Annotated in this window: 58 protein-coding genes, 5 pseudogenes and 1 riboswitch (2 of these 64 cut by a window edge); of the genes and pseudogenes, 38 read left to right on the top strand and 25 right to left on the bottom strand. The window is 45.6% G+C overall.

All coding sequences use genetic code 11. The features are described 5' to 3' along the window. From CSQ79_RS20355 to topA, 7 genes are all read left to right on the top strand, one after another. Positions 1-605 carry the end of a putative type IV secretion/conjugal transfer ATPase gene (locus tag CSQ79_RS20355; protein ID WP_099702971.1) on the top strand. Its footprint begins 2,662 nt before the window's first position, so only the last 605 of its 3,267 coding nucleotides appear in the window; its start codon lies off the left edge, out of view; its stop codon occupies positions 603-605. 8 nt (positions 606-613) lie between these two features. Beyond that, positions 614-1,402: a hypothetical protein gene (locus tag CSQ79_RS20360; RefSeq protein ID WP_099702972.1), complete on the top strand. Its 789-nt coding sequence runs from the start codon at positions 614-616 to the stop codon at positions 1,400-1,402. Positions 1,403-1,483: 81 nt separating this feature from the next. Further along, complete coding sequence (locus CSQ79_RS20365; RefSeq protein WP_099702973.1) at positions 1,484-2,566, top strand: hypothetical protein; 1,083 nt, start codon at positions 1,484-1,486, stop codon at positions 2,564-2,566. A 63-nt stretch (positions 2,567-2,629) separates the two neighbouring features. Further along, positions 2,630-3,352, top strand: a complete 723-nt coding sequence (locus CSQ79_RS20370) for a hypothetical protein (protein WP_099702974.1) — start codon at positions 2,630-2,632, stop codon at positions 3,350-3,352. A 2-nt stretch (positions 3,353-3,354) separates the two neighbouring features. Continuing rightward, entirely contained in the window at positions 3,355-4,974 is a 1,620-nt protein-coding gene (locus CSQ79_RS20375) for a TrbI/VirB10 family protein (RefSeq protein WP_099702975.1), read from the top strand. 20 nt (positions 4,975-4,994) lie between these two features. After that, positions 4,995-5,843, top strand: coding sequence for a hypothetical protein (locus CSQ79_RS20380; RefSeq protein WP_099702976.1), 849 nt, complete (start codon positions 4,995-4,997; stop codon positions 5,841-5,843). 17 nt (positions 5,844-5,860) lie between these two features. Beyond that, positions 5,861-7,993 carry a type I DNA topoisomerase gene (topA, locus tag CSQ79_RS20385; RefSeq protein ID WP_099702977.1) on the top strand — a complete coding sequence of 711 codons (2,133 nt, stop codon included), beginning with the start codon at positions 5,861-5,863 and terminating at the stop codon, positions 7,991-7,993. A 62-nt stretch (positions 7,994-8,055) separates the two neighbouring features. Here topA and CSQ79_RS28200 read toward each other — a convergent pair whose 3' ends face one another. The 4 genes from CSQ79_RS28200 to CSQ79_RS20410 all read right to left on the bottom strand — a co-directional run bounded on the left by CSQ79_RS28200 (position 8,056) and on the right by CSQ79_RS20410 (position 12,278). Further along, entirely contained in the window at positions 8,056-8,208 is a 153-nt protein-coding gene (locus CSQ79_RS28200; protein WP_289501370.1) for a hypothetical protein, read from the bottom strand. A gap of 656 nt (positions 8,209-8,864) precedes the next feature. Continuing rightward, positions 8,865-9,803 (bottom strand): ParB/RepB/Spo0J family partition protein, encoded by a 939-nt coding sequence (locus CSQ79_RS20400; RefSeq protein ID WP_099702978.1) that lies wholly within the window; start codon positions 9,801-9,803, stop codon positions 8,865-8,867. Beyond that, positions 9,800-10,555, bottom strand: a complete 756-nt coding sequence (locus tag CSQ79_RS20405; RefSeq protein WP_099702979.1) for a ParA family protein — start codon at positions 10,553-10,555, stop codon at positions 9,800-9,802. Before CSQ79_RS20405 ends, CSQ79_RS20400 begins: the two co-directional genes overlap by 4 nt. A 463-nt stretch (positions 10,556-11,018) precedes the next feature. After that, a complete protein-coding gene (locus CSQ79_RS20410; RefSeq protein ID WP_289501371.1) occupies positions 11,019-12,278 on the bottom strand; it encodes a hypothetical protein in 1,260 nt (419 codons plus the stop codon). Between the two features lie 64 nt (positions 12,279-12,342). Between CSQ79_RS20410 and CSQ79_RS20415 the strand changes: the two genes are divergently transcribed. The 3 genes from CSQ79_RS20415 to CSQ79_RS20425 all read left to right on the top strand — a co-directional run bounded on the left by CSQ79_RS20415 (position 12,343) and on the right by CSQ79_RS20425 (position 14,169). Then, on the top strand, positions 12,343-12,585 hold the full coding sequence (locus CSQ79_RS20415) for a hypothetical protein (protein ID WP_099702981.1): 243 nt from the start codon (positions 12,343-12,345) through the stop codon (positions 12,583-12,585). An 81-nt stretch (positions 12,586-12,666) separates the two neighbouring features. Beyond that, on the top strand, positions 12,667-12,915 hold the full coding sequence (locus CSQ79_RS20420) for a hypothetical protein (RefSeq protein WP_099702982.1): 249 nt from the start codon (positions 12,667-12,669) through the stop codon (positions 12,913-12,915). 234 nt (positions 12,916-13,149) lie between these two features. Beyond that, positions 13,150-14,169 (top strand): DUF4238 domain-containing protein, encoded by a 1,020-nt coding sequence (locus CSQ79_RS20425; protein WP_099702983.1) that lies wholly within the window; start codon positions 13,150-13,152, stop codon positions 14,167-14,169. Between the two features lie 575 nt (positions 14,170-14,744). Here the strand turns inward: CSQ79_RS20425 and CSQ79_RS28205 are convergent. Beyond that, complete coding sequence (locus tag CSQ79_RS28205) at positions 14,745-14,891, bottom strand: helix-turn-helix domain-containing protein (protein WP_289501372.1); 147 nt, start codon at positions 14,889-14,891, stop codon at positions 14,745-14,747. 300 nt (positions 14,892-15,191) lie between these two features. On the opposite strand from CSQ79_RS28205, the gene CSQ79_RS20435 reads away from it, so the two are divergent. From CSQ79_RS20435 to CSQ79_RS20445, 3 genes and pseudogenes are all read left to right on the top strand, one after another. Next, positions 15,192-15,467 (top strand): thioredoxin family protein, encoded by a 276-nt coding sequence (locus CSQ79_RS20435; protein ID WP_099702984.1) that lies wholly within the window; start codon positions 15,192-15,194, stop codon positions 15,465-15,467. A gap of 57 nt (positions 15,468-15,524) precedes the next feature. Further along, positions 15,525-16,043, top strand: a complete 519-nt coding sequence (locus CSQ79_RS20440) for a heavy metal-responsive transcriptional regulator (protein WP_099702985.1) — start codon at positions 15,525-15,527, stop codon at positions 16,041-16,043. Positions 16,044-16,056: 13 nt separating this feature from the next. Beyond that, a pseudogene (locus tag CSQ79_RS20445) lies at positions 16,057-16,533 on the top strand (putative iron-sulfur cluster-binding metallochaperone). 9 nt (positions 16,534-16,542) lie between these two features. Here the strand turns inward: CSQ79_RS20445 and CSQ79_RS20450 are convergent. Both CSQ79_RS20450 and CSQ79_RS20455 read right to left on the bottom strand, forming a co-directional pair. After that, positions 16,543-17,004 (bottom strand): heavy metal-responsive transcriptional regulator, encoded by a 462-nt coding sequence (locus tag CSQ79_RS20450; RefSeq protein WP_099702986.1) that lies wholly within the window; start codon positions 17,002-17,004, stop codon positions 16,543-16,545. Positions 17,005-17,102: 98 nt separating this feature from the next. Beyond that, on the bottom strand, positions 17,103-17,576 hold the full coding sequence (locus CSQ79_RS20455) for a hypothetical protein (RefSeq protein ID WP_099702987.1): 474 nt from the start codon (positions 17,574-17,576) through the stop codon (positions 17,103-17,105). 305 nt (positions 17,577-17,881) lie between these two features. Here CSQ79_RS20455 and CSQ79_RS20460 point away from each other — a divergent pair, with 305 nt between their 5' ends. The 5 genes from CSQ79_RS20460 (at position 17,882) to CSQ79_RS20480 (ending at position 20,811) form a co-directional block, all read left to right on the top strand. After that, on the top strand, positions 17,882-18,199 hold the full coding sequence (locus tag CSQ79_RS20460; protein ID WP_099702988.1) for a hypothetical protein: 318 nt from the start codon (positions 17,882-17,884) through the stop codon (positions 18,197-18,199). Between the two features lie 82 nt (positions 18,200-18,281). Further along, on the top strand, positions 18,282-18,503 hold the full coding sequence (locus CSQ79_RS20465; protein ID WP_289501373.1) for a DUF2933 domain-containing protein: 222 nt from the start codon (positions 18,282-18,284) through the stop codon (positions 18,501-18,503). 129 nt (positions 18,504-18,632) lie between these two features. Then, the gene (locus CSQ79_RS20470; protein ID WP_099702990.1) at positions 18,633-18,977 is read left to right on the top strand and encodes a hypothetical protein; all 345 of its coding nucleotides are present in this window, start codon (positions 18,633-18,635) and stop codon (positions 18,975-18,977) included. 21 nt (positions 18,978-18,998) lie between these two features. Continuing rightward, a complete protein-coding gene (locus CSQ79_RS20475; RefSeq protein ID WP_099702991.1) occupies positions 18,999-20,024 on the top strand; it encodes a F510_1955 family glycosylhydrolase in 1,026 nt (341 codons plus the stop codon). A gap of 85 nt (positions 20,025-20,109) precedes the next feature. Beyond that, on the top strand, positions 20,110-20,811 hold the full coding sequence (locus CSQ79_RS20480) for a TVP38/TMEM64 family protein (RefSeq protein WP_099702992.1): 702 nt from the start codon (positions 20,110-20,112) through the stop codon (positions 20,809-20,811). Between the two features lie 381 nt (positions 20,812-21,192). Here CSQ79_RS20480 and CSQ79_RS28210 read toward each other — a convergent pair. From CSQ79_RS28210 to CSQ79_RS20500, 4 genes and pseudogenes are all read right to left on the bottom strand, one after another. Continuing rightward, positions 21,193-21,393: pseudogene (locus CSQ79_RS28210) on the bottom strand (ISKra4 family transposase); the annotation flags it as partial. Between the two features lie 43 nt (positions 21,394-21,436). Then, positions 21,437-22,771, bottom strand: a pseudogene (locus tag CSQ79_RS29010) (IS701 family transposase). Between the two features lie 45 nt (positions 22,772-22,816). After that, positions 22,817-23,392 (bottom strand): hypothetical protein, encoded by a 576-nt coding sequence (locus CSQ79_RS20495; RefSeq protein ID WP_099702993.1) that lies wholly within the window; start codon positions 23,390-23,392, stop codon positions 22,817-22,819. 98 nt (positions 23,393-23,490) lie between these two features. Next, positions 23,491-23,700: a hypothetical protein gene (locus CSQ79_RS20500; RefSeq protein ID WP_099702994.1), complete on the bottom strand. Its 210-nt coding sequence runs from the start codon at positions 23,698-23,700 to the stop codon at positions 23,491-23,493. A gap of 57 nt (positions 23,701-23,757) precedes the next feature. Between CSQ79_RS20500 and CSQ79_RS28225 the strand changes: the two genes are divergently transcribed. Next, positions 23,758-23,880 (top strand): hypothetical protein, encoded by a 123-nt coding sequence (locus CSQ79_RS28225; protein WP_289501376.1) that lies wholly within the window; start codon positions 23,758-23,760, stop codon positions 23,878-23,880. Between the two features lie 158 nt (positions 23,881-24,038). On the opposite strand, the gene CSQ79_RS20505 is transcribed toward CSQ79_RS28225, so the two are convergent. The 5 genes from CSQ79_RS20505 to CSQ79_RS20525 all read right to left on the bottom strand — a co-directional run bounded on the left by CSQ79_RS20505 (position 24,039) and on the right by CSQ79_RS20525 (position 28,210). Further along, positions 24,039-24,707 carry a tetratricopeptide repeat protein gene (locus CSQ79_RS20505; RefSeq protein WP_099702995.1) on the bottom strand — a complete coding sequence of 223 codons (669 nt, stop codon included), beginning with the start codon at positions 24,705-24,707 and terminating at the stop codon, positions 24,039-24,041. A 340-nt stretch (positions 24,708-25,047) separates the two neighbouring features. Next, a complete protein-coding gene (locus CSQ79_RS20510; RefSeq protein WP_099702996.1) occupies positions 25,048-25,473 on the bottom strand; it encodes a QcrA and Rieske domain-containing protein in 426 nt (141 codons plus the stop codon). Between the two features lie 3 nt (positions 25,474-25,476). Continuing rightward, positions 25,477-26,631, bottom strand: a complete 1,155-nt coding sequence (locus CSQ79_RS20515; RefSeq protein WP_099702997.1) for a ZIP family metal transporter — start codon at positions 26,629-26,631, stop codon at positions 25,477-25,479. Continuing rightward, positions 26,628-27,716 (bottom strand): multicopper oxidase domain-containing protein, encoded by a 1,089-nt coding sequence (locus CSQ79_RS20520; RefSeq protein ID WP_099702998.1) that lies wholly within the window; start codon positions 27,714-27,716, stop codon positions 26,628-26,630. The genes CSQ79_RS20515 and CSQ79_RS20520 overlap by 4 nt, the downstream gene beginning before the upstream one ends. Before the next feature lie 164 nt (positions 27,717-27,880). Next, entirely contained in the window at positions 27,881-28,210 is a 330-nt protein-coding gene (locus CSQ79_RS20525; RefSeq protein WP_099702999.1) for a YnfA family protein, read from the bottom strand. 82 nt (positions 28,211-28,292) lie between these two features. Between CSQ79_RS20525 and CSQ79_RS20530 the strand changes: the two are divergent. After that, positions 28,293-29,091 (top strand): annotated as a pseudogene (locus CSQ79_RS20530) (heavy metal translocating P-type ATPase); the annotation flags it as partial. Positions 29,092-29,178: 87 nt separating this feature from the next. On the opposite strand, the gene CSQ79_RS20535 reads toward CSQ79_RS20530, so the two are convergent. From CSQ79_RS20535 to CSQ79_RS20550, 4 genes are all read right to left on the bottom strand, one after another. After that, positions 29,179-29,403, bottom strand: coding sequence for a DUF190 domain-containing protein (locus CSQ79_RS20535; protein ID WP_289501379.1), 225 nt, complete (start codon positions 29,401-29,403; stop codon positions 29,179-29,181). Positions 29,404-29,446: 43 nt separating this feature from the next. After that, complete coding sequence (crcB, locus tag CSQ79_RS20540; protein ID WP_289501380.1) at positions 29,447-29,902, bottom strand: fluoride efflux transporter CrcB; 456 nt, start codon at positions 29,900-29,902, stop codon at positions 29,447-29,449. Then, entirely contained in the window at positions 29,886-30,344 is a 459-nt protein-coding gene (gene crcB, locus CSQ79_RS20545; protein WP_289501381.1) for a fluoride efflux transporter CrcB, read from the bottom strand. The genes crcB (CSQ79_RS20540) and crcB (CSQ79_RS20545) overlap by 17 nt, the downstream gene beginning before the upstream one ends. Positions 30,345-30,448: 104 nt before the next feature. Continuing rightward, a riboswitch (Fluoride riboswitch) is annotated at positions 30,449-30,523 on the bottom strand. Positions 30,524-30,580: 57 nt separating this feature from the next. Then, the gene (locus tag CSQ79_RS20550) at positions 30,581-31,150 is read right to left on the bottom strand and encodes a Chromate resistance protein ChrB (RefSeq protein ID WP_099703000.1); all 570 of its coding nucleotides are present in this window, start codon (positions 31,148-31,150) and stop codon (positions 30,581-30,583) included. A 234-nt stretch (positions 31,151-31,384) separates the two neighbouring features. On the opposite strand from CSQ79_RS20550, the gene CSQ79_RS20555 reads away from it, so the two are divergent. Beyond that, the gene (locus CSQ79_RS20555) at positions 31,385-32,353 is read left to right on the top strand and encodes a sodium:calcium antiporter (RefSeq protein WP_099703001.1); all 969 of its coding nucleotides are present in this window, start codon (positions 31,385-31,387) and stop codon (positions 32,351-32,353) included. 8 nt (positions 32,354-32,361) lie between these two features. On the opposite strand, the gene CSQ79_RS20560 is transcribed toward CSQ79_RS20555, so the two are convergent. Together CSQ79_RS20560 and CSQ79_RS28235 are read right to left on the bottom strand one after the other, a co-directional pair. Next, on the bottom strand, positions 32,362-33,093 hold the full coding sequence (locus CSQ79_RS20560) for a ZIP family metal transporter (RefSeq protein WP_099703002.1): 732 nt from the start codon (positions 33,091-33,093) through the stop codon (positions 32,362-32,364). A gap of 72 nt (positions 33,094-33,165) precedes the next feature. Continuing rightward, positions 33,166-33,318, bottom strand: coding sequence for a hypothetical protein (locus tag CSQ79_RS28235; RefSeq protein ID WP_289501382.1), 153 nt, complete (start codon positions 33,316-33,318; stop codon positions 33,166-33,168). Between the two features lie 518 nt (positions 33,319-33,836). Here CSQ79_RS28235 and CSQ79_RS20570 point away from each other — a divergent pair. The 8 genes from CSQ79_RS20570 (at position 33,837) to CSQ79_RS20605 (ending at position 42,123) form a co-directional block, all read left to right on the top strand. After that, entirely contained in the window at positions 33,837-35,147 is a 1,311-nt protein-coding gene (locus tag CSQ79_RS20570) for a hemolysin family protein (protein WP_099703004.1), read from the top strand. Between the two features lie 55 nt (positions 35,148-35,202). Continuing rightward, positions 35,203-36,543 (top strand): mechanosensitive ion channel family protein, encoded by a 1,341-nt coding sequence (locus CSQ79_RS20575; RefSeq protein WP_099703005.1) that lies wholly within the window; start codon positions 35,203-35,205, stop codon positions 36,541-36,543. 404 nt (positions 36,544-36,947) lie between these two features. Next, a complete protein-coding gene (locus CSQ79_RS20580; RefSeq protein WP_099703006.1) occupies positions 36,948-38,336 on the top strand; it encodes an MFS transporter in 1,389 nt (462 codons plus the stop codon). 230 nt (positions 38,337-38,566) lie between these two features. Further along, a complete protein-coding gene (locus tag CSQ79_RS20585) occupies positions 38,567-39,007 on the top strand; it encodes a hypothetical protein (RefSeq protein WP_099703007.1) in 441 nt (146 codons plus the stop codon). 63 nt (positions 39,008-39,070) lie between these two features. After that, on the top strand, positions 39,071-39,649 hold the full coding sequence (locus tag CSQ79_RS20590; RefSeq protein WP_099703008.1) for a TetR/AcrR family transcriptional regulator: 579 nt from the start codon (positions 39,071-39,073) through the stop codon (positions 39,647-39,649). Positions 39,650-39,841: 192 nt separating this feature from the next. Continuing rightward, positions 39,842-40,540, top strand: coding sequence for an SMI1/KNR4 family protein (locus tag CSQ79_RS20595; RefSeq protein ID WP_099703009.1), 699 nt, complete (start codon positions 39,842-39,844; stop codon positions 40,538-40,540). A 74-nt stretch (positions 40,541-40,614) separates the two neighbouring features. Next, on the top strand, positions 40,615-41,235 hold the full coding sequence (locus tag CSQ79_RS20600; RefSeq protein WP_099703010.1) for an FMN-dependent NADH-azoreductase: 621 nt from the start codon (positions 40,615-40,617) through the stop codon (positions 41,233-41,235). A 6-nt stretch (positions 41,236-41,241) separates the two neighbouring features. After that, positions 41,242-42,123, top strand: coding sequence for an RNA polymerase sigma-70 factor (locus CSQ79_RS20605; RefSeq protein WP_099703011.1), 882 nt, complete (start codon positions 41,242-41,244; stop codon positions 42,121-42,123). Between the two features lie 33 nt (positions 42,124-42,156). Here CSQ79_RS20605 and CSQ79_RS20610 read toward each other — a convergent pair whose 3' ends face one another. Further along, on the bottom strand, positions 42,157-45,321 hold the full coding sequence (locus CSQ79_RS20610) for an efflux RND transporter permease subunit (RefSeq protein WP_099703012.1): 3,165 nt from the start codon (positions 45,319-45,321) through the stop codon (positions 42,157-42,159). Between the two features lie 6 nt (positions 45,322-45,327). After that, a complete protein-coding gene (locus tag CSQ79_RS20615; protein ID WP_099703013.1) occupies positions 45,328-46,011 on the bottom strand; it encodes a permuted SH3 domain-containing protein in 684 nt (227 codons plus the stop codon). A 127-nt stretch (positions 46,012-46,138) separates the two neighbouring features. On the opposite strand from CSQ79_RS20615, the gene rppA reads away from it, so the two are divergent. Further along, entirely contained in the window at positions 46,139-46,831 is a 693-nt protein-coding gene (rppA, locus tag CSQ79_RS20620) for a two-component system response regulator RppA (RefSeq protein WP_099703014.1), read from the top strand. Continuing rightward, on the top strand, positions 46,828-48,216 hold the full coding sequence (rppB, locus tag CSQ79_RS20625) for a two-component system sensor histidine kinase RppB (protein WP_099703015.1): 1,389 nt from the start codon (positions 46,828-46,830) through the stop codon (positions 48,214-48,216). Before rppA ends, rppB begins: the two co-directional genes overlap by 4 nt. 28 nt (positions 48,217-48,244) lie before the next feature. On the opposite strand, the gene CSQ79_RS20630 is transcribed toward rppB, so the two are convergent. Further along, positions 48,245-48,646 (bottom strand): ArsR/SmtB family transcription factor, encoded by a 402-nt coding sequence (locus CSQ79_RS20630; RefSeq protein ID WP_099703016.1) that lies wholly within the window; start codon positions 48,644-48,646, stop codon positions 48,245-48,247. A 189-nt stretch (positions 48,647-48,835) separates the two neighbouring features. On the opposite strand from CSQ79_RS20630, the pseudogene CSQ79_RS29015 reads away from it, so the two are divergent. From CSQ79_RS29015 to CSQ79_RS20660, 7 genes and pseudogenes are all read left to right on the top strand, one after another. Further along, a pseudogene (locus CSQ79_RS29015) lies at positions 48,836-49,009 on the top strand (cation transporter); the annotation flags it as partial. Between the two features lie 42 nt (positions 49,010-49,051). Next, on the top strand, positions 49,052-51,175 hold the full coding sequence (locus CSQ79_RS20635; RefSeq protein WP_502693948.1) for a heavy metal translocating P-type ATPase: 2,124 nt from the start codon (positions 49,052-49,054) through the stop codon (positions 51,173-51,175). A 46-nt stretch (positions 51,176-51,221) separates the two neighbouring features. Then, a complete protein-coding gene (locus tag CSQ79_RS20640) occupies positions 51,222-52,160 on the top strand; it encodes a vitamin K epoxide reductase family protein (RefSeq protein ID WP_099703018.1) in 939 nt (312 codons plus the stop codon). A gap of 55 nt (positions 52,161-52,215) precedes the next feature. Continuing rightward, on the top strand, positions 52,216-53,331 hold the full coding sequence (locus CSQ79_RS20645) for a tetratricopeptide repeat protein (RefSeq protein WP_099703019.1): 1,116 nt from the start codon (positions 52,216-52,218) through the stop codon (positions 53,329-53,331). A gap of 6 nt (positions 53,332-53,337) precedes the next feature. Further along, entirely contained in the window at positions 53,338-54,012 is a 675-nt protein-coding gene (locus CSQ79_RS20650; protein WP_099703020.1) for a cation diffusion facilitator family transporter, read from the top strand. Continuing rightward, positions 54,012-54,842, top strand: coding sequence for a CPBP family intramembrane glutamic endopeptidase (locus tag CSQ79_RS20655; RefSeq protein ID WP_099703021.1), 831 nt, complete (start codon positions 54,012-54,014; stop codon positions 54,840-54,842). The genes CSQ79_RS20650 and CSQ79_RS20655 overlap by 1 nt, the downstream gene beginning before the upstream one ends. A gap of 274 nt (positions 54,843-55,116) precedes the next feature. Further along, on the top strand, positions 55,117-56,646 hold the 5' portion of the coding sequence (locus tag CSQ79_RS20660; protein WP_099703022.1) for a heavy metal translocating P-type ATPase. 552 nt of this gene lie beyond the right edge of the window; 1,530 of the gene's 2,082 nt are visible here — the first part of the coding sequence; its start codon is at positions 55,117-55,119; its stop codon lies off the right edge, out of view.

The raw sequence follows: 56,646 nt of genomic DNA on the forward strand, positions 1-56,646 counted from the left end.
AAAAACCTGGTTTTGCCCAGATGATCGGTGAAACTTGCGCTACAGGTCGTAAAGACGGCATTGCCGTATGTCTAATCGGACAAGACCCCGACAGTTTCTATGACTGTGCAGCAGGTCCTCAAATTATGCAAAACCTTAACTACAGGTTGACAGGGTGCATTACCTCAGCCGCTGCTTTATCTTTTCAAAAACTGCTGGGATACGACCCTGCAATTATTAGCCAAAACGCTACCGAATCCTTTTTACCGCGCCGGAGCGATCTCTTCTCCTACTGGCTGATTGAAAAGGATGGACGGTTTTGGAAAACTCGGTTCTACCCTGGTGAAATGATGCTAGCTGCCGTTGCTAACAACCAGGACGAGCAAATGGCTCGCAACCGAGTGATGGTGAAGTATCCCGACACCGTGCTGGGCAAATTGCAGGGACTTGCTGAATTTACCCAGGCTTATATCCCAGCACTTAAAGAAGGAACTGGGCTGAAGCAGATCGGGATTTCTGCGATCAAAGGCTCCGCTATACCAACTGTTACACAAGCGTCCGAGTGCGGTAGTGCATTGATAGATGTGGCAATGCTTTCGGATAGCGATCGACCTCTAGCCGCGTAGGAATTTCTATGAAACTAACACTAAAACCACTAAAGATCGCGAGCGTGGGTACAGCAGTAATGTTTATTACTCTTGCCCCTCTGCCCCAAGCAGCCGCTACCACGCAGTCGTCTACCAGTAAATCCCCTACACCCCTTAAAATCGAGGATGTTTTCGATCGAGTCTCATCTCCGTTTAGTGGAATTGCTGACTTTTTTACTAACATTTCTGGTGCTGTGAGCGCAGCTCTCAGCGATGCTATAGGGGATTTTGGTGTTCCAGATTTAGCATCAGTGTTGGAGCAGTTGGAAAACACTCCCACCTCTAGCGATGAAGGTGCAAAGCTTTCAGAAGCTCTAGAGAATCGACAAAGCGGCAATGGTTCTTTTGCCATTCGCTCTGACCTTGCCAATCAAGCTTCTCGACGGACTGCGCTTGCTGTGATGAATGCTGCCACGTTGGGCAAAGATGCTCAACAGCTGATGGTGCAGCAAGCGCAGATTGCCCAGCGAGCCATTGAGGAAAATGCGCGGTTGGCTGAGGAATCCCAAAATCTTGATGTCACCCAGCAGATCATGCAGAACTTGTCTCGACAATCTGCTCTTGAGGCACGGGTGAATCAACAACTGCTCCAAGAAGCACTGCAAGCACGGGTAGACCGCTCGATTTCTAACACTCTTTCCGCCCAAATTGCCGAGGAAGTATCCGCTGCAAATCTCGCAGACCGTCGGCAAGAAATTGGCTCAGCAAACATGTCTATCCAACACACAGGATTGATTTCGTTACCTGGTGGTTACTACTTAGGTGCTGGCAATTAATTGCTAACTAGCTGATCGGTAATGGGCTTGAAGTAAATGTACACAGGAATCTAGAAATTTCTAGATCAAAGGTAATAAACAATGGGAGAAGATGGGTTAATCACTGGAGAAAACAATGCCTTTCAAATTGTCAGCCAGTCGATTGATTTAGCACGAAATACAGCTGAGGCTTGGAATACTGTTTGGGGAGAGACGTTTGATAGGTTAGACGGAGGACTTTGGGGTGGATTAGTTAATCTTGGACTAGTTTTAGCCGCAGTTTCAATTTTATTTGTTGCTGTCACTACAGGACGAGAAATTCTAGAAAAACACTCCTGGGCTGAGCTGGTTCACATGTTCATCTGGCCCATCATCATTGTTATGTTTTTGGGAAACAACGGTGCACTTCTATCGCAATCTATCCAGATGATTCGAGGCTTTGCACACGTTCAAGTGATGAGCGTTTTGGAGGTGCAATTAGGAGAGTTAACTTTTAGGAATGCCATTTCGCAAGTTGGGATCAGTTCGGCGGCTCGTCAAGCATTGGAAAATCTCTATAGCGAATGCGAAAGATTAGTGGGAGACGAACTTCTACAATGCTGGAATGAAAAACAAGAGCAGGCAGAACAAATTTTAGCCGAAGCAGAAAGGCAAGCAGGGGGTCCACTGGAACAGCTGAGAAGATTTGTTGGTGGGCTGGTGAATGCAGCAAATGAAGGTTTAGGAGAATACGTTGGTGCTGTTTTACGAAGTGTCTACGTACCGTTCATTCGGATGCTGCTGGTTGCAGTTCAGTGGGCATTTGTCAACATACTAGAAGCGTCTTTGTTGCTCACAGCATTATTTGCACCGATCGCAATGGGACTCTCGCTTTTACCCTTGCAAGGTCGCCCAATTTGGGCTTGGCTGACTGGATTTATGAGTTTGTTTGGAGTTCAGCTTGGCTATAACATCGTCGTTGGTTTGGGTGCAGTTGTTGTCGTGAGATCGGGTGGAGAACTGATTACAGATGTGGCGTTTTTAGCCTTTTTAAGTATTTTTGCACCAGGACTGGCAGTTTTAATTGCAGGTGGCGGTGGTATTGCTCTCTACAACGGCGTTAGCAATAACGTCAAAAGCGTCATTGATTTTTCTAGCAACACCATTGGTGCAGTGACTCGACTGGCAGTTAAAGCTATGGCATAAGTGACTTGACAGAAATAAACGGCAGACGTTCATCTCTTAAACTGTGTCAAAGATTCATTCTATATGAAAATTCAACGAGCGCAAACCACATTATTAACCACTGAATCTAAGAATTTCCTAGCACTGCTCCAGTTAGGCATTCTAAGTCTGCAAGTCTTAATATTTGTCTTTATTTTGCTGATTGCTGGGCGACAAAATCAACTTGCTCGTCGTCGTCCCACAATGGCACAGCTCGTCAATGGAGATACAGTTTATATCTCTGAAAAAGACCGATACTGGCGCTATCCGCAGGTCATCCGGAAGGTTGTCAGCGATTGGACAATGCTGACGTTCAATTGGGAAGGCAAAATTGCAGGCAGCGATAAAACTGATGAAGGGGTAAAGGTAGACGATCGACAGCGAGTTCCTACTAACACCTGGTTTGCTTCTGTACTGCTAGAAGATGACTTTGCCCAAGCTGCTCTCAAAGACATTGCACAACTAGTTCCTGCCGATGTATTTACAGGGCGAATTCGTAGTGTGGCGATCGTCAACCACGTTTCTGAGCCGCGTCAGATTGCCCAAGGGCGATGGCAAGTGGATATGGTATCAACTCGGATATTAATTGACCGGACTGGAAAGAGCGAGCGCCTGCCATTTAACCGCACTTTTACCTTAGAGGCTGTTGAGATTCCTCATTCTCCTTTGGGTAGTGATGCATCGCTCGTTGAGCAAAGGATTTACGAGATTCGCTCCGCTGGGCTACAGATTATTAACATTGTCCCCTTCGAGCCAAAAGGGTCTTAGATATGTCAGAAAACCAAAATGAACCACTTTCTACTAACAATGGTCATGCTAACCCAACAGCAACCAGTACGGTTGAACCTGTTACTGAATTAGACGCAGATGCGCAAAAGCAGTTGGCAGGTTTGACTGAAGAAGAGCTTTTGATTCCTGACCAATACATTATTAGTCCAGATTCTCCACAATCTGAAAAATCTAGTAGTAATCCTATAGCTAAAGTCGGGTTTGTAGCGATTCTTATTGGTGGAGTAATGGGACTATTAGCACTTATTTGGTTTTCTTTGTTTGTGCCTAAACCTAATAGTAAGCAGGTTAAAGTCGAACCTAGACCAACCGTGACTCCTCAAGCATCTTCTGAAGATGAAAATGCACGACTAAAAAGCAAGTTGGCGTTTCAAGACCAAAAGAGCACTCTAGAAGAACCTCAACCTGTTGGTACACTTTCATCTCAGCGGGCAAAAAATGCTACTACTCCAACAAGACCTACAACAACGCCTGCTAGACCTACAACGCCGACACCAGCACCACGTTGGGTGAGAACATCACCACCACCTACACCAGCACAAATATTAGTACGAACACCACCAACCCCAGCACGAACGCCAGCACCGACGCGATCGCCGGCTACCGAGCCTATCGATCCATTCGAGCGTTGGAGTCAGCTTGCTAGTCTAGGTCAAACCAAGGCTGAATCAAATATTGAGATTACAAAGCTCTCAACCTCCTCTACTGATTCTACTGACTCTCCTGACTTATCTCAAACCGCCTCATCAAGTTCTTCTGACTCTAATGCCGCTTTTGCTAGCGTGTATCATGCGTCTGAAGGGCAGGTTACTACCTCCTTAGTGTCAGATACGCAACTCCCAAGTGTGGCGATTGGAGCGGTAGGAAACGTTTCTGGTACTTCTGTTGGGACTCAAGGTATTTTATCCCGAACTCGGTTCCAAACTCAGCAACAAGTGCAAAAAACTGTGCTCCCTGGAACAATTGCCCCTGCTCTAGTTGCAATGCCGATGGTTTGGGATACGAGCAGCCAAACGCGAAGTCAGGACAAGTTACCTCAGCGATTTACAGTAGAGTTGATCGAGCCATTATTGGCAGAAGATAGGTCTGTGGCATTACCCGCAGGCACAGTGTTTGTGGCACAGGTTAGTTCAGTTAGCGAAGGAAACAATGTGGTATCAGCTAGTGCTGTTGCTGCGATCTACCGAGATGGAGCAGGAAATTTGCACCAACACGCGCTACCTGAAGGAGCTATTTTGATTCGAGGTGAAGGCGGTGGCACCTTGGTTTCTAAAACCCTCAACAATTCAAGGGGAGCCGTTGTACGTCAAGACTTGTTGATTGGCGTATTAAGCGGTCTAAATAAAGTGGGAGAGATCGTTAATAGACCAAGATCTCAAACGATCGCAACAGGGAGCGGGTACAGTCAAATTACTATCCAATCCGACCCGCAAGTTTGGGCGGCTGCACTAGAAGGAGTATTTGGGGTGACAGCCGAGCGGTTGAGTGAGCGTTCAGACCAAACGATTAAAGAATTACTCCGTCGCCCGAACGTCAAGGTTTTAGCAGCAGGAAACTCTGCTTCTGTAGTGGTATCGAGTTTTTTTCAAGTGATGCCGTAAAAGAAGGGGGTGAAGCAACAATGAATCAAAACACGATAATTTCTACAATTCCTACACTTTTAGGTGTTGCATTTTTAGGAACTGGAATACTGGTAGCTTCTCCACAAGTTATCATCGCTGGGCCTGCATCAGCTTCTACAAACTCATTTCAGCCTGCTGCTTATCGTACCGTGAGCGATCGAGCAGCAAGACAAACCCTATCAACAGTTGAAATTGCCCCAGGGCGGACAACCGCAATCGACTTCAGCCGCACGAATCAAACGATTGCTTATGTGTTATTGGGAGACTCTTCGAGGATAGTTTATACTGCTAATGCCCAACTTGGTTCAGCCCAAGTCAAAATATTGTTCTTGCGTCAGATCAAGCAGCTTCAGTTTCCAGGTGCAACGACTGCACCCATCACAACCCTAAGCGTGCAAACAATCGATCCAACTGGTCAACAATATTTGTACACGTTTAACCTGGTTTTGACTGCCCGCTCTCAATACGTTGGGCTAATGGTAGTTGCCGATACTCCTACCAACCGACCGGAGCGACTAGTTGTTAGTCGCGATCGCACTGCTACCCTAACTGATATAGAATCAGGGCTGACTATTGCTATCCGTAAGGGCTACACCAGTCGCCAAGATCCAGTAGTTAACTCAGTTAGGCAGTTTCTAGCTTTGGCACGTAACGGGAGCACAATAAAAGAAGCAGCAAACCAAGCCAATGTATCTTTGTCAGTTGTCACAGCTTTGGCTGAAATAGCTTTAGATGAAAGGCTGGTGCGATCGCTGCGACCTGTGGCAAATGCAACACACTCAGAGATGGCGAAACCAAAAGAAGCGCTCGCTCCTGATTTACAACCTACCACGCAAGTTGTGAAGTAGTATGCTGGTTCAGCACTATGACGAATCTTTTAATTATTGAGAGTCCAGGTAAGTTAAAAAAACTCAAACAAATCCTTGGCAGTAACTGGATAGTCAAAGCTAGTATGGGTCACGTGCGGGAGTTAGCTTTGGACGGAGAAGACGCTTTGGGCTTTGACCTGGAAGGGGACTCTATCCAGTGCCGCTACGAACCTAGAGGCCCACGGGGTAAGAAAATTCTGGCAGAACTAAGTCAGGCAGTCAAGCAAGCTAATACCGTCTACATTGCCACTGACCCCGACCGCGAGGGAGAGACCATTGGTTGGCACTTACAGCAAGCGTTGCGGCTGAAGAATCCTCAGCGAATTGTCTACAGCGAAATTACATCCCAAGCGGTCAAAGCAGCGATTGCCCGTCCGCGATCGCTCGATCTGGCATTGATTGCTGCAGGGCGGGCGCGAGATTGCTTGGACAAACTGGTGGGTTATAAAGGCAGCAAACACGTAGTCTGGCAGCTCAACATTGGAGCTAAGTCGATGGGACGGGTGCAAAGTGCCACGCTGCACCTGCTGTGCTTGAGAGAAAAGGAAATTCAGTCCTTTAAACCCCAGGATTACTGGAGCGTATGGGTAGAATACCAAGAAGGCTTTAAAGCCTTTTACCGAACCAAGCTCAACTCCACCCAGCCCACTTCCCAAGAGCAGCCTGATGACGCAAAAGAAAGTAAGGAAACCCCAGAATCTGACCGAGTGACGAGTCAGGCGGAGGCAGACCGACTGGTAGCGATCGCCCGCTCCCACCCGCATCAAGTTGTGACTGTGGAAGGCAAAATAACTCATCAATCTCCCCCAGCTGCCTTCACGACTTCTACTCTCCAACAAGCGGCTGGTGCAAAGCTGCGCTTCAGCCCAGAGCAAACCATGAAGGTAGCACAGTCCCTCTATGAAGCGGGCTACATCACCTACATGCGAACCGATTCTGTAGCACTGGCAGAGGAATTTTGCGCGTCCGTGCGTCAATACCTGGAGCAGCACGATCCTGTCAATATACCTAACAAAACCACCCATCACCGCTCCAAAGCGGGCGCTCAAGAAGCACATGAGGCAATCCGTCCTACCGATGTCTATCGCACACCAGCACAACTGGAGTCTCAAGCGAGCGCGTCAGAAGCCAAGTTATACGATTTGATTTGGAATCGAACCGTTGCTTCTCAGTGCCAAAGCGCCCGTTTACGTAGAACTCGCGTAGTGACACAATCGGGTTCAGCCTACTGGGAGGCTAGGGGTCAGGTTTTGGAGTTTCCTGGCTACATCCGCTATTGGAATAACCTTAGCAGCGACACCCAACTCCCTACCCTTCAGCAAGGACAATCGCTCAAGCTCAAACAAGCTCAAGCAGACAAAAAACAAACCCAGCCGCTACCCCGTTACACTGAACCCAAGCTCGTGCAATTGATGGAGCGAAAAGGGATTGGCAGACCTAGCACTTACGCCCCCACAATTAAGACGTTGAAGGAACGGGATTACGTGCAGGTAGCCAAAGGCAAACTTCAGCCGACTGCTCTAGGAATGGAGTTGGACGCTGCTTTAGAAAAGCTACTGCCAGACTTGATTCAGCCAGAGTTTACTGCTCAAATGGAGTCAACACTCGATGCGATCGCTCAGGGTCAGCAGGACTGGCAGATGTATTTGACAACTTGGCATCGCACTTACTTTGCTCCTGCTCTTGAAAAAGCTAACCAACAACTTGGCGCTAACAGTTCCCACCCAAAAGATCGGGCAAAAACCAAACTTCAGGCAGAAGTCACTCAAATTTTCTGTGCCCAGTGCGGTGCGGCAATGAGCAAAATTCCTTCTCAGTCCAAGAAACTGAAAGTCGATCATTTTCTCAAGTGCTCTACTTCTGGATGTGGAACAGTCATGTTTTGGAATCCAAGTGTGAAAAGGTATGAATTGCCTTATACCCAACGCCGACCCAGTCCGGAGACATTAACAGAACTCCCGTGTCCTGTCTGTGGTGCTTTATTAGAGCGCTACAACTATACGAAAGAAGAGAAAGTTAAGTTAATGCTACGGTGTTCGATTGCAGAAAATCGGCGAGGCAAATGCCAGGAGGTTGCGTTTTTTGAGGGACAAGATGGCTTTTGGTCGCCTAAGTTTGGGAAATTGTAATTAAATTTAGTCTTTAAAACTAAGTTACGAGCTATCAAAATTTCATAGTTTGACAAAGAATTTTATGCTTTAAGATAATATAAAGGTTTTGTACTTACACCTTCGTTAGATGAAGTTTCGCGTTTGACAGTAAAACTGGCGATCGCCCATGACTCAGCCCAAAATTCACCTGCTCGTAGGCATTCGAGGAGCGATTCTCGTAGTGTTCCATACAAATGCCAAATGCTGGCAATTTCAGATTATCAGTTTTCAAGGCGTGGTATTTAGCGAACAGAAGGTTTATTACACCGCTGAAACTGCTGAGCTTGTAGGCAGGGGTTGGATTAGGCAGGGCAGATAAATGTATTGAATGACTCAGTAGTTTTGAGCAATTTGTAGAACCTAACTTTATTGTTGTTATGTAGAAAAGTTAGGCTCTACACAAATGTTGCTCGAGACGAAAGCTGTCCTTAATACTTCACCTCAGCAACTCCTTGATTTGACAATACTCCTAAATTTAGCAAGTAAACCTCCTACGCCTCTAAGAGCGATCGCTCTTACTTGATCGCGAAGCTTGAGTTCTTGTAACGAGTACGGGTCTGGTTTTTTTCTTCCTTTGCGGGGAATCGTCTTTCGCGCCAGATGGTGGACGACAAATCTCGCAGTAGAGAGTGCGGGGACCGTCAGAATCCCTCTCTGTCAGTTGGTTGCATTGCTGGCAGATAAGCTTGTACAGACGGGTGTGGATTGTACGCTCGGGTGCTCGAATTTTGTATTCTCGAACAAAAACCTTCTTTGAAGGTACAGACTAGAGAAAAGCTAAATTTTGCTTGGCAACGACTATATTACTCTTTACTGATTTGTGTTAAATGTTTTAGAAAAGCAACAAATGTCAATCTTGAGAAAAAAGCTTTTCTAACTCAGCTAATAGCTTCTCTATTTGCTTCTGTTTTTTAGGATTTTCCCAAATTTTTGATTTTTTGGCAAGGCGATAGGCTGCATCCATACGGTTTTTGAGTGATGACGATTGACTGCGATCGCTCTGATTTGCACCGCAATCTATTATTTGAGCAACTCTTTGTTTGATTTGAGTTAGGGAGAGGTTCTCTGCGATCGCTGACTCTAGTAATGCCTGACGCTGCCCTAAATCGTTAACTTTAGCGATCGCTCTAGCCTTAGTATAGGCAATCTGCCCCAGATGTAGGGCATCTAAAACTTCATCCGGTAAATTCAGCAATGGTAAGCGATTGGTGCGAAAGCTTTCTGGCGTGAATTTTCCTACTGTGTTAAAAACCTCTTGCACCAACTGCCAGTCCTTGCTGTGGATAACGTTATCCACAGAATTACGTTCGGGGTGAGCAGCTTGATTGAGCAAAGCGATCGCCGACTCGGATGTTATATTTAGTTTTAACGCTATGAGTTGTAGGATGCCTTCTGTTTCTTCAATTGGGTTTAAATCTTCGCGTTGTAAGTTCTCCAGCAGGGCAAGCTGCAATGCATCATTATCTGTTAACTCCCGAATAACTACAGGAACTTCTTCTAGACCCGCTGATACAGCAGCTCGATAGCGCCTTTCTCCAGCTACTAGTTCATACTTATCGTCTAAGAGCGGACGTACCAACATTGGTTGGAGAATCCCATGCTGCCTGACTGACTCTACTAGCTCCTGCATAGCCGTAGGATCAAAGTAGCGACGAGGCTGCTGCTGGGGCAGAGCAATTTGGGAAAGTGGGAGAATTTCTGCTGCAACTTCCGCTACAGGTAGTTCTCCAAACAAAGCATCGACTCCTTTTATTTGATAGGGCTGAGAGCGTTGTTTTCTGACACTCATGACATCACCTCCAAGTTTTTGGCAATTTGATTGAGGAGGCTAACCGCTGGATGTTTAGCATTGTAGAGGGCAAGCGGTATGTGCTCTTGTGAAGCATCCGCAAAGGCAACTGACCGAGGAATGGTTGGATAAATTTTCCCGATTTGGGATAAATGCTCTTGAATTGACTGTAAACTCATTTCGCCTTGTACAGTCCGAGAATCATGCATTGTTGGAATTACGCCAGCAATTTTTAGCTTGCGATTGGCGCGAGACCGCACGCGACCAATTGTATTTAACAAAAGTTCTGTTCCTTTTAGGGCTTTGTACTGCGTCTGGATGGGAATTAAGACATGCGTCGAAGCTACTAAGCTGATATAGCTAAGAATACCGAGGGAGGGGGGACAGTCTATCAAAATGAAATCGTATTGTTTCAGAATCGGCTTTAGCGCTTCTTTGAGGCGTACATCCCGCATATCTGCCACTACCAATTCTAGTTCTGCCCCACTCAAGTTAATGTTGGCAGGAGCCAAATCCATCTTGTGAATGTTCTTATAGATTGGTAGCTGTTCGCCAATAACAATCGCTTCATACACTGTGTTGCCTAGTTCTGATGGCTCCAAGCCCATAAATACGGTCAGCGATGCCTGTGGGTCCATATCAACGAGCAAGACTCGCTGCTGCCGTTGAGCCAAATGGTAGCCTATATTCATTGTCAATGTACTTTTACCTACTCCCCCTGATTGATTAAACAGCGTAATTACCCTACTCATTGACTTCACATATCAAGTTTGGTTTGACAAAAGCATAACCCAACTCAGTTATGCAATATCTTTTTGAGTATAAGTTAGCTTAGCAACTGAGAAAACTGGAAACTCCCTCTAACGGTAGGAGCAAAGAGTCATGAAACTTCCTATAAAACAGTTTAGGTGACTGAAGAAGCTTAAGGGGTGATAAACAGCTAGGGACTAAACTGAATCAACTTTATAGCTCTCAAACCTTGCTAAAAATAAGACAGCTTATGAAATTTGAGACGCATCAATGCTGGCTACCCAAAGATGATCGTATAGTCCCACTCAAAAGTTACTATGTCGTTGGTAAACGTGTCCTGATTTCCTTAAGCGGCAAATAGATTTTTGTACCCCTTTATGCTGGAGTTTTTTACTACAGGGGCTAGCCTAATATTGCAAATTACAAGCGTGCTCAATCGATGATGCAACGATTTGAGAAATAGATTTACTTCAATGTACTCAACTGGAGTGTATAGGCACCTAATTGACCAGGAACGCTTTTCCAGCGCCCTTGTTTAGCACCATTCCAGAGGATTTTGCCAACTTGCGCTTTAGCTTTAGTCAAAGCCTTACCTTCAATTTCCCCATATAATGCTCGTGCCACTTTTTCAGGAGTCAAGACCTCGCCAACATTTTCTTCTACTACCGTTGCCACTGCCGCTGTAAAACTCATATTCTGATAGCGCGCTAAGAGTTGCTCGTTCGATTTGGTTATTTGTTTTTGTTGGCGAGATTTAGGATCTTGATTTTCCGAGTTTGATGCAATCAGTTTGAGGTCAATCGTATAGCAACCAGGAGCATCTGGGACTTTCTCCCAAAGTCCTTTTTCTACTCCCTTACGCAGAGTATCATTCATCCTCAACCTTTCTGCTTTGAGGTCTTGTGGCTCAACTTCTCCATGTACAGCACGAACGATGTAATCTACGTGCAAGATACTGCCTTCATTTTCCTGCAATAACTGTTCAACAGCTTCAGATTTACTCAAGTGCTGATACTGTGGCAGCAGTGGTGTTTTGAGAAATTTTGATGGCACTTTGTGCAACTTTGGAGAAGGCAATTGCTGGGGATGCTCCGAGAAAGTAGAATGCTCTGGGTCTGGGAATTGAATAGCTAAGCCAGATTCTGACTGCTGTTGTTCGTCTTGCTGGCGATTGAAAGCCGAGTTAACCACCTCTTTTTGGAGAAGATTTGTAGCGACAGATTTTTCTGACTGTTCCGGTTCTTGCTGTGACGGTTGCTGTTCGCTTTCATGGAGCAATTGGGTTGATGCTTCATCAACTAACGTCGGCGAAGAAACCTCGCTATCTCTTGAAATATCAAGATGCTTCGGCTCGACAGTTGAGGATACCTCTGTGCGGGAGGTTTCTCCACTAATAGGAGTGTCCGGTGCTGATTGGATAATCTGAAGCTCGTTGTGCTGTAGGATGAGCTGGTCTGCCAAGAGTGCGTTAATATGCGCAATTTGCTCTTTGGCATTTTGGGCTTTTGACTGTTGTTGTGCATGTCGTGTTTGGTAATGCGCTCTAAGTTGAAGTAGACTCTCCGCAAACTGCTGCTGTTCGACTAACTGATCCACTAACAAAGCATGAATGCGAGCGAGTTGTTCAGTTGCATGCGAAATCGCACTGGTGCAGTCTTGCACAATTATGTGATAGCGATCGCGCAGTTCAATGAGGCTATGAATGAGGTGTTGGTTTTGAAGCATTGTTCGCTCTTGAGCGTGGAGTGTCGCTAGCATAGTGTGTACAGCAGTGTGATATTTCTAACTTATGCCATCTAAGAGAGTTCATGTTCGAGAATACACAGTCAGAGCACACGAGCGGATGATTCATACACGCGTGTACAAGTTTATCTGCAAGCAGTGTAACAAAGATGTGGAACGCGAAACGTATGGTCCGCGTCCGCTGTACTGCGATCGCTGCCGACCAAGTATGATTCACACTGAAAAAGCTCACAAGAAAAAACCTCGACCTGTATTAGTTAAGCGGCAAAAACGCCGTAACGCTAGCTAATGAAGTCGTAGGTGCGCTCTGAGCACTACTAATTACCGTTATAGTAAAAGCAACTTTGCTTCCCGACAAATAAGACTAAGTATGAATTCAAGCAAAATCATTAGAGTTAACCAACTGCCTAAGAAGTCAGTAGAAAAGCCTAAGAAGCCTGATGTGCAAACTGCACAAGCAACAGCAGTTGAAATTGACATTGATAAATTGGGCTTTGAGCTAGAACAACCAAAATCTGAAGTAAAGTTAGAATCTTTAGCAGAAGATTATCCAGAAGATTCAGTGTATGGTAGTGGTTGGAGTACGACTGAATTGCGTGAAGAGTTTAGTGGAATATAAAAAAGAGTTGTGTTCAAGAAACAGCGATTAGCTAAATGTAGATAAGTAGATAAAAATCGCTCTATGTGTTTGCAATACCAATTGAACTACAGTGATAGAGCCTACGCACTTTGGTAGCTGTTTTATCATTGACTTGCAGATTTAGCTGCAAAAAGGAAGATGCTTTTTAGCAGAAAGTTAAAGCAGCGCTCAAATCTATTTAAGTTATTTATTTTATCTTCATTAAAGTAAACTGTGCCAAATCCTAAGCGTCATCATAAAGTTCCACGTTTCTATCTAGATCAATGGAAAGATCCCTGTAGCGAGAAATCTACTATCTGGATTTTTAACAAAGATAGCCTTGACTGTTCGCCTCGCCTGACCAAGGATACTTTTGTAGAAGGACATTACTTTACCGAGCAAGAGCTAGATGGTACACGCCACGCTCCATTAGAGAATTATCTGAACAGAAATGAAACTATCGCAGCCACCCTCCTTCGTCGTTTGGAGGCAAACGACCCCCTGACGGAACACGATGGCGAAACGCCCCTGCCGGAGGCAGATCGCAATGTGCTTCGGCAATTTATCGCGGGTTTGTTCGTACGAAGTGCTTGGTGGCGGGAACTTCTGCCTCACGTAATTAGCTATGCGAACGCAAAAACTAATCAAGAAGTGAAAAGCCGAACACAGCGAGAGCTAGAACAGGATTTGCGTCAACAAGGGTTCAATAGAACTGATCGTCGTAAAGCATTGAGAGAGAACAAGAAAAAACAGCCGTCAATTAATTCATCTTTGCAGGAATTAACCGCTTCTTGGATTACTAAAGTACATCCTCAATTCATTATTAATGCATCAAACCAATTAGAACTAGCGAAAACTCTTCCCTTCACGATTGTTAGAGTTGAAGGATTACCGTTATTAACTTCTGATACGCCATGTATCATTGAAGAAGATCCATCCATTTTTCAACTTCATAGAGAAAAAATACTAGGTAGTGCTTTTATTTGTCCGCTTACTCCTCACTTAGCTTTTGTAGGGGCGTTAGGACTGAAGGATGAATATGCTACTTTTGATTCTGATTGGTCTAGATTATTTAATGCAAGGATACGTGCAAACGCGCAAAAAGAGCTTATTGCCAATACTAAAGATGTAGATGAAACTTGGTTTTTAAACAATCAAAACTCACCGAGAACAATGCAAGAAATATTAGAACCTTCCAGAAGGAGGTTATCTCTGGGTACAAAGGTTAAGAAGAAAGGATTTGGACGTAAGTAATACTTGCACTTTAAAGCTGTTTAACCTTCGTGATTCGGAGGCAATGAAGGCTGGCTCAGTAACGTGCTTTCTAAAACGGCTGACGGAGGTCTTTCTCAGGAATAGTCCCGCTATTTTTACGAGAACGAAGATATTTACTCAAGAAGTGATGGAATTATTTACTTTAATGTTCACAATGATGAAGCAATTTTGCTTTATGAAAGGGCAGGGGATGGATTAGTCTGTTCGGAAGATCGAGTCGTGCGCCTTGCTCACCCGCGATTGCATCCTGCGATCCAAAAAGCAGCAATAGACAATAATTTAATCTTTAAACCATGACCTCTGTCATACCAGTTCCGAGTTCTACTTTTAAGTAGTGCCACATCAAGGGCAGAAGCGAAACTTGAGGGACACGTCGCCTCATTACAACTGAGACAGGGATCGCACAATCGCGTTTCACAAGCAAAACAAACTTTGGAGCGAAGATGCAAACACATCGGTTCAGCTTCAGTTCCTGGCGTCCCACATTGAGGACAAATCTTCAACTGCTACCCAATATCTGCTACACGCACTCCTTAACAAACCGCATATAAATATTATTGTATAATTTGCAACGCTCGTGCTAATCCAACACGCGATTTGGAGTTTAGTCGCATTGTCTTTCCTGATTCAATCTTGCCGATACTTTGCAAGTGAATTCCTGCTTGTTGCGCGAGTTCGGCTTGACTCATTTTGAGGTTCATCTGCACTCGCCGTACTAAGATCGAGAAAATGACGACGAAGTTTCATAATGATTCAACCTTACTGAAATTACGAGCAATCAATGATTTGACCATTCTGTCCACTACTTTAAACACTCTAGCCAGCTACATATTCAAGATCAGTAGCTAAAACGTTCCTGTATCTATAATCTATGTCTAATGCAGAAAAATAAAACTGCAATGAAATAACTATCGACTGACGGCAACCGCTTACAGTTACCCCTTGACATTGAAGTCAAGTATAAGGTTTACGCTGGGGTTAGCACTTAGGAGAAGTTTGAGATGACTAAGCATTTAGTTGAAGTCTTTACAGCAGCTTGCCCGCTGTGTGATGAAACCGTCAAATTGGTGCAATCGTTAGCGTGTGAAAGCTGTGAGATTCAGGTGTGGGATTTGCGTGAAGGGTATTCAACCCACAAATGCCGTGAGAAAGCCAATCAATACGGGATTCATCGGGTTCCAGCAGTTGTGGTTAATGGCAAACTAACAGAGTGTTGTCAAAATCAGCAGCCGATTTCCCGTGAAGCACTAATCGCGGCTGGCATTGGACAACGATAGAGTATGCAAGCAGGAGGGAAACGATTTCTTTCCTACCTAAGGAGTGTTAATGGAATCATGAAAGAAGGTTTATTGATCGGGGAATTGAGTCAGCGAGTGCATCTGCCTACCCAGACGATTCGATATTATGAACGACTGGGACTGCTTAAACCACCCAAACGTACCGCATCGCACTATCGCCTTTATACCGCAGAGGATGAAGAACGACTGCGCTTTATTCAAAAAGCTAAGCAGTTTGGGCTATCGCTGGATGAAATCGAACAATTGATCGAGATTAGGTCCCGTGGAACGCCTCCTTGTAATGATCTCAAGCGCATGGTGAAGCAACACCTCGATGAATTAGATCGTCGGATTCAAGCGATGCTGGCGTTTCGCCAAGACTTAGCCAGTCGATATGAGCAGATTGAAGCCTTGCTTGCGGATGCATCGGTTGTGCCAACTGAAACCCACTGTAACGGGATAGTTTGTAGACTAATTGAACGATCGAGACCAGCGACATTGGAGGAAACTGTGAAACCTAAAACAGCCTTATTGATGCGATCGTCGCCACTGCCAATGCAAAGATTAGGAAATTAACAGGATTTGTAAGATGCACGATTGTTGTTGTCCAACTCCTAATGTAGCCACGCCTTCTGACAAATTGATGTGTCCTGATGATGGTAGCAAGGGGAAGCCTGTTAAACTCATTACGCAAAAGCTTGCTTCAGCCCATAGCATTGGAACAGTTAGACCCACAGCCGCCGTATTTTTTTTGTGCTCACGCTGAGTGTTCAATAGTCTACTTTTCAGAAGCGGGACAAGAATTTACAACGGCTGATGTGAAAGTTTCTGTGTTTCAGAAAGATCAAAAAGATACTGTTCCAGTTTGTTACTGTTTTGGTTGGAGCCGTCAGCGAATTAATGAAGAGATTCAACAGCGTGGTAAGAGCAGTGCGATCGTCGCCATCATGGATGATATCAAAACCAAACGCTGTGGTTGTGCTGTGGTTGTGAAGTCAATAATCCTCAAAGGTTTTGCTGTTTAGAAAATGTTCGTTTTGTTGTTAAAGAATTATTCAAGAGATGATGTCAAATGTTAATCGTTAGAAAGTACATGCTCAGCCACTTCTTCAATCATGCTGCAAAGCTCTTGGCTGTAAGGATCATCGAACGGGCGATCTGCCCAGCGATCGCGATATATTTCTAGCTCGACCTTAAGCGTCTTGATGCGATCGAGTTGCGCGTCCAACTCAGCAATTTTTCGGTTTAATAGGTCTCGCACTAGTGGGCAAGCTGGATCGCCTTGATGTCGAACACCCAAAATCTGCTGAATTTCGGACAGGGAAAACTGGAGAGATTGCGCCTTCTTGATAAACTGCACGCGCTTAATCGCATCAGTAGTGTAATAACGATAGCCACTTTCGCTTCTGTGGGTCGGTTCAATCAACCCCAATGTTTCGTAATAGCGAATAGTTCCTACTGCAACATCGCTCTGCTCTGCCAGCTCTCCAATCTTGAGCAGTTTCTCTGGCAATCGGTTTTGGCTCAGTCTTCTCATGGCAGTCCCGTTGAATCTGGAGCAAAATGCCCCGCCGCATTTCTAGTCTAAACTCTATAGTTAACTATAGAGTCAAGGCTTTTTGAGCACCACATGGCTCATCTGACATGACAAAGTTGGCGTTTGACGAACCAAATTGTTAAAGGTGGGATTAGTAGCCACATCAACAGTGGCAGTAATCCAGTACCCAAAATTGGAACTGTTGGCATGAAATCGGCGTAAGTCCAAATACCCAACCATCTTGTTGCTAGGTCTTCAAAAATAACTGTAATTAGAACTCCTACAAGTGTAAATACGCTGATTTGCCTTAGACTGGGTTGACGAACCCATTGGCGTGACTTTGATGTGGCTGCAACCACCCAAAAGGAAGTAAGCACAATTCCAACATCACCTACTGTAGCCAGTGTGCAATTTCTGATCATCCCAAAGCAGGAAAGCTCAGATGGGACTTGATAGAACGGCATTTGCTGAACCTCCCAGAAGAAAGACAGGAGAAATGAAAATATAGCTACATTCCATTCGGGTGAATTCAGCCAGTGAAAGGAGCGGATGACGGTTTGGGAATTTGACATAGTACACCTCAATAAGTCCTTATGGCTATCATCAACAGTAAAGTCAGGCTGGACGCCCTTTGTTTCTAACCTAGCGTTGGAGGATCGCTATGCATCGCTCAAAAAATGATTCAAATTTTTTCCTTGACGAAAGTTGCAAGTGAAGTGAGCGATCAGAGAGTAGTAAAGCTATTTCACTCTAGGACGTTATTGACCGCGTAAGAAAATGTTGTCGATGACTTGACTCTATAGCCGACTAGAGACTCTAGCATAGCAATAGTCATCGAGATGTTGACGAATTGTTGATTGAACATTGAATGAATACTATGAAACGTACTCGACTTATTACCAGTGGAATTGTAGTTGGTTTAGCCATGTTGGGAGTAACCGTACTTCCGGCGATCGCTCATGAGCACAATCAAACAACCTCTACTATTGCTCAAAGGCAGCCTGCAACGCCTTCTGATACAAATCAAACGCAGACAGCCCCAACAGAAGAACAAATGAGGCAAATGATTGCTCAGTGCAACTCTATGATGAGCATGATGCACAACATGATGGGCAATGACAATATGTCTGGGATGATGGGGCAGCAGAATAGCCCTTCAGGACAGGGCTGGATGAACCCAATGCCAGGACAATAAGATCATCTCTATCTCTGACAAGAGCAACACGCTGAAAACAAAAGTCAATTTCCTTGGCATGTGTTTTGACTGGAAAGTGTTGGTGGGGCAGGTAGCCGTCGGCATTGCAATTGCTGTGTTAGTACCGCAACTGACGCTGAGGGCATTACCACTGCAGTTGCTAGCAGCCTGTCCGCTTGCGATACTTCTAATGATGAACCAAATGGACAAGGATTCAATATCTGCTTCATCACACCGACGATCTTTGTTACCTGCCAGTAAATTGCTTAATCGGGACGAGCAACTGGCTCAATTGCGCGTGTAACTCACACATTATATAAGTCATTCCACTTGACTCCATAGCTTAATGGAGAGTTTAGGATGGACTTGACACATAGGGAATTTTTGTCTTGGCAGACATTCTTCCCTTTATTTCCTGAATTCAGACTGTGCTATGAACAATTCAGATTCTCGAATTCCTGAAGCGATCGCCCCAGAGGTGTTTGCCCGTGCCGCTCGCTTATATGCCCAAGCAGTGCAGGGGTACTCGTTAGAGGAATTAATTCAAGCTGGAGCAGCCGCCAATATTCCGCCCAAATACATAGAACAAGCGGTGCAGGAGATCCGGTTGAAACACTTCCAAGCGGAGAGACGAAAACAACGGCTCAAAGATACCCTCGTCGGTGCAGGAATGGCGATTGCCCTGTTAAGCGTCTGGAATGTCAATCACTTCCAACCTCAAACTTTGATAAGCCGTATAGTGACCCCTTGCAGTAGCATGATGGGCATGAGGCAATAACCAGGAAACTACCAGAACATTATGAGTCAGTCAAATTCAAACCAGGGAAAGGCTGCAAAATGGTTAGCTTACGCTGTCCCTGCAATCGTATTTTTCATAGCCTTAGGAGGTGCAGCCTGGTTATTTAGTCGTACCAGCCAGCCTACCAGAAGCAATTTGTCCAGTGCTGCATCTCAATCGCCATCCAACCAAACGGATAACTTACTAGCGCCCACTACTTCAGAAGCGTCTCTAAAACCAGCAGAGAACTGGCAGGCAAACAATCACATTCATGGATTAACCGTCAGCCCTGATAGTTTTCAAATTATCTATGTTGCCAGTCATAATGGTCTTCTAAAGCGATCTGAGACAGGTCGATGGTATTGGGTAAAAGAACGGTACGATTACATGGGTTTCATCGCTCACCCAACTGACGCAAATCGCTTCTATGCCAGTGGCCATCCACCAGAAGGTGGCAACTTGGGGTTTCAAGTGAGCCGAAATCAAGGAGTAGATTGGCAAGAAGTTTCCATGTCAGGAGTAGATTTTCATGCAATGGCGATCGCACCTAGCCGCCCTGACATCATTTACGGTCTAGCCACATCTGGAGAACGAGGCTTCTTTGTATCGCACGATGCTGGTCAAACCTGGGTACAGCAGCCTGCAAATGGTTTAGAGGCAATGCCGTTTAGCCTTAAAGTTGATCCTCTCAATGCAGAGCGAGTGGTAGCGACAACACAAGCCGGGCTATATGAAAGTCAAGATGCGGGCAAAACGTGGTCACTCATTCCCAGCACAGCTACTGCTCCAATAGTAGGATTAGCACTGCAAGCAGATGGCGACAGGACGGTGATGTTTGGATATCGCGTCTCTCCTGCCAATACTGGACTATACCGCAGCGTGGACAATGGACAAACCTGGGAGCTTTGGAGCAGCAATGGACTAGAGGGCACAGTTTTGTATCTAGCTGTTGCTTCCAGTAATGCACAGATTTTCTACGCTATTAATGAGAACAATATTGTTTTCCAATCACAGGACGGTGGTAAAACATGGAATGAACTAAGTTAGTAATTGTGAGGAAACGATGCGTTGCATGATGCTTACATTGCTTGTTGACCAAAGTGCCGAGATGGTCAGTACCTTTTAATCTTTTATGAAGCGCAAGCGACGAAAAAAGCAGCACCTTCTCAACCGTCAGAATACCATTGCCCTGACCATCCTGCTGTTGTATCTACTAATTTGCGGGTGGCTCTGGATTCGACCGGAGTTCGATCTATTTTCTGCTGAAGGGCTGAAACAAGCGACTCAACGTTGGGGATGGCTGGGAGTACTGGTTTACACGGGTATTCTGACGCTATCTGTTGTGATCAGCCCGATTCCAAGTGCCCCACTTGCGGTTGTGGCTGGGATGATCTGGGGTCCAATTTTGGCAGGAATTTATAGTGTCATTGGCGGTTTCTTAGGTGGTTTGCTGGCATACTTTATTGCCTATACACTAGGGCGATCGGCTGTCCATGCGCTAACAGGGAAACTCATCTACTTCTCTAAAAATCGAGGGGAAGTTTATCTTGGTTGGGTGATCTTCATCACACGCCTACTTCCAGTGTTATCATTTGATCTGATTAGCTATGGAGCCGGTATCACAGGACTCTCATTGCCAATTTATGCTACTGCAACATTGCTTGGCATGATTCCATCTACTTTTTTTCTAACATTTTTAGGTTCAACATTTACAGTTGGTTTACCGTTAGGGATTGTTCTTTCTATTCTGTTCCTGATTCTGTTGATAGGTTTACCGTATAGTATTCATCGGTACAACTGGTTCAATATAAGAGATATTATTCACTTGGAATGAATGCGTGGTATTATCTCATTACCCATTTAGAATCAAAGTGTAGTGAAGTATTTGTACCTAAATACATTCAGACATAGATCGTGGTTTTGTGGATGAGAAGTTACAAATCTAATTAGGAACAGCTTCTATAATAAATGTGAATCAGAGATTTTGCGCTTTCGGCGTTGTTTGAAGTTTGTCGAAAGTAGAACAATGCCAAAAATAACTGTAGAGAGCAGAACAACACTCGTCCCAGAAGCAACGTCGAAATAGTAGCTTAGATAAATGCTTTTGACGCTGCCCAATGCCACGTAACAACGCCTTTGGTACTCGTTCAAATAACTGAGAAATACATTCAATCGGTAATGCAACACTTGGGAGCAAGTCACTTTTGCAAGCGAGTCAAGAAGAAAGCATCCCATTAAGGTATGCACATCGTTGCGCCAAGACCTGGGGAACGTTTTGCTCAAGCCATTGAGCACCAGAGATTTGAAGCCTTCTATCAAGTTGCTTCACTGCTGATTCCACTCGTCCTGTTGCAACAGAGACTTTTTGGGCGTGGAAGTGTTGATAGTTGACGATGCGGTGGCAGTGTTTCTTCAGCCCTCTTTTGTTACTTTAATAAACTAAAAACTAAGATATATACCTAACTTGCCATAGCATAATCTATAGAATAACCTCGGAAGCTGTTCATATTTCCTATCAACTTGAATAGCCCTCTTTTCAGTCCAGGTATTCGGAATACTCGTAGCCAAGGCTCAACTAAATACCAGAATATATAAGGTTGGATAATTAGTCTTAAGTTGTTTAAAGAACTCTTCCAGTTAACACCTGATTCCCATTCAGGTGTTGAGTAATTTCTTCACTCTTACCAGTAAAGCTAGAATAGCTTTGTGCATTTGAGTTGGTATTAGTTCCAGAATTAGCGGTTGATGATTTAAACTGTAACGCTTGCAAAGTAACCAAGAGGTAAGCGCTAAAAACGATTTCCCACCACCGCTCAATACTGTGATAATCTGTGAGCCGAAAATCTGCCCACCCTAACTGATTTTTTACCTGTTTGAAGCTATACTCAATCCAAGTTCTCAAGCTATAGAGATTACCTAGAATTTGTTGAATTTTACCAGGTAAATTAGTCATGATAAACCAAGTATCTGCCGACTCAGGAATAGTATCATCTTTTGTAATTTCAAAATACCTCAGATGCCGACGCTTACCAAAGATAATTTCACGGATGTAGCGGGTTTCTGGGGGACGGTGAGAAAGGCTCTGCTCATAGGCAAACCAACGGTTGTAACGAACTCTCTCCTGGGGAAAGCCAAACTACATGATTGCTACGAATAGCTACGATAAAAGGTAGTTTCAACTCAACTAAAGCGAGGACTAACTCTGTACTTTCCCCATACAAACTATCTGCTAATACTAGTTCAATGTTAAATCCGTAATCAATCAGTTCTTGAGTAATTTCTAGTGCTAGTTGCGGCTTAGTTTTGTATTGGTCTCCTGATTTCAGTCGAGTCCGAGGTTTAAAAACTTTAAACATTAATGGATAAGTCATATTATCAATGACTGCATAGGCATTAACCGAGACAATACCATTCTCCACTTTTCCTAAGTTACCAATATATTGTTTAGCTACATAATCAGTTGCTGTTCCCTTCTTTTTATCTCCGGTTTCATCAATGCACAATGTAATTGATCGCTCCCCAATTGTTACTAAAGTCAACCATAATCGCATCTCTTGAAGTGCTTTAACATCCCACACTGCATCCCGCAACAAATGATGCAATCCTTGCCCATCTTTCAATCCAACTATTCGCGCAATTTCTGGTAAAGATTTACGTGATAGCTCGCTAATCATCCCCATGTGTAGGAACTTGAAGTATTCATAGTTCCTGACATCGCTGAACAAGTTTTGATATGTTTGGCAATATTCATCCACAAATCCAACTGTTGCTTGTGGCTTACGCGGCTCAACCATACTCTCTATCTAGAATTCAGCTTTTCTCTCTTGTTTTTCTTCCTCCTATAGTAACAAAAGAGGGTTCAGGTAGGCGCAAAACTTCTGGGCTGTCTTACGGTTGCTCTTTGTGAACAGCGCACTTGCAGCATCTACATCCCCACACCAAAGCAATACTTCACAAAGCCTCAGTCGCTTGTAGGCAGCATTGACCTTGTAGAGGTTTTGTTTGAGATGATACCAGTCCAAAATTTCTCTTCGTTGTTGTTTAGGAGCGATCGCTGCGATTATATTCCAGATCCCATCATGTCCATCTCCAAGACAGGTAATAACTGGAGAAAGCGGCACAGACCTTACCCAGTTAGTCAGTCCTTGATTATCATAGAACCATGCTCCGGTAGCGTGACTATGAAGACTTACTGCTTTATAATCTCGCCATACACAAGCATATCCCAATTCGGTACGAAGTCGAACCTTTCCACCATCGATGCTCAATTCTTCCACTTCTGCCTTCACCTGGGGCAGCCGGAACTCTTGCCGATGTACCAATCTTTGTTGGGTTTTTGCAGATACTTTTATGCCTGTATATTCTTGTACATCTCGTGCCGCATCTTCGTAAGATACATTTGCACTTGAACGCACACAGCAACTCTCAAGATATGGACTTAATCTTGTGTGGGATTTTACTTCAAGTCGTTTTGCTTGGATGCGCGTGAGCGGAAGCTTTCCCAAGATACTCTTTATCTGTCGCTTTCGTCCAACTGCTGTACCTGTGACTGTTTCGATAAAAAAATCCCCATGTGAGGCATTACATGCTCCAGTGCCAAGTCGCGTACAGATTTCTCTATTCCTGCCAGAGTTTTCAACTCTTCCTGATTTGCCTCCTCGTATAGGAGTGCGGCAATTGCATCTACATGTGCCTTAATTGCTTGCGCTTTCTCTAAATTCATCCCCACTCCCTCTAATTTTATCCCCTATCTTCTCCTAAATCCTACCTATTTGCAAAAGTGACATGCTCCCCAACACTTTATTGGGATGCTCATCAGGCTGTCGGTACTCTGGGCACTGGCACTGATGCACCAACTTGTCTGCCATCAACTTCCAAAAAACTGCGGCAAACTTATAGCTGAAAAGTGTGAAGTTATTTCTATATGACCCCTAGGTGATTGAGGTTTACCGTCGCGAGAATGCGGTCCTAAAGCCTGTAAGGACTCTATACCGTTAGGATGAACTGATCAGTTCAGTAATGCCTGGTTTTAACTGCTTAGTCAGTTGGTTTTTCTAGTTATCATTGAATAATCTGAATTAAATCAAGTGTTTGTTGGTAGCCAACCCGATCGCCTTGCTGCTGAAAGAGAGTAGCCGCTTGCTGTAAATCTGAAATGGCTGCGGAACGATTGCTCAAAGCATAGTAAGCAAGACCTCGACGACCGTATGCTTGAGCCAGCGCTGGCTCAAGCTGGATGACCTGTGTAAAATCCTCAACAGCTTGTTCATGGTTATTAAGACTGTAGTGAGCCAAACCTCGGTTGTAGTAAGCATCAAGAAAAGTGGGAGCAAGTCTTAGAGTTTCATCAAACTTTTCAATTGCCCCTTGTAAATCCCCAACACTCGCCAGAGCAGTCCCCCAGCGAGCGTAAGCATCAACATGGTTTGGATCAATTTCAATGGCTTGACGAAATCCCTTAATTGCTTCTTGATAGTCTCCCAAAAATGCATAAGCAAGACCACGCTCACAGTAGGCTTCCATATAATCGGGATTAAGCTTTATCACTTGGCTAAAATCCTGAATCGCTCCTTGAAAGTTTCCCCGCTCCAACTGTGTTGAAGCCTGACTGAACAAATTTTCAGCCTGGGTTGATTCCGCAGCCTGAGTTTCCTGAGTACTCAGGGAAATCCCAGCGATCGATATTAGGGCGATCAGAACCATACTCAATTGCTTGACTCTGTAAATCATTTCGCCTCTATCACACAGAATTTTAATTTGGCTCTGTTCTAATCTTGCATAGAACCATCTTTAATCAAGGTTGCAACAGTTGCTAACCATTCAGTTCCACTATAACAGCGACTAACTCTCAAGTGTTGAAAATTTATCTAAGAGATAACAGCGTACTTTCTGAATGCGGTGCGATCTAACCTGAATGTTCTTAATAGAATTACTGTAAATGAAAGCTGTAAACTCGATCTTCCTAGACCAAACGTCAACACTAGCCCACCTTAGGTTAATTGATGGCAATTTTCTTAAAGAAACGAATTCGCATCACCTAATAAGTATAATGCAGTGAAACTTAGCAATTTTAATTCAGCTTGACAAGAATTGATTGATTTTCAACTTTAATGGAGTAACTTACTAAATCTCTCGTGGCTGGACCTTGAGTGACTTGTCCACGCGAATCAAATTCAGATCCATGACAGGGGCAGACAAACTGGCTCTGATTATCTTTCCACTTCACAATGCATCCAGCGTGGGGACAGGTGGGATTGAGTACCACAATTGTCTGGGGGTGAGAAGCACTACCCACTACGATGAGCCGAGTATTACCGACTTGAACTTGCAGTTTGCCTGCGGATTGATCTAACTCAGACACGTTGCCAACTACCACAAAGCCATCCGATCGTGAATTGGCAGCAATGCGTTTGAAGCCACAGGCTACCAGAATCGGTAGCAATGTGCTGGTTAGCCATCCCAGTCCTATCCATCTAAAGAAAGCGCGGCGATTCATACATTAGAAATTGACGAGAAGTGCAGTTCCATACATGATGGCTAAACCTAAACTAAATCCAATTAGACTGACAGTAGAGAGCCAGTTACTACCTGATCGATGAGCAGTGCGTATCAAGTATGCTCCAACCTCCACCATCACTTGCAAGATTGCTCCGACTCCAATGCCTAAGAAAACTGCTGCCCAGTGAGGTGAAAAGGTAAAGGCTCCAATCCAAGTGCCAATAACAGCAGGCAGTCCTGCTAAGGCAATTAAACTGAGGAACGTCGTGAATTTAGGGCGTGCATCAACCAGAGGCGCAGCAATGCCGATTCCCTCTGTAATGTTATGCAGGGTGAACCCAACGACGAGCAACGAACCCAGTGCTGCTTCTCCAGCGGCAAAGGCAGTGCCGACTGCCAATCCCTCTCCCAGGTTATGCCAGCCAATTCCTAATGCCAAATAACTTGCAAGTGCCTTCCCTTCTGGAGACTTGCCACCTTGTCTGCCGATCGCAAAAATCGCAAGAAACGAGGTGATAGCAACAAGCCAAACAAGCGCACTAGCAGAGAAAGCACTTGCTGACTTCGTTGCAAGTTCTAATCCTTCTTCCAATGTGTCTACGAGAAGAAATGCCAGCATGCCGACGGTCAGCGCCAAAATGAACTTCATTCCCTGTCCGCCTAATTGTTTTAAAGCTGGGTAGAACAGCATTCCTAGAGTTACAGGCATGACTCCTATATATAACCCCAGCAGCGCATACGCCAAAATGCGAATCAACGAAAATTGGGGCGTTGGTACGGCAACAGCAATCTCATGATCAAACCCGATTCCCGTATCGGTGATGAACCGAATGTGATGCGCCTCATCGCGCACCCAGGGGTAAGGCAATTTAATCCAAGCCGTTTGCAATCGGGGTAATTCTCCAGGTGGCGTTTGGGTAAATTGCCAGTAGGCTCCGTCAACCTGAATTTGGGCGATTTGCATCGGTTCTGAGCCGCTGGTTCTCACTAATAAAGAGATACCTTGATCGCCTAGCAAAGTTCGCTCTACTGTAAGCTTCTCAATTGGAGGGGCTGAAACTCCTAATGGTTCAAGTGGATTGCTAGAAAGAAATACTCCAATCGCGAGCGCCAGTGCAACGAGCGGCAAGATGATCCAAAGCAACGTCTTTCTCATGCCACCACCTCAAATGCACTCATCCAACCGAGTTCCAAAAATTCTGACTGGTGAGCGTGGAACATATAAATGCCCAGTTCATGCTTCTGAAATGTAAACTCCAAAATGCCTCGCTGGGCTTGGCATTGCATGATAGTATCAACTGTTCGCAACGTTGGTATTAACGTGGTTCCGTGGTCGTAGTAATCAAAAAAGTTTCCGTGGAGATGGAAGGAATTGATCGGGTCAAACTCAGTGACATTGATCAAATACACTCGTACTGGGCGATCGCGCTCAATCTGAATCGGGCGTTTCATAAACTCATGCGGAATCGTATTGACCGCATAGAATTCGTTCTCCTCGTCAAAATTGGTGTCAAATGCGTTCATCACCATGAGAAACTCTTGCCACTTGGCGTTCTGCGGACTACCGAGTAACCGAGACTGGGCTTTTTCTTGTTGGTCAGGATGTTGTTTAGGATCAGGGTCGATAATAAACGCGCCGTAGAGTCCCTTGTGCAGGTGCCGTTTGAACGGAGCAGAGTGACAGTGATAGAGGTGACAGCCAAAGGGTTTGGCATCAAACTCATAAACCACTTCCTGCTCCGGAAATGCTTCAAGCGTACCAGGAACACCATCTTGCCGTGCTGAATGAATGCCGTGAAAATGCAGCGTGTGTGGATGAACACCTGGATTTTTGAAGCGAATTCGGACGCGATCTCCTTCCGTGACTCGCAGCGTTGGACCCGGAACGCGCCCATTGTACGTCCAGGCAGGATAAACGACTCCAGGGGCAATCTCAACCTCCTGTTCTGCAATTGATATTTCAAACTCTCGCAATGTCTTGCCATTAGGCAATTGTGAAACTTTTCCTACTTCCCAATCCGTCAAGATATTTTGTGGATCAAACCCATTGCGGGAATTGTCTACATCTCCCATCGTCATACTGCCTCCATGCACTGGCACAGAATGACCTGAAGGTGTACTAGTGTCCGCAGAAGTAGGAGTTTGAGCAAAGGCACTACTGGGCAAAAGCTTACTCAGCAATGTCCCAAAACCTAATATGCCACCACCGATGAGCGATCGCCGTTTGAGACTCAAATCCATGATCTCTTCTTTTCATATTTCTTTCATAATTTCACAAATTAGCGCACATTGATTAAGTTCAGCCATTAAACTTTGTGAGTAAGGTGGGTGAGCAGACGCTCACGCCTCGTGGAAACAGTAGCAATCAGCCAGATAGTCTGCCGCTGTCCGAATGACCACAATAGCTAGGTTCTAGGTGCATACATCATCACTAATACACCGACCAGAACAATGGCAGCTCCGAGCCAGTCCAGGCGATCGGGCATAACGTTGTCAATTTTCCATCCCCAAAGAATGGAAAGGATAATGAAAACTCCGCCGTAAGCGGCATAAGCCCGACCAAAGTTGGCGGGTTGAAGGGTGGCAACAAAACCATAAGTTGTGAGCAAAACAGCCCCGCATAGCACTAACCAAAGGCTTTTACCTTCACGCAACCACAGCCAGACTAAATAGCCGCCTCCGATTTCAAAGAGACCCGACAGAACAAACAGAAGTAGTGAATTGAGAATGTGCATATTGCAGTAGTTCCAAGTACAGTCTGCTGAACTATTGTCATTGATAATGCTTCTTTCCTTCTCCAGGACGATGAAAATTTGCGTAAATCAGGCGATTGCTCAGTTCGTCCGCCAACAGAACCTGACCTGGGCAAGAGCTGTGAACGTTCAAGCCCAAGCGGGACAGGGGATCACTGGAGAAATAGATGGTCACAGGGCGATCGTGGGTAAAGCTGCGTTTGTCCAGGTGCAGGTGAATGATGTTGCCAAACCCCTGATAGAGCAGAGCCAACAGTGGGAAGCTGATGGCAAAACGGTGGTTTGGGTTGCCTACGCTGGAGAAATCTTAGGCATCATTGCGGTGGCAGATACGGTACGACCCGCAGCAGCACAGGCGATCGCCCGATTGAAACGGCTGGGAATTGAGCAGATTGTGATGCTAACCGGAGATAACTCCCGCACGGCTCATAGCATCGCTCAACAGGTTGGAGTCGATCAGGTTTACGCAGAACTCTTACCCGAAGAGAAAGTGGATGTCATTCGCAAACTTCAGAAGCAGTATCAGGCAGTCGCAATGGTGGGAGACGGTATCAATGATGCACCCACCTTAGCTCAAGCATCTGTTGGCATTGCGATTGGGAGCTGCGGGCAGTGACGTGGCATTAGAAACGGCAGATATTGTCTTGATAGCAGATCGCCTGGAGAGATTAGAACATGCGATTCGCCTGGGTCGCCGCGCTCAAGGAGTGGTCAAGCAAAACATTGTGTTTGCCCTCAGTTTTGTGGTGATTCTATTGATCGCAAACTTTGCAGGCAATATTACCCTACCGTTTGGTGTGTTGGGGCATGAAGGCTCGACCGTGACCGTAACGTTGAGTGGATTGCGATTACTCAGAGATTAATCAATTCAAACTGGAGAAAATAAAAATGACTACCAAAACAAATCATCAATTCTCGTTCGAGTGGAATCAACACCGTTACTCGATCGCTTACGACACAGCCTGTACGATGGGGAGAAATTGGGCGATCGCCTCTGCCTTGTCGATGATTGTTACGACCATCGGCAAATCTGCTAGTTCCATCATGCGGTCGGTGTAGATTCGCCCACCCTGCTGTACACCGTATCCTTCTACTCCTCGTGTGACTGTCGCACCTAAAAGTTGATGCTGTCGTGCGGTTTCAACAATCGCTAGAAACAAAGGTTCCCCTGCCAATGATCAGATTCATTGACGTAAATTGTGAGTCGTTCCCAGTTACTCATGGCAACCTCCGCGCTAGAAAACTTCCGAATTCCAAACACAGCACTCCCAGAAAAGCGGTGCCAATCCAATACAGCGGCATCTCCCACTGCCTCACTGTCAGTAGTTTGTCTGCATCCAATTCATAAGTAGAAAACGTGGTGTATGACCCTAGAAAACCGACTGCAATGATCAATCGCAGATCGGGTGAGATCAAACGTCGCTCTATTGCAAGGTGGGTGAAAAAGCCCATTAGAAAAGCGCCTGATACGTTGATGACAAACGTACCAAACGGAAAAGCGGTTCCAAGCCACTGGTTTAAGCCCAGCGTCAGGTAATATCGGCTCAAGGCTCCTGCGATCGCCCCAAAACTAATCGCTAAAGGCACTCGCACATTGGCATTACTCGACCGCAGGATGAACCGGATTCCCGCTCCACTTTTTGCCAGCCAACTCATCTCAACTTCCCCCGTCATGCACCAGTTTCGCCAGTGCGATGCCGATCTCCAAACAGATGCCGCCCAACGCAACACTTCCTGCCCAGTAAAACAACATCTTGGCCCGATCTCTGCCCCGCATCAAAACAGAGGTGTCAAGCGCATAGGTCGAGAATGTCGTATAGGAGCCAAGAAAGCCAGTTGTAATTAGGAGTTGCAGTTCTGGAGAGCCGATCACTTGCTCGATTCCTAACCCGGCAAAAAAGCCCATCAGCAGCGCTCCAGAGAGGTTAATGAAAAATGTTCCAAAGGGAAAACTGATTCCGAACCACTGGCTGCACAACACCGTGAGGTAGTAACGACTCAGCGCCCCTGGAATTGCCCCTAGACCAACGGCAATTGGCGCACTCATCGCTGGGTTATGCTGAGTCAACAAACCCAAAACCTGGAAGGGGATTAAAGTAAGTGGATTAATAACCATACAGCACACCTAAAGCCACGTTGAAGCAGAAGTCCTTTTCGCGGTTTCAGGAGAGATGCCAATGCTGTATTTCTGCACATAGCCCTACTCTCCTGAAGCGAAAGCGGAAAGTAGGAGCCATCAGCTATCAGCCAATCGATCTGACAGCGGTTTTGGCAAGCTCTATTGCCATAATTTCTTTATACCGCCAAACCCGTAAATTGACAAGGTAAGTTAGTTCTCTTAGGAAAAGATAGCTAGGGAAATTTCCCCTCTAGCTCATCTGTTATGCCAAACTCTTGGGCTTCGTACACCTGCTGGCTGAAGTTCTGGAAGTCTTGTTCACAAGCATCAAATGCATCGAGAGCAGTTGAGTAACCGGAGGCTTCAAAGAAATCACGTTCCCGTATTTTGGGCAGCCATGATCTCAACTTTGCCAACTCCGCCTCATTTTCATCCAACTCAGCAAACGTCAGATTGCGAATCCCCCGCTCGTGATCCAGTTCTTTGTGAAAGTCTCGGCAACGCCCTAGAAACTCCCGATACTCCTCCTCTACCTGTTGCTGAAACCGCCCGATCAGCCTTGCGTTTTGCGCTTCATCCTCAATTTGAACCGTAAGTAAATCTGCCTCTCCGTTGCCAGAGGCAATTTCGGCTCTCAGTTTCTCCAACTGCTGCTGCAAGTTCTCTCGATGTGGCAAAACACAGACAGACTGCTGTAAATACAGCCCACCCCAGCCCTTGAGCTTGCGCCACACATATACCCTTTGAGTTGAGGGTTGCGAGGGAACTCGATAAATCAATAAATTCCAGGCTTGGCTTGACATGAGCTAATTGTAACAGGTGTTGCATTCAAGCTGGAAGTGTGGCAAGCTTGAGGCTAATTGTAACAGGTGTTGCATTTAGCCTATTTTGTGGAAGTATTTTGTGGAAGAAGTCGAAGCAACGGCAGTAGTGACTGAAATTGAGTGGTCTGAAGTTACAGAGGGATAAGCCTTGTTTTAGACGCAGAACAAGTAGAACAAAGATTTTGATATTTGAGCTAGAAGGGAGACGCGATTGTGATTGTTCTATGGATTTTGGTCATCCTGGCAAGTGTGGCAGCGATCGTCTGGGGGGCAGAGACCTTTGCCGAGCATTTAGGCATGGCGGCTGTTCGGCTGCGTGTGAGCATGTTTGCATTAAGTTTGCTACTGGCAGGGGCAGAACCCGAAGAATTGGCGACAGCGGTAGCGGCGGCTGTGAAAGATGTGCCGGGAATTGCCTTTGGAGATGTAATTGGGGCTAATATTGCAATTTGTTTGGTAGCACTGGGAGTTGGGGCAGTCATTGCACCCTTGCCTTTCGGAAAGCATGTCAGACGCTACGCTCTATTCAGTGTGCCGATTGGAGCGATCGCAACTGCATTTGTGTGGAATGGACAGGTTGATCGCTTAGAAGGCGCATTACTGGTCGGACTATACATCCTTTACGTGGCGATAATCTGGATTGTAGAACGTCATCCCCCGACGCTAGGCGAAACTGAGGAACTTGAGGAAGCACAGGCAAAACTGGCGAACGCTGAAGGGGGTAACATTCAGTCTCGTATCAGCAAAGAACTACTCCTGGTTATAGCTGGGGTGATCGCAATGGCAATTGGAGCAATCCTGCTAGTTGAGGCGGTTCGTCAGATTAGTAATGTTGAGGAAACACAAACAAAGCTGGGACTGACGCTAGTTGGGTTTGCTACCGCGTTTGAATTGGTTGTCCTGACTTGGTCATCATCGAGGCGGGGCATTTCTGAAGTGGTGGTTGCGGGAGTCGTTGGCTCTTTTGCCTATAACGTCACCATGACGCTGGGTACGGCTGCGATTGCTCGTCCGCTGCAAGTGCTAGATGCGACAAATTTACACCTTTCCCTCCTTCTCATGCTGGCATCACTACTATTCGTTATCTTGCTGGCAATCCCAAAAGGTTTTTTGGATCGAATTGCAGGCAGTATTTTGTTGGCAGTTTATCTAGTGATTGTGGTCGTAATCCTGATGCAGTAAAGGCAGAATTATTCTAGAAACACTGACAACAATCCGAATAGCGCAAAACCACCTAAAAAGAGCAGCGTTGCAAATCGGGCTTCACCGTCTTGATGGGCTTCTGGGATAATTTCCTCCACAACCAGGGTCGTGAGTATTCCGGCCGTAAAGGTCAACAGTGCCATCTTAACTAGCTCAGATTGTCCACGTATCAACCAATAGCCGATGGTTGCTCCTAAGAAGATTGGAATCGCAAAAGCGGCCGCAATTTGGAACCGTCTGCGACGAGGGACACCTTGTCGCTTAAAGGCAATAATGGTAGCAAGTCCTTCCGGCACATCTGCTGGAACCTGACCTAATGCGAGAAGTAACCCTAACTCAGTGGCTATAGTTGAACCTGTCCCAATCATCACCCCATCGGTAAATAGATCCACCACCACTCCTAGAAAAATCATCGAGGCTCCAACATCTATATCACCGCTGCCAAACCGAGTTTTAACTAGTTGCGTAACCTGATCCACCACAATGAAGAAAAGACCACCTGCCACAAAGGAGAGGACGGTCATCAAGGGTGCATCCACTCGGAGAGATGCTGGAATCAGTTCGAGGGAGATAACCGCTACCACAACTCCTGTTGCAGCATGAAGTGCCAAACTAAGAGCGCGATCAGACGCAATAATAAATTCTGCTAGTATCCCACCCGCAAAGTTGCCGAGTGCAGGTAATGCAGCAAATGCCAGCACTGTCAAGAACTCATTCATCCCCCACCTTGCGTTATAACTGAAAGAATTAGCCCAACCTTAGGAAGACGAGTAGGATTTAGAAACTCCCTTTTAATAGTGAAGATAAGAAGCGATCGCTTTGGTATATGCACGACCAGCATTGCCCTCTGCCAACGGAATGCTACAAAACGCAATTGCCTTAGTCCACAAATTGCTAACACAGTAAAGCCAAGCTTTTGCACATAATCTATTCTGCTTTTTCATCCTTCACCTCTTTCAAATGCTTTGAAAGCTTTTGATAAAGGCTAATAACTATGATGATCAACCAGACTGTAATAAACATTACGTCCTTCCCTAGGATATTTCACCAAGTGTTGGATCGCAATGCTCCGTTTTTTGATACCTATTATCTACAATATGCGAACCAGTAAATTTAGGGCAGTTACTAAGACGACAGTGGCAAAAATCAGCAGCAGAATCTGTCGAATCTGCCAAATGATGTAGAGAGAAGCGATAAAAATGACTAAGCCGAGCCATTTTCCTAAACCCCACCGCACAATCTTCCTTTGGGCTGATGCTTGTTTGCTGATTATTTACAGAATGCCCGCACATCACTGAACTACTGCCGCAAATTCATCCTCCTTAGGACACGATTTAGTTCATTACAAAAAGCAAAAAACAAAGAATATAGGACAAAAAACAAAAATCCTAACTTGTGATAGAGGCACAATTTACCACAACGGCTTCTAATGCGGGGTGTTGACTAACCCAGGCGATCGCTCATGACAGGTATAGTCTTGGAAATTCTGCTCATTCTGCTGCTCATTATTGGCAATGGTGTGTTTGCCATGTCAGAAATCGCCATTGTCTCTGCCCGAAAAGCTCGCTTGCAACAGCAGGTTAGTCAAGGAAAATCGGGAGCACGTGCCGCCTTAAAGCTAGCCAACTCACCCAGCCGCTTTCTCGCAACGGTACAAATTGGCATCACGCTGGTGGGTATTCTGGCAGGAGCGTTTGGTGGAGCTACAATCGCCGAAAAATTGGCAGAAGCTTTACGTTTAGTTCCTGTGCTTGTTCCCTACAGCGATGCGCTGGCATTTGGCATTGTAGTGATCGGTATCACGTATTTGTCGCTAGTGATTGGCGAATTGGTACCCAAAGAGGTAGCTTTGAACAATCCAGAAGGCATCGCCTCCAAAGTGGCTCAACCGATGCAATTGTTATCTAAAGTGACTGCACCGATTGTACGTGTATTAAGCGTTTCCACCCAAGCCGTTGTAAAATTATTAGGAGTTCGCGCCTCTGAGGAGCCGCCAGTTACCGAGGATGAAATCCGGCTGCTCATCCGTCAGGGCACCGAGATCGGCACCTTTAAGCCAGCAGAGCAAGATATTGTAGAGCGAGTATTTCGCCTAGATGATTTGCCCGTCAGCGCTATTATGACACCGCGCAGCCGGATTGTCTGGCTAGATTTGAAAGAGTCGTTCGAGCAAAATCATCAAAAGATTGCCAGCAGTATTCACTCTCGTTTTCCCGTATGTCAAGGTAGCTTAGATGAAGTTTTGGGTATTGTACTGATTAAGGATTTGTACGTTCATCGTACCGCAGAACCCTCAACTAATTTAACGAACTTCTTACAGCGACCGTTATTTATCCCTGAAAGTTTGTGGGCGCTGAAGGTGCTGGAGATGTTTAAGCAAACAGAAATGCACATGGCGCTAGTGGTAGATGAATATGATGTAGTGCAAGGATTAGTTACACTGAACGATATTTTGGAGGCGATTGTAGGGGATATTCCATCCGCTGGAGAACAGAATGAACCCCAGGCAATTAGGCGTGACGATGGTTCATGGCTATTAGATGGTATGTTGTCGATTGATGAGTTCCAACAAGTGTTGAGTCTTGATGATTTACCTGGAATTAGAAGAGGACATTACCAGACCCTAGGTGGTTTTATAATTGCTCATCTGGGTCGTATTCCTACCTCTGCCGACCATTTTGAATGGCAAGGACTACGCTTTGAAGTAGTGGATATGGATGGCAATCGCGTGGATAAAGTGTTAGTCACTCCTACGCATTTTTCTCCTTACTAAGTCATCGCTTGTTTAACAAGGAGCGTAATTGATTCATACCAGTATCAGAAGCCTCGTGAACGCCTCTACAAAACGATTATTGCTGCGATCAGTTGCCACCGTGCTGGTGATTCTGCTATTTCTTCCTAGTGCTGTTGCTCAGGCAGAACAAGTAACAGTGCGTCTGGACGGACAAGCAGTATTCCGAGTAGGGGAAGTTGGAAAATTGGATGCGGCAGTACGCGTCCGGCAGATTGAGCGTCGCATGAATCGCTTGTTGGAAAATCCTGAGGCAATTGCACCACCTCGGATTGAACCTACGAACGCAAATAATACTGATCGTGTAATTACGATCGCCGGTGTGCCAGTAGTGACGGTGACAGAAACCGATGCTCAAGATAACCTAACAACGGTGAGTGTGCTGGCGACGCAGTGGTCACAAGCGATTGACACAGCCTTAAAACGCGCCAGCGAACGCCGCCTTTCTCCAGGAGGACGCTTTATCGCAGAAGTCCAAGCATCGATCGAAACAGCTTTTGGACGACTGATTGAATCTGCCATTGTGATTATTCCACGCGCCCTCGCTGCTCTGTTGGTGATTGGATTGTTTTGGGCGATCGCTACCTTCGTTCGTTGGTTGATGCGGATCATCTTTCGTCGCATTGTGGAAGACCTCACCATTGAGAATTTGATTAAGCAGGTCGCTTACTATGCGGTTTGGATCTTAGGCTTCATCGTGGCACTCGATGCCTTTGGGTTTGACCCGCAAGCAGTTGCCACAGGTTTAGGGTTGACCAGTTTGGCACTGGGGTTTGCACTTAAAGACATTCTCTCTAATTTCATTAGCGGTCTTTTGATTCTGGTATTGCGTCCGTTTGAGTTAGGCGATCAAATTATCGTGGGGGAAACAGAAGGTAATGTCGAACGGATTGATCTAAGAGCAACGCAACTTCGCACCTATGATGGTCGGGTGGTACTGGTGCCCAATGCTGAAGTATTTACCTCGCGCATTATCAATAACACGGCGGCTCCGATTCGTCGAGGCAGTGTGGCGCTTTTTATTGGCTATGATAGCGATCTTCAAAAAGCGATCGGCGTGATTCAAAAAGCTGCTCAAGCAACTAATGGCGTGCTGGAAGAACCCGCCCCCTCTGTTCGAGTTCAGGAGCTAGGACAAGATGACATTATCATTGAAGCTCGGTTCTGGACAGACTCTCGCCGATCAGACTTTGTAGCAACCAGTTCTCAAGTTAGACAAGCGATCGTGGCGGCACTCAAAGAAGCCGAGATTGGGCTACCCGACCCTGACGTGCGGATTTTAGTTCCACGTCATTCAGAGCGTTGGCGTTCGGCGTTGGCGTGGAAACCATCTTCCATCAAACCTAACCGAATGGACAGGAATAAACCCTCCCCTTAAGAGCTAAAACACAGAAATTTCATGAGCATGGGACTGGCTTCTAACAGGCAATGCACTTGATGGAGGAGGTCTGTTTAATATAGCAATTTAATATAGCGATGGCTCGATCGTGCAGTTGACCGCTTTGGGCGGCTTTGGAAATGCTGCGTTGACTTACTCCAACAGCAATACAAACCCAAGTTTTTCTTTGATAGCAAAATAGGGAGCGATCGCCTCACATCTCGTTAATTTCTCAAAGCTCTAAACCTCTGATTTGCATTGTAATTGAGCAATGTTGGATTTGCCAAACGAAAACCATTAAGAACCATAATGCTTCATAAAGTCTTACTAAAATTTTTGCTAGTTTAGTAAATACAGCATATCCCCCCTGGGGGCATACTTCTAAAATTTTACAAACCAGAATTATGCAGACCTTCCAACTGCTCCGGAGTCTCCGAAACCCAATTTTTGCTCGTCTATATACAGCACAAGTGACCAATTTACTAGGGGATGCGCTCACCTGGTTAGGGTTAGCATTGCTGGCATTTGAGGAGGCTGGCAATAATTCAGCCGTTGTGCTGTCAGGAGCCTTGACTTTACGAGTTACTGCCTTTGTTCTGTTGTCGCCATTTGCTGGGGTGCTTGCCGATCGCCTTGATCGCAAAACTATCCTTGTGACAACTCACTTAGCACGGATGGGAATCGTCAGCTTACTGCCATTTGTGAATGCAGTTTGGCAGATTTATGCAATCGTCTTTGCTTTAAATGTCTTTTACGCATTCTTCACGCCAACCTATCAAGCGACGATTCCGCTAGTGACAGGGCAAGAGGACTACCCCCAGGCGATCGCCCTTTCTAGTGCTACCTTTCAACTCCTGGGCGTTCTGGGTCCAGGGATTGCAGGCGCGATCGCAGCCTTTGTTGGAGCAAGGCAAGTCTTTTTTCTAGATGCCTTCACATTTCTAATCGCTGCGATTTTAATTATCACATTGCCTGGTCAACTGCGAGTTGAACAAGCAGCCGCTCAAAACCGCTCATCAGGTCGAACATGGCAAGACATTCAGGCAGGAACAACTCGCCTATTTGCCGATCGATATTTGCGATATGCGTTAGCAATGCAACTAGTGACTTCTGTGACAGGAGCCATGATTCTAGTCAATACTGTGGGCTATGTACAGGGTGTGCTCAAGCTAGGTAGTGTACAGTACGGTTGGGTAATGGGTGCATTTGGTATTGGAGCAACTCTTGCTGCTGCTACTGTTGGATCGTTAGGACAGCATTGGACGCGCACAACCATTATTTTGCTAGGAGCCAGCTTAATTACGACCGCGCTCCTCCCTGCCAGTTACGTTAAACTCCCATTTCTTTTAGTGCTGTGGTTAGTAGCAGGGGCAGGACAAACGTTAGTGAATGTGTCTGCTCAGACATTGATTGCTGACCGCACCCCAACCGAATTTCAAGGGCGAGTCTATGGTGCCCAGTTTGCCTGGAGCCATTTATGGTGGTTATTTTCCTATCCTCTAGCAGGCTGGTTGGGTAGTTATCGAGAAGATACGTCTTTTCTCTACGGTAGTTTGTTTGGTTTAGTTCTTCTCGTGATGATTCAACTGATTCTTTCGCCGAAAGAACAGAAGTATGTCCATAAAAGCTATTGGCATGAGCACGAACATACTCACGATGAACATCACCGACATGAGCATCATCCCAGCATTTTAGTAACAGAACCTCATAGGCATCCCCATCAACACGGCTCACTTCGTCATGCCCATGCCTACTCTGGATTACACCATCATTATGATTGTGAACATGATTAGCAAAAAATCTTGTTTATAGAGACAGGGATTTGAGGGCTGGCTCCAAGAGTAACTCTCAATAATGAAAATTCCTTAGAGAAGTTTCATTTGGCTGTTTAGCAGATTGGGGTTTTGGCAAAGACAGCGATTTAGATGTAGCTTATAAATGAGTAAGCACTTGCTTACATAAGCAAGCTATTGTAGGATCGTCTTGTTTATCTTTAAAATGTCATTCTGTATAGAAGTACAAAATGAATAAATGTTTTGATGATTCAATAACTCTAAGCAGAGCAATTCAGGAATTGCGTGCATTAGAGCAAGAGGGCAACATGGCAGACAAATTGCCAGCAGAAGTCCTACACATATTTGACCAGCATGATGCTGTACATATCTTGTTTAATTGCGGTACTTCTCTGGAAGATGAAATTGCTGCACATGTCTGGATGCTCTTTGCCACAACAGCGGACATTGGCGAGATGCATCGCACAGTCGCTACCCAACAGCACCGCAGTGTCTTGTCTAGCATTGGGCACCTCAAATTGCTAAGCACATGGTTTTTCTGCCTTCCACGTGTCATTGGTATCATCTTCAAGAGCTTACGTATGAAAAAGAAGCTAGCTGTTGAGAATCTCTCCAAACTTAAGGAACAATCCATTCTTGAAATTCGCCGAGAACACGGCATCCTTTTGTGAAAAGGAGAATGCAAACATTGTGCAAAAACTTACTTGAACAATCTAAAACTCGCTGTAAACTCAATGCCCCGCACTAAAACCATCACAGATGAAGAAATTCTTGCTGTGGCGCGATCGCTCTTCATCAAAGAAGGAGCGAAAGCTTCGACACGGACGCTTGCTAAAGTGGTAGGGATCTCTGAAGCTGTTATTTTCCAGCGATTTGGTACGAAAGAGGAGCTGTTCTTTGCCGCGATGGTGCTGCCAGAAGCGCAACTTGAGGTAATGTTCAACGTTCAACCTGGTAAGAAACAAGTAACGACAAACCTCAAATTAATTAGCTTGCAGATTGTTTCCTATTTCCGTGAGGTGATGCCAGTCTTTTTATCTCTCATCAGTCATCCATCCTTTAATATGCAAACTTTTTTGCAACATCATACGATGCCTGCGATGCAAATCGGAAATGAGTTAACAGCATATTTGACTGCTGAGTTAAATTTAGGGCGAATATATACAGATAATGCTGCGGTAACAGCAACAGTTTTACTTTCGCACTTACACAATTTAGTTTTGTCTGAAACCATTGGTGCTCATCAACCCATTGATACCGATCGTGCTATTTCTGATGCGATCGCGGTGTTGTGGAACGGACTAGCTCCGTGAAGTCCTAACGATGACTTTACGGTTTTTGAGAGTAAAAGTAAATGATTAGTCTTAAGCTACACACAGAAATCATCTCTAGCTAGCGAAAGGAATATTTAGGATTGCTTAATCTGACAAACCAAGTCCTGTCACAAAGCAAGCGTCTCTCTCGTCTTGATTATGTAAGCCTGTTTCTAGCTATGAGCGATCGCCATGATTGAAATGATTGACACATTCGTCCGCTTTGACACAGTGTTAAGTCAAACAGCTCCTAAAATTGCCAGTCGTTTACAGCCTGGATTAACAGCCGTTGAAATTGAGAAGCAAATCGCTGCATTCTCATGGGTACTGCCCCAAGATATTCACGATTTATATCAATGGCACAATGGGCTTTCTGGCACTTCAGAAAAATTGAATTTAGCTGAAAAATTTCTGCGACTCAAAGGGAAATGGCACGGTGAATTAGCAGGGCGAGAGAACGAAGTCCATCTGCTATTTGAAGGGCGGCTCATCGTCGCAAAGTTTTTGCCCTTGGAATATGCCCTGGCGGGGCATCGTCATCTCAAGCTTGGTAGGTGTTTGATTAATTTACTGCCGATCGCCATTCTAAATGACAGCAGCACTACTATCTATTGCATGATTCGATTAGATACAGAGTCGCCGACCCTGTACTGTGCGAATGGAACGAACTTGCCTCCGATAAGAGTAACGGAAGCTTTTTTGTCTACTCAACTTCAATTTACTGGATTAAGTCACTTAGTTGCTTTGTTAACCGACTGTTTTGAACAGGGTGTTCAACCTCCCTCAATTAGCCAGAAAGGTCAGGGGATAAGGGCAGTCGACTGTGAAATTGATTCGGTACTGTTTGCCCAACTTCTTCAACAATTTAGAAGCAAGAACATCACGCAATAGCATTAGAGGATGATGTCACAACACAAGGTAGTGTTTCGTCCTTTAAAAGTAGATATCTAAAATGAAACCCTCTGATGAACCTACTCGAAGTTCAATCCAGCGCTCGGCTAGAAAAATCTGTTTCTCGTACCCTCAGTGATAACTTTATTCATGCATGGCAAGTAACGCATCTGCAAGCACCTCATCAACGGCGGGATATTGGTAGCCATCCTCCTGCTCACCCTATAGAACTATGGACAACGGCAAATTACACTCAACCAGAAGATCGCTCGCCTGCCATGACTGAATCGCTGAAAGAGTCTGAGCAACTGATTGAGGAATTGCTGTGGGCAGATCGGTTGCTGCTAGGTGTGCCGATGTATAACTTCAGCATACCTTCTACTTTCAAGACATATTTAGATAATATTGTGCGAGTCAATCGCACCTTTACTTTCAATCCCATCAATCATACCTTTGCAGGCTTAGCGACAGGCAAGAAAGCCTTGATAATTACGCCAAGTGCAGGCAATTTTTCGCCTGGTACGCCATTGGGACATCTGAATTTTTGTGAAACCTATGTGTGCTCTATTCTAAGGTTTATCGGTATTGAGGATACTACAGTTGTCGCTGTACCTCATCAGTTTATGCCTAACGAGCGACAGCAACACATCGAAAACGCACATACACAACTGATGAATTTAGCAGCAAACTGGTAGCGCCTTATGAGTCAATTAAAGATTTTCAATCAATACAGGTCGCTTCTGTTTGCAATCGCCTATAGGATATTAGGCAGCGTCAGTGATGCTGAAGACATTGTGCAAGAAGCTTGGATACGCTGGCAGAATACCGAAACCATAGTGAAATCCCCCAAGGCATTTCTATCAAAAATTGTGACTCGATTGTGTATTGATCACCATCGTTCTGCCCGTGTGAAGCGAGAACAGTATGTAGGAGCTTGGCTACCTGAACCTTTAGTAACGGAGTTGTGTACAAAGGATAGTGCGGAATTAGCAGAATCTCTTTCCTTTGCGTTTTTAATGCTGCTTGAATGTTTATCTCCTACGGAAAGAGCAGTATTTCTCTTACGCGAAGTGTTCGATTACAGTTACGATGATATTGCCAAAACTGTTGGTAGAAGTGTTTCAAATTGCCGTCAAATTGTACATCGCGCTAATCACCACCTTGTGCTACGCAGACCAGCGATCAGTCTAGATTCTCATGCGAATAATATCCTGTTAAAACGGTTTCTTGACTATTGGAATCAAGGGGATTTGCAGTCGCTCATTGCGTTGATGGCAGAAGACATAACTTTCTGGTCAGATGGAGGGGGCAAGACAATTGCAGCCCAGAAACCGCTACATGGTTGTATAAAGGTAGCTCGATTTTTATTAGCAATTCGACGCAGCCAATTGACCCCTACAATGGTTCCTCAAATTGTCACAATTAATGGACAGCCTGGAATCATCAATCTCGTCAATGAAAAGCTCCATAGCGTTTTTAGCTTTGATATTACAAATGAGCAGATCCAGTCAATTTTTGCAGTGGTCAACCCAGAAAAGCTAAAAGGTATTAAGCAGGGGTGCGATCGCATCTCATATTGGTAAACGAATCGCGCCCCTAATCAGCTTTTAGAAACTTTATAACACCGAACTGGTAGATGGTTGTGGCTCCGCATTCACCGGAAAACTTGTTTCAACTGCGACTGATTTTTGTTTGGGCATCAAGCGTTTGCCAAACTTCACGTAGACAGCAGGAATAACCAACAAAGTCAGCGCTGTAGAGGTAAACAAACCGCCTAGCACCACAATTGCTAAGGGTTGCAGAATTTCGTTTCCGGCTCCACTGGCGATCGCTAACGGCAGCATCCCCAGTGCGGAAGTGAGCGCCGTCATTAGAATAGCGTTTACTCGCTCCAGAGAGCCGTTGACAATGACATCTTGGATGTGCATCCCTTGAGCAAACTTGTTGTTATAGTTGTCTACTAACAACAAACCGTTGCGGACGGCAACGCCGAATAAGGTGATGAATCCGATCAAAGACGCGATTGAAATTACACCGCCAGTCAAGGCGATGGAAACAATGCCACCCACTAGCGCCAACGGTAGATTGATCATAATGGCGATCGTGGCAGGGAGTGACTTCACCGAAAAGAACATCAGCACCGCAATGGCGATCGTAGCTAGGATACTAAATACTAGCAAGTTATTGCTGGCACGTTGTTCCGATTTAAACTGTCCGCCGTACTGGATAAAATAGCCATTGGGCAACTGCACTTTTTGCCGAATTTGAGCTTGAATATCGCTCACCACGCTGCCCAGATCGCGTTCCGCCACGTTTGCTGAAACAACAATCAACCGCGACACATTTTCCCGATTCACCACATTGGCTCCCATACCGTAATCTACAGTGGCGACGGTACTCAACGAAATGGTTTGCCCAGTGGGAGTGAAGAGGGGAATGGCGCGAATGGCATCTAAATTGTTGCGAGCACTCTCTGCCAGTGCAACAGAAATATCGATCAGTTGCTGGTTCTCTGCCACTTGTGACACCACGCGTCCGTTGAGAGCAGTTTCCACCACGCCTGATAATTGCTCCATACTCAAGCCATAAGTAGCCGCTGCTGCGCGATTGTATTGGATTTGCACCTGACGGATTGGCAGTTGGGGTTCAAGCTGTAAGTCTACAACTCCACCAATGGGCTGGATGATATCCCGTACCTGTTCGCCGATCCGTCGCAGTTCGGTCAAGTCTGGACCAAAGATTTTCACGGCGATCGCGCTTCTTACCCCAGACAGCACTTCATCCATGCGGTGGGAAATAAACCCGCCAATGTTAGGTGCAACACCAGGCAATTTGAGGAACGCTTCACGCAGTTGTTTCACGCTGGCTTCTCGGTCTTGCATCGCCAGGTCGCTGAGTTCCACATCGACGTGTGCCATATTGACACCCGCACCATCTGCGTCACCAGGAGTGCGTCCTGCTCGCACCTGCACCCACTCATACAGGGGATTATCCTTAAGTGAATTGGAAAGCGCGATGCCTGCCCGATTAGTCATATCCAGCGAAACGCCGGGGAACAACACCATCGAGTTGACCATCGATTTTTCTTGGAATTCTGGCAGAAACACCCGTCCCAAAGAGGGAACGATCGCAAAAGCAGCAACTAAGGCAGCCAGCGCCAAACCTAGAATGATTTGGGGCGATCGCAGCGATAGGTTCAGCAGGGGACGATACAGCCGTTCTGCCCATCGTGAAATGAATGTGCCTTGCTGAGGCAGGGTTTGATTCGCCAGCAGAATGGCACAAAGGGCAGGAGAGAGGGTCATGGCGACCAGTGTAGAAGCCGCAATCGAGAGCAAATAAGCTAATCCCATCGGCGCAAAAATCCGTCCTTCTACGCCAGTCAAACTGAAGATTGGCGCAAACACGACAACGATAATCACTGTAGAAAAAATCACCGCCAGCCGCACTTCCACAGACGTATCATACACAACCTGGAACGGGTGCTTAGGGTTGCCCTGTGCCTGATTGGTTCGGAGTCCGCGATAGCAGTTTTCCATATCGACGATTGAATCATCTACTACCGATCCAATAGCAACCACTAACCCACCCAGCGTCATGGTATTGATGCCTAAACCAAAGGCTTTCATAAGCATCAACCCGATTAACAAGGACAGCGGAATTGCGCTCAGGGTAATTACCGCTGTGCGCCAATTCATCAAAAATAGCAACATAATCACCGAAACGATAATGATGCCTTCAATCAGAGAACCACTGACATTGCCAATAGCAGAATCAATAAAATTAGATTGGCGAAACGTTTGCGCTATTTGCACATCAGGGGGAAAATTCGGCTGCAACGATTGCATCACTGCTTCCACGGCTTTGGTGACAGTAGGTGTATCGACATCGGGCTGTTTATTAATCATCAGTACCACCGCAGGCTGCCCATTAAAGCTGGCATCTCCTCGCTTCAGGGCTGCTCCGGTTTTGACTACCGCCACATCTTTAAGAAAAACTGGCTTGCTATCCTGAACTTTCACGACAGATTCTTGCAGATCGGCGCTCGATTTCACCTGCCCAATGCCGCGCACCAATAGTTCTTGACCACCGCCAATTAGAAAACCGCCTGGGGCATTAGAATTTGCACCTCTAGCTGCATTGGTGACTTCGGTGAGGGAAACATTGCGTGATCGCAGCTTTTCTGGATCAACTAGTACCTGTTCTTGACGCTCATCTCCACCGTAGATTGTGACATCGGTGACTCCTGGCACGGACAAAATTTGATTGCTGAGCGTACTATCAACTAAACGACGCAGATCCATCAGCGACGTTTTTCCCTGTCCATTGACAGTGAAGGCATATTGCAAAATCGTACCCAATGGCGATGCTAGGGGTGAAATCTCTGGCGAATGCACACCTTCAGGAAGCTGATTTGTCACCTGTTGCAGCCGTTCTGTCACGGCTTGCCGCGCTTGGTAAATATCGGCATCCTGGTCAAACACCACCTGCACCATCGACAGCCCCACCTTGGAGGATGACCGCACAGTTGTCACACCTGGCAAGCCATTCACCGCACTTTCAATCGGTACAGTAATTTGCGACTCTACTTCCTCGGGAGCGAGTCCAGTCGCTTCGGTGTGAATATCGACTTGGGGTGGGGCGAATTCGGGAAACACATCTAGCGGCATTTGGGTGGCACTGAAGACTCCCCAGACCGTCACTAAAATGGCACAGACGACGATGAACCACCGCTGAGCTATCGAGTTTTTGAGCGTCTGATTTAGAATCGAGTTAAACATCTTAAATTAGAAGCCCCCTTTCTTGTTAGAAAAGATGTTCTTCTTTTTGCGACTGCCACTCATAACGGCGATCGCCCCTACCAACAGCGCTGCTCCTCCACCGGCTGCGGCTACAATCCCTATAGGGAATCCGCTCGGTTGCGGAGTCGTTTCACTAGACTGTGAGACGAGATTACCAGCATCATCGTGGCTATGAGGGATTCCTTGAGCATCTGCCTGAGCATGGGCTGTACTAGTTTGGGGAGAGGCGATTGCGGTTGGACTAGCGGCTGCATTGGCAGTTTGAGTTTTGCGCGATTCTGCATAGAGCGACAAACTTCCTTGCGTGACAAGTTTTTCCCCAACTGACAATCCTTGAGTTACCTCGATCAGGTCGCCCTGAGTTGCGCCAGTTGTGATGGGAACAGGCTCATAAAAATTCTCATACTGCACGAAGACGAGTTGCTTACCGTTAGCATCGACCAATGCTGTGATAGGCACCATAACAGCGGCGCTACCATCTGCGGCTGGCTCAATTGGCGTAACCATAATACCCGACATCTGATCGGTTTCAGCATTGACTTGTACGCGCTGAACACCGCCCTCTGCCTGAAATTCATCGCCATGCCCAACGTGAGCAAACCCAGCGCTGGGTACGCTGATAGCCAAACCAACAGCAATAATGGAACTAATAAATAGAGCGGATTTCATAATACTTCCTCACAAAGACGCGGGGCTAAACCAAAATCTTCCATAGTCTGCCAAAGAGCAGATGAAAATCAGGTGAAATGGCAGCGGTTTCTGTAAAATCAAGTTTGTGGTTAATTTCATTGGGGCTATGCGAGTTTTGCTAGTAGAAGACGAAGCGGATTTGGGAATAGCCATTAAGCAAGTCTTAGTGAGCGAAAAATACGTAGTAGATTGGGTGCCAGACGGCTCTCAGGCATGGCATTGTCTTGAAAGCCAGTGGACAGATTACACGGTGGCGATCGTCGATTGGCTACTACCAGAGCTATCAGGGCTAGAGTTATGCCAGCGGCTCAGAATGCACCAAAACCCCTTACCAGTGCTGATGCTCACCGCCCTGGGACAACCTGAAAACCGGATTGCCGGACTCGATGCTGGAGCCGATGATTACTTGGTCAAGCCATTTGTGATGGAAGAACTGCTGGCACGGTTACGGGCACTTCAGCGGCGATCACCTCAACTTCAACCTCAAAACCTCAGTATCGGTGCATTCACGCTAGATTATGCTAATAATGCCCTGTGCAGCGAACTAGCTCAGCCTCCTCAAGCGATTCCTTTAACCGTCAAGGAATTTCAAATCCTCGCCTATCTGATGCAAAATTCTAATCGCATCATTTCAGGTAGCAAAATTCGGCATCAACTCTGGGATCTAGAAGAGGAACCGATCAGCAATGTGGTTGCAGCACAAATGCGGTTATTGCGACGCAAGTTAGCCAGCTATGGTTGCAACTGCCCGATCGAAACTATTCCAGGTCAGGGCTATCGATTCAACACAGCCTTGTGAACAGCCACCAGCTTTTTCGTCGCAGTCGTACCCGTCTAGCACTCTGGTATGCGCTCGTCATGGGGATAATTTTAAGCCTGTCTTGGTTCGGGATGTACCGAGCGCTCGTTCAAGCAAACTGGGCAGCGCTAGAACGAGAAATTGAGTCGATCGCTGGAACGCTGCATGACAGTCTGGAACCTAGGCTATCTGCTTCAGAAGATCCGGCAGTTGTTTTACAGCGAATTTTTCCTGAACTATGTTTAGTAGGTCAATTTTGTAATATCAGTTCCACCTTAATTCAGCGCCATACAATCGGCATTAGCGATCGGAGTACCTACTACATTCGCTTGTTCGATCACCACGGCAAACTACTTGCTTTTTCACCTAATCAACCGCCGCCGCTTCCTCAGACTTTCAACCCTGCTCCGTGGCAAACATTTCGCACTACTGATAGGACTCGCTATCTCCAATTCACGACAATTTTGCACAGTGCTAATGCGAAACATCAGGCGGCTCAAACAACTAATTATCCATCCTGGGGCTATCTGCAAATCGGACGTACTTTAGCACCCTTTGATGCTGAAACCAGGCGAATGCAATGGACATTTATTATTGGATTCCCTATTGCGCTGGGTTTGGTGGTTATTTCAAGTTGGCGGCTCTCAGGCTTGGCAATGCAGCCTATTTACCAGTCCTATCAGCAACAACAACAGTTTACCGCCAATGCTGCCCATGAGTTGCGATCGCCTCTTGCTAGCTTACTGGCAACTATAGAAGCCATTTTGCGAGTTCCCCAATCAAATCAACAAAATATCCAAATTATGCTGCATACTGTTGAACGGCAAGGACGACGCTTGAGTCATTTGATCGCAGATTTACTCTTTTTGACTAGTCTTGAACAAGATTCGTCATTAAAGCCCTTTCAACCCTGTTGTTTGAATGACCTCATCAATGATTTGACTGAAGAGTTTTTAGAGCTTGCAACGGCATCAGATATTCACCTAACCAGCCGAATTCCTGATTTTGAGGTATACATCCTGGGTAACGAATCGCAACTTTACCGCTTAGTATCAAATTTAATTGCCAATGCCATTCAGTACACACCTAGTGGAGGACAGGTGAGCGCGAGTCTCACAGTGCGCGATCGCACTGCCATAATTGCGGTAAAAGACACAGGGATTGGGATTCCGCTAGCTGAACAAACGCAAATTTTTGATCGCTTTTATCGTGTTGATGGAGACCGCTCTCGCAAAACTGGAGGAACAGGATTGGGGTTGGCGATTGCACTGGCAATTGCCCAAAAACATCAAGCCCATCTCAGTGTTGAAAGTCTAGTAGGACAAGGGAGCATTTTTACTTTAGAAATGGTAATTACAAACCATAGAACATTTAGGCACGATTGAAGCAAGATTTGAAGAATTCTCTTGTTTGTCAAGAATTTTGCTCTTGTAGATGCTCTGAAACCTCCTGATAAAGGCTGATGATATGCTGGTCGGCCAGACTGTAATAGACATTACGTCCTTCCCTGCGATATTTCACCAGGTGTTGTGATCGCAAAATTCGTAATTGGTGTGATACCGCAGACTCACTTACCTTCACAGCAGCCGCTAAATCACAGACACATAGTTCTCGATTCGCTAACGCAGACATCAACCGCAAACGATTTGGATCGGCCAATGCATTAAAAAACTCTGCCATCTGTTGCGCCTTGTCAACAGGCATAATTTCTGGTTGAACCTGACGCACTTGCTCAAGATGAACGAGATGAGCGTCGCAACTGGGCATATCTTCATTATTCTGAGAAGACTCCGATTTTGGTGACAATTTGCTCATAGGGGTTAAACTTAGCAGCTAAAAGCAGGGTGCAGGCTCAGTGTAGGTAAATGATTCTCATTCTAACACCTGAAATATATGAAGATATATTCAGATATTTCAGAATTCGTGTTAAAGTTCAGAAAAGTTCCTCTGTAACTGCGTAATGAAATCCCTATGAATCAAATTCCGTCGCTTAAAACTCAGCAGATGCAGATCGGCGGCATGGACTGTGCAAGCTGTGCGGTAAAAATTGAAATAGCCTTGGAACGCTTAGCAGGTGTAGTTGAAGTATCTGTGAGCGCTGCAACTGAACGTTTGACAGTCTCCTACAACCCGCAAAAGGTGACTGAGGCAGACATCAGAAATCGAGTGGTGAGGTTGGGATATACCGTAGCAGTTGAGCAGCCCGCATTAAGCCGAACGATGGATATCATCGTGGGGGGCATGGATTGTCCCTCCTGTGTCGATAAAATTTCGACATCCCTCGAAAAATTGTCAGGTGTTACAGAAGCATCTGTCAATTTTGTTACTGGCAAGTTACGGGTCTCCTATAATCCGCAGCAGGTGAATGAAACAACCCTTCGCGATCGCATCACTGCTTTGGGTTATACCGTTATCACTCCCACACCGAAGCCTCACTCTGAGACACACGACCATGAGCACAATCGCGGGCATAGTCATGGCACGGGTGAGTTTAATCTCAAGGCAGAAATTGTTCCTGTGCTTTTAGTTGTGGCGCTTTTAGCTGGAGGAGTGATTTTTGAGGAGTCTTTGCACAACACACCTTATAGTTTGGGAGAATATGCGGTATTCATCCCTGCTTACCTAGTAAGTGGTTGGACTGTATTGAAGACAGCTGGACGTAATATTGTACGCGGGCAAGTGTTTGACGAAAACTTTTTAATGACCATTGCGACTTTGGGTGCGATCGCCATTCACCAACTCCCCGAAGCCGTCGCCGTCATGCTGTTCTTTCGGGTTGGAGAACTATTTCAAGAATACTCTGTCGGGCGATCGCGCCGCTCTATCAAATCACTGTTAGAAGTTCGCCCTGACACTGCCAATCTCAAAGTTAATGGTACAGTCAAAGTTGTTTCTCCAGAAACAGTCAGGGTGGGAGATATAATTCTGATTAAGCCAGGAGAAAAAATTCCTCTGGATGGTGAAGTTCTAGAGGGTAATTCGCAGCTTGACACCTCAGCTTTAACAGGAGAAGCAGTTCCCCGTACGGTAAAAACCGGAGAAACAGTTTTAGCAGGGATGATTAACCGGACGGGGGTACTGACTGTTCGAGTCACGAAACTGTTTGGTGAATCGTCGATCGCCAAGATTCTCGATTTGGTCGAAAATGCGACCAGTAAGAAAGCAGCAACGGAGAAATTTATCACTCGTTTTGCCCGCTACTACACACCAATTGTAGTTGTTTTGTCGCTGGCAGTTGCCCTCTTGCCACCTCTATTCATTCCTGGTGCAACTCACGAAGAATGGGTTTATCGTGCCCTAATTCTGCTCGTCATCTCCTGTCCTTGTGGGCTAGTGATTAGTATTCCATTAGGCTATTTTGGTGGTGTTGGCGGAGCTGCTAAACGAGGTATTTTAGTCAAAGGCTCGACGTTTTTAGATGCGCTCACAGATGTTAAAACGGTTGTTTTTGATAAGACCGGAACCTTAACCAAAGGCGTGTTCAAAGTTACTCAAATTGTCACTAAAAATGGCTTTTCCGAAGCAGAATTACTAACGTTAGCAGCTAAAGCTGAATTTCACTCCAATCATCCGGTTGCACAATCGATTCGAGAGGCTTACGGTCAACCCATCGATGATGCAGATGTGACAAATTACGAAGAAATTGCGGGTCATGGCATCCGAGCTAACGTGAGCAATCAAACGGTGCTGGCAGGAAATGACCGTCTCCTGCATCGAGAAAATATTGATCGCGATACTTGCAATGTAGAAGGAACTGTCGTTCATCTTGCGATTGATGGGCGCTATGCAGGCTACATCTTAATTGCAGATGAAATCAAAGAGGATGCGGTTCAAGCCATTCAAGACCTCAAGCGGGTTGGAGTTGCGCAAACAGTTATGCTCACAGGCGACAACAAAGCCGTTGCTCAAGGCATAGCCACGCGTTTGGGACTAGATTCTTACAAGGCTGAATTGCTACCGGAAGGCAAAGTAGAAGAGATCGAAGAGCTACTCAGTCGTTCGGGCAGAGGCAAAGTAGCATTTGTAGGTGACGGTATTAATGATGCTCCTGTCATTGCTAGAGCTGATATTGGCATAGCGATGGGTGGACTCGGTTCCGATGCTGCCATTGAAACAGCGGATGTCGTGATTATGACTGATGCACCCTCCAAGGTTGCTCAAGCTATTCAGGTGGCTAGAAAAACCCGCAAAATCGTACTACAGAACATTATCTTAGCAATGGCAGTTAAAGGTTTATTTATCGTACTAGGAATGTTTGGCGTAGCAACACTTTGGGAAGCGGTATTTGCGGATGTCGGTGTCGCACTTTTAGCAATTCTCAACGCAACTAGAGTTATTCGTTAAGTCACTTAAATTCATCAAGCTTTCTTCTTTCGACACAAAAAATACTATGCCTCGTAAACAGTCAATTCCCTGGATGCATCGCTGGTCGCGTCCCTTAATTGCAGGTATCGCTACGCTTGGGGCTGTAGTCACAGCATATTTAACTTACACAAAACTCACTGGTGATGCAGCGGCTTGTCCGACAAAAGGCTGTGACATTGTACTTTCGAGTCCCTACGCGACCGTGTTTGGTCAACCGCTAGCTTTATTTGGTTTTCTTGCCTACACCAGTATGATTGTCTTAGCGATCGCGCCGCTACTCGTTAGTTCGTCACGAAATCAGATCCGCGCTCAAATCGAGGCTTGGACAGGGCTAATGCTATTTCTCGGCGGCACTGCCATGCTGGTGTTCAGTATCTATCTGATGTATCTGTTGACGTTTGAGATCCAAGCGCCGTGTATCTATTGCATTGCCTCAGCAATTCTTTCGTTGAGCTTATTTGTTTTAGCTTTGCTGGGACGTGATTGGCAGGACATTGGACTACCACTGTTTGCTGGAGGTTTAGTCGCAATACTTGTAGTTGTAGGTACTTTGGGAGTTTATGCAAACATTAATAACCCAGCGATCGCTGAATCTAATCCTACACAACCTTTACCAGGAGGTTACACAATTACGACAACTTCGGGAGAGGCAGAAATTGCTTTAGCAAAGCATTTAGCAAAAGTCAAAGCAATCATGTACGGTGCATTTTGGTGTCCTCACTGCCACGACCAAAAGCAGCTATTTGGACAAGAAGCCGTTCAATATATTTCCTATATTGAGTGCGACCCTAGTGGCATCAATCCGCAACCACAGCGGTGTCAAGCTGCTAACGTTCAAGGATTTCCCACATGGTCGATTAATGGTCAGACCGTGACTGGCGTGCAAACCTTAGAGGAATTAGCTAAATTATCGGGCTACCAAGGATCGCGCAACTTCAAAAATGTAGAGTCACTGCGCTCATGAAACTGATTGCTAGCAGATCCGCTCTCATCCACAAATGCAAGCAAGATGAGTTCTTATGAAACGAACAATTATCGATAAAATACAATCAATCATTGTGCTAGCGATCGCCAGTAGTTTGATTGTAGCTAACCCGCAAGTTGTTCAAGCACACACAGCAAATCAATTGCGCAATAAAGTTGAAGTTAATCAGGAACTCAACGAGCTTTTGCAACAAGGGCGAAAGCTTGTTCAAGAAAGAAATCTCACCAAAGCGTTATCGCTTTATCAACACGCAGTTGAATTAGATCCAAAAAATCCGCAAATCTTTTCTGCGATTGGTTATATCCAAGCTGTTCAAAGTAACTTTCGAGAAGCATCGAATGCGTTACAGCAGGCAATTAAATTGGATCGGGATAACGCCAATTTTCACTACGCCCTAGCATATTCGCTAGCAAAATTGGGAGATAATCCCGCAGCCGCATCTGCCTACCGTCGCAGTATTGCTCTTGCAGCAAATAACGTCAACGCTTATTTAGGGTTAGGTATCGTACTGCTACGTCAACACGATGACAACGCAGCATTACAGGTGCTTCAGCGCGTGACAGAATTAGCACCCACAAACACGATCGCGTATCATCTAATGGGAACGCTTCTACTTCAGCAAAAGCGGTATTCAGAAGCAATTGCCAGCCTCCAGCAAGCAGCGCAGATCGCGCCACAAGACAGTACAATTCAGTTAGATTTGGGAATTGCCTGGTTGAATCAGCAACGGATGACAGAGGCAATCACCGCGTTCGAGCGGGCTGCACAGCTCGATCAGAATAACAGTAAAATCCGGTTACAAATCGGCAAAATTCTCCAGTTGAAAGGTAATCTTGACGAGGCGCTGCGAGCGTATCAACAAGCCGTTGACATTCAACCCAACTTGATGGAAGCACGCAAGGCGATCGCAGATATTCTGTTAGAACAGCAGAATTACTTGATGGCGCTAGTAGCACATCGCCAGGTGATTGCGTTAGTACCGGAAGATGCTAATTCATACTATCATTTGGGAGTTGCTTTGCAAGCACGGGGACGTCTTCAAGAAGCGATCGCTGCCTTTACTCAAGCACGCAATCTTTATCAAAGTCAAGGCAAGAAGGAAGCTGCGCAGAATGTTGAAACAATCTTGCGCCAATTCCAAGTGCAATAGAAGCTTATGACACAAGCCAAAAATTACTACTATCAACAAATCAATTCGGCGGCATCTCAACATGGGCGAAGAATGCAACCAATTCATCTTTTGTGGATTGTTCTGGGGTTGCGGAGTATCTTTTTTCTAGTGGAGTTAGCAACTGGACTTTTGGTTCATAGTTTGTCTCTAATTGCTATTTCAGGACATATGCTAGTTGATGTGCTGTCAATTGTCATCGCTTTGGGTGCAGCTCGACTAACGCAGTATTCATCTCAAAATAATATAGCGATCGCTCCTCAGCAAATCGAAGCTTGGGCAGCACTCCTTAATAGCATAATCCTAATTGAAGTTGCGGCTTTACTCCTCTGGGGCATCATGAGACAAACACAACCACCAGAACTCAGCGCTGGTTTACCTATGTTGGTCATGGCAGCATTAGGATTTGTGGTCAGCGGGATAAATGCCAGCTTGCTTTATCAAGAAAGTCACCATAATCTAAATGTGCGTGGAGTGTTTTTACACGCGATCGCCGATGCAGCTAGTTCAGTAAGCTTAATTTTAGCCGCATTGGCATTGCTTTACTTCAAGTGGCTATGGGCAGATGTCGTTGCCAGTTTACTCGTTGCTGCACTCATTTTCTTGAACGCCCTCTCACTACTGAGAGATAGTCTCCAAATCCTCAAGCCAGAAATGCTTTGATGGCTAAACTTTACCAGACTTTTTCTACGCTTGCCCGCTATCCAGTGGGGGTAAGATTAGGAGTTTTTGTCGTTATTCTACTCCTATTGTGGCTACCTATCGCAGTTCCGATCTATTGGGTCTGGGGTACAAGTAACTTGACAAGCATAGTCACAATGCTTGCGTTGTATGGCGAGTTTATTTTTCTACTGCAACTTTGGGGGCAAAAAGTTCATCGACAAGTTCATCCGCTTGCAAGTCACGGGGTAAGCGGCACCCGCCGCAATGCGTTGGAGTTGTTAAAAGGAGTAGGCATTGGAGTCACAAGTCTTTTGTGCTTATTTATCTTGGAGGGTTTATTGAGTTGGTTAACCTGGCAATCCTCAACGCAATTCCTACCCAAAATCATACTTGAAGGGTTAGGAGTAGCATTAGGCGTAGGATTTGCCGAGGAGTTATTATTTCGGGGCTGGCTAGTTGATGAGTTGCAATGGGATTATGGTTTCAAAGTTGCTTTATGGATTAGTAGCAGTATTTATGCAACGTTGCATTTTATTAAGCCTTGGGGAGAAGTTTTACGAACATTGCCCAGTTTTCCAGGATTGTTACTTTTGGGCTTAACTTTAGGTTGGGCAAGACAAGTTAGCCAAGGTCATTTGGGTTCAGCAATTGGATTGCACGCTGGTTTAGTCTGGGGTTACTACATTATCAATGTGGCAGAATTAGTGCGCTATTCCCAGCAAGTACCACCTTGGGTAACAGGCATTGATCGTAATCCTTTAGCAGGTGCAATGGGATTATTGTTTCTAAGCGTGATTGCCTTGAGTTTGCGAATTACTTCAAGTAATTAGTTCTACTTCAATCAGAGTAGTCAAGGTTGAAGACTACAAATAATTAATATTCTGATAATCATTAAGTATAAATACAATATCTAGATGTGCCAGTAATCAAGCTAACTTATCCTCGTTTAATCCTTGATCTTCATACATAAGTATAAAAGTTGTTTTAGCTACTCTTTCTGAACATTTCATCCTAATTTCATAAACTTTTGCGAAACTATCCCTAGAGCCAATTGCCTTAACAAAATGAGATTACTTTCTATTGCAGAATAGGGGAGCAGAACCAATGCAGCAAGAGGACGGGCATCACAAACATCAGGATCATCCGCAACGAACAACACTTGATCGTCACGACCAACACGGGCACAATCAAGCCGAATCATCATCGCATAGTAAAGATAGAGCGCACAACAAGCACGCTGGACATAGCCCTGAGATGTTTAAATGGCGCTTTTTTATTTGCCTTTTCCTGACTTTGCCGATCCTCTACTTTTCACCTTTGTTTCAAGAATGGTTTGGCTACACTGCCATTCAGTTTCCTGGCGTGAACTTAGTCAGTCCTATTTTGGGAACAGCGATTTATTTCTATGGAGGCTGGGTATTCCTTCAAGGAGCCTTACGCGAATTTCAAAGCAAAATAGGGATGATGACCCTAATAGCCTTAGCAATTACAGTTGCTTATGTCTACAGTTTGGCAGTCTCTTTAGGGCTACGTGGAGAGCCTTTTTACTGGGAACTCGCAACCCTAGTAGATGTAATGTTGCTTGGTCATTGGATTGAATTGGTTTCAGTGCAGGGAGCAAGCCGTGCTTTGGAACATTTAGCAGATTTAGTGCCTTCTGTTGCACACCGACTAGTAAATGGTCAGATTGAGGATGTATCTGTAGGTGAATTGGCACAAGGAGAGCAAATTTTGATCCGCCCTGGGGAACAAATACCGATTGATGGTGAAGTAAAAGAAGGCGTGTCAAGTGTTAACGAAGCATTTCTCACAGGCGAATCGCGTCCTGTTACTAAACAGGCTGGTGATGAAGTCGTAGCAGGAGCCGTAAATGGAGAAGGCGCATTGACTGTAGTAGTGACGCGAACAGGCGAGCAAACAACACTTAGCCAGGTGATGCGTTTGGTTGAGGAGGCGCAATCTTCGCGAGGGCGGTTTCAAGCACTTGCAGACCAAATTGCTTACTGGTTAACCTTGATTGCAATTGGAATTGGTACCTTGACGTTAGTTATTTGGCTGATGCTAAATCCAGATCCAACTTTTGCAATCAATCGCAGCGTAACAGTATTAGTCATCACCTGTCCTCACGCTTTGGGTCTGGCAATTCCTCTGGTTATGGTTAATGCAACATCAATGTCTGCTAAGAATGGTATTTTAGTACGGAATCGAGAAGCCTTCGAGCGAGCGAGGAATATTAAAACAATTGCTTTTGATAAAACAGGCACTTTGACTGAAGGACAGTTTGGAGTACAGCGAATTTATGCTCAAGATATCAGTGACTTGGAAGCACTTGCGATCGCAGCCGCTTTAGAATCGCTGTCTGAACATCCGCTAGCACAGGCAGTCGTTCAAGAAGCTAATAACCGGAAAATGCAGCTTCCAAAGGGAAGTGAGTTTCAATCAGTGACAGGTAAAGGAATAGAGGGTGTTGTTAACGGTAAAAGCTATCGAGTCGGGCGTTCAGAGTGGGCAGAAGAACTGGGCTTGATGTTTCCTACTGAGTTGCAAGCAGGATTAGAGAAAATTGAAGCGCGTGGAGAAAGCGCGATTGCACTACTAGACAATAGTCAGGTTCTTGCGATATTTGGGCTAGCT

Source organism: Gloeocapsopsis sp. IPPAS B-1203, assembly GCF_002749975.1.
Taxonomy (GTDB): Bacteria; Cyanobacteriota; Cyanobacteriia; order Cyanobacteriales; family Chroococcidiopsidaceae; genus Gloeocapsopsis.

Excerpts from the sequence above, each read along its gene's own strand:
- CSQ79_RS20360 (WP_099702972.1), top strand. The coding sequence starts at position 614 with ATGAAACTAACACTAAAACCACTAAAGATCGCGAGCGTGGGTACAGCA.
- CSQ79_RS20365 (WP_099702973.1), top strand. The coding sequence starts at position 1,484 with ATGGGAGAAGATGGGTTAATCACTGGAGAAAACAATGCCTTTCAAATT.
- CSQ79_RS20370 (WP_099702974.1), top strand. The coding sequence starts at position 2,630 with ATGAAAATTCAACGAGCGCAAACCACATTATTAACCACTGAATCTAAG.
- CSQ79_RS20375 (WP_099702975.1), top strand. The coding sequence starts at position 3,355 with ATGTCAGAAAACCAAAATGAACCACTTTCTACTAACAATGGTCATGCT.
- CSQ79_RS20380 (WP_099702976.1), top strand. The coding sequence starts at position 4,995 with ATGAATCAAAACACGATAATTTCTACAATTCCTACACTTTTAGGTGTT.
- topA (WP_099702977.1), top strand. The coding sequence starts at position 5,861 with ATGACGAATCTTTTAATTATTGAGAGTCCAGGTAAGTTAAAAAAACTC.
- CSQ79_RS20400 (WP_099702978.1), bottom strand. The coding sequence starts at position 9,803 with ATGAGTGTCAGAAAACAACGCTCTCAGCCCTATCAAATAAAAGGAGTC.
- CSQ79_RS20405 (WP_099702979.1), bottom strand. The coding sequence starts at position 10,555 with ATGAGTAGGGTAATTACGCTGTTTAATCAATCAGGGGGAGTAGGTAAA.
- CSQ79_RS20410 (WP_289501371.1), bottom strand. The coding sequence starts at position 12,278 with ATGCTTCAAAACCAACACCTCATTCATAGCCTCATTGAACTGCGCGAT.
- CSQ79_RS20415 (WP_099702981.1), top strand. The coding sequence starts at position 12,343 with ATGCCATCTAAGAGAGTTCATGTTCGAGAATACACAGTCAGAGCACAC.
- CSQ79_RS20420 (WP_099702982.1), top strand. The coding sequence starts at position 12,667 with ATGAATTCAAGCAAAATCATTAGAGTTAACCAACTGCCTAAGAAGTCA.
- CSQ79_RS28205 (WP_289501372.1), bottom strand. The coding sequence starts at position 14,891 with ATGAACCTCAAAATGAGTCAAGCCGAACTCGCGCAACAAGCAGGAATT.
- CSQ79_RS20435 (WP_099702984.1), top strand. The coding sequence starts at position 15,192 with ATGACTAAGCATTTAGTTGAAGTCTTTACAGCAGCTTGCCCGCTGTGT.
- CSQ79_RS20440 (WP_099702985.1), top strand. The coding sequence starts at position 15,525 with ATGAAAGAAGGTTTATTGATCGGGGAATTGAGTCAGCGAGTGCATCTG.
- CSQ79_RS20450 (WP_099702986.1), bottom strand. The coding sequence starts at position 17,004 with ATGAGAAGACTGAGCCAAAACCGATTGCCAGAGAAACTGCTCAAGATT.
- CSQ79_RS20455 (WP_099702987.1), bottom strand. The coding sequence starts at position 17,576 with ATGTCAAATTCCCAAACCGTCATCCGCTCCTTTCACTGGCTGAATTCA.
- CSQ79_RS20460 (WP_099702988.1), top strand. The coding sequence starts at position 17,882 with ATGAAACGTACTCGACTTATTACCAGTGGAATTGTAGTTGGTTTAGCC.
- CSQ79_RS20470 (WP_099702990.1), top strand. The coding sequence starts at position 18,633 with ATGAACAATTCAGATTCTCGAATTCCTGAAGCGATCGCCCCAGAGGTG.
- CSQ79_RS20475 (WP_099702991.1), top strand. The coding sequence starts at position 18,999 with ATGAGTCAGTCAAATTCAAACCAGGGAAAGGCTGCAAAATGGTTAGCT.
- CSQ79_RS20480 (WP_099702992.1), top strand. The coding sequence starts at position 20,110 with ATGAAGCGCAAGCGACGAAAAAAGCAGCACCTTCTCAACCGTCAGAAT.
- CSQ79_RS20500 (WP_099702994.1), bottom strand. The coding sequence starts at position 23,700 with ATGAATTTAGAGAAAGCGCAAGCAATTAAGGCACATGTAGATGCAATT.
- CSQ79_RS20505 (WP_099702995.1), bottom strand. The coding sequence starts at position 24,707 with ATGATTTACAGAGTCAAGCAATTGAGTATGGTTCTGATCGCCCTAATA.
- CSQ79_RS20510 (WP_099702996.1), bottom strand. The coding sequence starts at position 25,473 with ATGAATCGCCGCGCTTTCTTTAGATGGATAGGACTGGGATGGCTAACC.
- CSQ79_RS20515 (WP_099702997.1), bottom strand. The coding sequence starts at position 26,631 with ATGAGAAAGACGTTGCTTTGGATCATCTTGCCGCTCGTTGCACTGGCG.
- CSQ79_RS20520 (WP_099702998.1), bottom strand. The coding sequence starts at position 27,716 with ATGGATTTGAGTCTCAAACGGCGATCGCTCATCGGTGGTGGCATATTA.
- CSQ79_RS20525 (WP_099702999.1), bottom strand. The coding sequence starts at position 28,210 with ATGCACATTCTCAATTCACTACTTCTGTTTGTTCTGTCGGGTCTCTTT.
- crcB (WP_289501380.1), bottom strand. The coding sequence starts at position 29,902 with ATGACGGGGGAAGTTGAGATGAGTTGGCTGGCAAAAAGTGGAGCGGGA.
- crcB (WP_289501381.1), bottom strand. The coding sequence starts at position 30,344 with ATGGTTATTAATCCACTTACTTTAATCCCCTTCCAGGTTTTGGGTTTG.
- CSQ79_RS20550 (WP_099703000.1), bottom strand. The coding sequence starts at position 31,150 with ATGTCAAGCCAAGCCTGGAATTTATTGATTTATCGAGTTCCCTCGCAA.
- CSQ79_RS20560 (WP_099703002.1), bottom strand. The coding sequence starts at position 33,093 with ATGAATGAGTTCTTGACAGTGCTGGCATTTGCTGCATTACCTGCACTC.
- CSQ79_RS28235 (WP_289501382.1), bottom strand. The coding sequence starts at position 33,318 with ATGAAAAAGCAGAATAGATTATGTGCAAAAGCTTGGCTTTACTGTGTT.
- CSQ79_RS20570 (WP_099703004.1), top strand. The coding sequence starts at position 33,837 with ATGACAGGTATAGTCTTGGAAATTCTGCTCATTCTGCTGCTCATTATT.
- CSQ79_RS20580 (WP_099703006.1), top strand. The coding sequence starts at position 36,948 with ATGCAGACCTTCCAACTGCTCCGGAGTCTCCGAAACCCAATTTTTGCT.
- CSQ79_RS20585 (WP_099703007.1), top strand. The coding sequence starts at position 38,567 with ATGAATAAATGTTTTGATGATTCAATAACTCTAAGCAGAGCAATTCAG.
- CSQ79_RS20590 (WP_099703008.1), top strand. The coding sequence starts at position 39,071 with ATGCCCCGCACTAAAACCATCACAGATGAAGAAATTCTTGCTGTGGCG.
- CSQ79_RS20595 (WP_099703009.1), top strand. The coding sequence starts at position 39,842 with ATGATTGAAATGATTGACACATTCGTCCGCTTTGACACAGTGTTAAGT.
- CSQ79_RS20600 (WP_099703010.1), top strand. The coding sequence starts at position 40,615 with ATGAACCTACTCGAAGTTCAATCCAGCGCTCGGCTAGAAAAATCTGTT.
- CSQ79_RS20605 (WP_099703011.1), top strand. The coding sequence starts at position 41,242 with ATGAGTCAATTAAAGATTTTCAATCAATACAGGTCGCTTCTGTTTGCA.
- CSQ79_RS20610 (WP_099703012.1), bottom strand. The coding sequence starts at position 45,321 with ATGTTTAACTCGATTCTAAATCAGACGCTCAAAAACTCGATAGCTCAG.
- CSQ79_RS20615 (WP_099703013.1), bottom strand. The coding sequence starts at position 46,011 with ATGAAATCCGCTCTATTTATTAGTTCCATTATTGCTGTTGGTTTGGCT.
- rppA (WP_099703014.1), top strand. The coding sequence starts at position 46,139 with ATGCGAGTTTTGCTAGTAGAAGACGAAGCGGATTTGGGAATAGCCATT.
- CSQ79_RS20630 (WP_099703016.1), bottom strand. The coding sequence starts at position 48,646 with ATGAGCAAATTGTCACCAAAATCGGAGTCTTCTCAGAATAATGAAGAT.
- CSQ79_RS20635 (WP_502693948.1), top strand. The coding sequence starts at position 49,052 with ATGGATATCATCGTGGGGGGCATGGATTGTCCCTCCTGTGTCGATAAA.
- CSQ79_RS20640 (WP_099703018.1), top strand. The coding sequence starts at position 51,222 with ATGCCTCGTAAACAGTCAATTCCCTGGATGCATCGCTGGTCGCGTCCC.
- CSQ79_RS20645 (WP_099703019.1), top strand. The coding sequence starts at position 52,216 with ATGAAACGAACAATTATCGATAAAATACAATCAATCATTGTGCTAGCG.
- CSQ79_RS20650 (WP_099703020.1), top strand. The coding sequence starts at position 53,338 with ATGACACAAGCCAAAAATTACTACTATCAACAAATCAATTCGGCGGCA.
- CSQ79_RS20655 (WP_099703021.1), top strand. The coding sequence starts at position 54,012 with ATGGCTAAACTTTACCAGACTTTTTCTACGCTTGCCCGCTATCCAGTG.